The sequence below is a fragment of the Lederbergia citrea genome (assembly GCF_018343525.1).
Lineage (GTDB): Bacteria > Bacillota > Bacilli > Bacillales > Bacillaceae_C > Lederbergia > Lederbergia citrea.
This window is the reverse complement of sequence record NZ_JAGYPH010000001.1, coordinates 922,741-980,411: the sequence shown is the minus strand read 5'-3', so window position 1 is coordinate 980,411 and position 57,671 is coordinate 922,741. Positions and strand designations below refer to the sequence as shown.

Here is a 57,671-nt window from a genome sequence, read left to right as displayed (position 1 = left end):
ATCATCTAGTGGCATTATAAAGTAAAGCCTGCGAAAAAGAATCATTATGCGCTCATTTTTAATATTTATAATAGGATTGAAACATTTTATAATATTAATGGATGCCTACAAAAAAGCAAATTCGAAAAAGGTTAAGTAATTTAAAACTTCTTAAAGGGGATTCCTTGCATTTATGAAAGGAAATTATCATATTATCACTGCTAAAAGGGTTTGTGAAACAGAAAATGATGAGCATAGAAGAGGATTTACAGTCTCTTTTTTAACGACCAATTCGATACAATAGGATTGAAACATCTTTAGATATAGAGATATTCCACAATCAGACGCGACTGTTGAATAAACCCTTAAATTTAAAGGGCTTATTGTTATATTTTTAAGTGCGACAAAAATTTTGCTTAAAAATCAAACAATTAATTATAACCCAGTCCTAAAAGCAGAACGGGGTTATATGTGCTCGAGGTTCTAAAATTTAACAACATAATTGTAAAGGGGTTTGAGATATGACATTTTCAACAATTATCGTGATGTTAATAGTAGGAATAGCAATGTTATCTATTGGCTTTGCAACTAAAAAAAGATGGTTAAAATTTCTATCAATCATTCCACTTGCTGTTTCAATTTGGCAAATTGCAATTCTGTTTTTAATGGGCTTATAGCAAAGAATCAATTTAAAAGTTAGTAGACACGATAATAAAATCAATACAATGTTTTACTAATACGTACCTAAACACAGGGATCATGATCTTCTACCAAAACAATGTAACTATAGATGTGATGGGAAGAGTAAGTGCAGTTCAAGTTGTATTAAATCTAGTGATTGGTGTTACTGTATGGGCGAAAATGTCCTACAAACGAGTCAAAGGAAATTTCGAACGGGTGTTTTAGTTGAAGAGGAAAAAAGTGCTTTTTTGATTTAAATCATATCCTAGTTATTCCATTATAGGGCGGGCGCTTTATAGGAATGCGACTGCTAGTTTATCGGCACCTTTTTAGGCACTCTAAGTAGGCTGGCATACGGCTATACTTTGTTTAAGAACACTCTAATCAGATTACAAAAAAATGGCTGGGTTTATGAATTTTACTAAAAAAGAGCAAGATGAAGTTACTATGTTCACAGATGATGGAGTCACATCTTGCTCAAAAAAACTTTTCTCATTAGAGCTAGGCCAATATACAAGTTAAAGGTCAAGTCTAATTTTAGTTATTTAAGAAAAGGGCGGTTTTGCAGAATAGAGAAACATTTTAATGCTGAGAAATCTGCATCAATGTACTTCATTTAAGAGATATATTAAAAGTTATTAAATATTGATTGATTCAATTCAAATTTTTCTTCCGAAACATTTCTTTTTCATTTATAATTTAGAAGTCAATTTTTTTCTGAGGAGACAGCCCAATGAAAACTTCTGTGCCTTGCCCTCAATGTGAGGTTCCTATTACGCTTGATGATTTTGAAGCGTTCTCTACGCCGTTTACAATGAAATGCCCGCACTGCAGGGTAAAGCTAAAAGAAACGAGGGTCACCCCTTTCTTGCTACTGATCTGTGCGCTGATGATACCTCTGTTCATTTATTTATCGGAGCTGGTACAAAGTTTATTGTCAGGTTTCATTCCAGTTGTTGAAAAGATACCTCTGATCATTATTTTCTTTTGTGTCCTGTATCCTGTTTTTGCTCTATATGAGCGTTTTAACGGACTGGTTTTGTTTAATAAAGGAAATCTTCATTTGAAGCATTCGTACAACGAATTTTGGAAGTGATTTTTCGAACATTCGGACGAATATTATCACTTGAATGAAGAAAATCTAGAGGCCGCTTTTCCGGCCATCGAAAAACAGCTTTTAAAAATAAATCCTGCTCTGACTTTCGAATTCAGCGTCGATCTAATTGATGGAAAACGGGAATTCATTATTAGTGCCGATGGAAATCTCGATGCATTTGCGGCTGTGGAAAAACTTGCAATGGCCGCACCAGTAATGGAAAATTTCAAGGTTATTGCATTCCGGCAGAGAGAGGAGGCTTCTGACATTCAGATAGGTGACGTTTATTTAGAACCTGAAAATATGTTCTTTACCTATACTAGGCTCGATGGTTTATTAGATTTGGATATATATTTAAAGGACTCCGCCACTAACGATGATGACTGTCTTACCGCCGCTTTCATTCTGCTAGATGCAATAGTCGGTGAATATGACCTTGCTGTCAAAGTCGGCGACATTGAATTCCGACCATACGAAGAAAGTATATTTCTTAAGCCAATTTCCGAACTCCCTGATTTAATCGATCAAATCAGCAGTGAAAAACGTTCCCTTGTGTAGAGGGAACGTTTTCATGTTCCGAGACTTTCTTCTTTTTTCAGTAGTATTCCAGTAAATTCTCTAAGCTTTTTTTACTTATTTAATTTTTAGTAATCATATACTAATATCAACCTTAAGCAACCGGGCGCGATTGTTGAATAAGCGTTAATCCTTCTTCATTAAGCGGGTGCATTAATCGAGGATTAACGCTTTTTTTGTTGAAGTTATTAAGCTAAAGGGCAGGTTACTTTAGGAAGGATAGAGTAAATTAAATGGAGAATATTTATAGATAAAAAAGATATAGGACAAGACAAAATTTCGGAGTTGAGGTGGGTACTACTTCTTCCGTTGAAGAGCATTGAAAAATTTAATGGATGACGATATTTATCCTGGATAAGTATTAATTGTTTCCGAAATGTTTACCACACTGTTTAATCTGGTGAAGTACTGTGAGGAATTGTACAATGATATATTACAACTGTATATTAATTAGGATTCACAATACAATGACTAGAGATTGAAGAGAAAAGCCCCACAATAGTGAGAGCTTTAGTTGATGTAAAACTAATGTTCTTATTCATCGTATTCAGTATTATTTTCTTTAATTTCATCGTTGGTATATTTTATTGCTTTCGCGAAATCTGGTAATGGATTCACTATTGTCAGTTGTTTTCTTATATCAAAAAACTCATTGGAAAACACTTGCTTAATGGAGGTGCTGATTTTTTCTAAAGCTTCAACATATGGTGCGTGCAATTTAAGATTTAACTCAGCAAATTTTTCTCCAATTAGTTTTATGGTTTGCTTGAGGACTTCGGTGTCACGAACACTTAGTATTTTAACTTCAGCTTCATTTAATTTTGGGATAATGAAATCAAGTTCTTTCTGTAGATTATTAAAGTTTCTATCTGTAAAGGTTTTATTATGTGCAATTTTATTTCTCAGTTCTCTTATTCTTTTCATTCTTTCTTGGGCATTATCAATAATGGCATATTTCGAAATTTCCTTTTCCCACAATGATCTGGGCCTGTTACCTTTGATTATGTTCACTAATTCTTCTTTAGGTAATGAATCAACTTTTTGTACTTCAAACTTACTATCATAATTATCTACATCAATGTTTAACTTTTTATCAAAAAAAATACTCTCTAAATCATTTAAATCTAATGTTTCTAGTGCCCCCTCTAGAAGTTCTTTTTTATTGCCTTTTATTTCTTTACCCAATGAATCTTCTAGCTTTTCTGCCCAAGAGTCTTTATAAATTGGAATAAATATTGCAGTTATTAAAGATCGCATGCTTCGCTCATAAAATGCTAGCTTACCGTATAGCCTTTCTGAATAATAAGTTGAAAGTGAATCAATTATTGGGGTCATATTAAAATCGCTTTTCTTATTAACTTTTATAGTTCGAATTAGTTCAGAGAATGCGTGACCTGCCTGTTCTTTTCTAGAAGTATAACTAAGAACAATAGTAACTTTAAACACTGTTTTCTCTGGATCTAAGCTTTTATAACTGTAAGAACAGTTATAAACTAAATCTTTGAAAGTGAAAGTGAAATTATTAATTGTATTCTCGACATCTATAACTAATAGTCTTGGAGTATTTGAATCATTCGATTTAATTGGAGCTTCCGTTCTTTTTATAAAAGTATCTCTAAAAAATTTACTAGGATTTAATTGTACGTTACTAAAAAAATAATAAACATTTTCAAACTGTTTCATTTTTACACCTCACACAGTAAGCTCTATTATTAAACTAAACAATATTTCAGATAAAAGCAATAACCTTGATTCAGCTAAATAATTTTTCAGTTGAAGGGTTGTTATCTTACCTATATTGATATTTCCAAAATAATCAATAAGTAGCTTTGTTTGAAGCCCATAAGCTGAATTGGTGCTTTTCTCTAATAAGAGGGCGACTTTTTATACAACCAGATTCTGAGCTGAATATTTAAACGGATTTTTGGGTGTAGAAGAGATTGTGAATTAATCTACTTAAACTAACGGGTGCTTTACATCAAAAAGGAGTATAGTATTTTTTAAAAAAACAGTGCGGGAGAAAATGAAAAAGGTAATTAAGGTTGCTTTATATATAAGTTTTATACTTTTTAAAACTTTAAATACGTATTTTAATGCAATATTTGATGAAAGTATGAATATGGATATACCTATAAAAAGCATTCTTGGTAATTTTATTTTATTTTTGCCTCCAACTTACGATTTATAAAATGGTAAGCGTCAAATAATCCCCACCTTTTAAAAGAGTGGGGATTATTTGATGCTTACGAAAATGAATGGAAAGTATTTCTTAATAAGAAGGTATTAAAATTAATATAACGAATAAGTACTTGTGTCGAAAAAGAATGTAGCGAAGAAGGAGGGAGGGCTTTTGAGTCTGATTACCGTCAATGAGCTCAGCAAGATTTATCAAGTACGCAACAGAAAAAAGTCGCAGAAACATTCGGGGATTATAAATTCTTTTAAACAGTTTGTAAGCCTACATGGTAAATATCAATGTATTACAGCTGTCAATAACATTAGCTTTACTATCGATAGCGGTGATACAGTCGGTTTTCTTGGTCCCAATGGAGCCGGAAAATCAACCGTTGTAAAAATGTTATCTGGCATCCTTGTACCAACCTCAGGCAGTCTTGAAGTAAATGGATTAATTCCCCATCGTGATCGAATGAATCATGCCCTGAATATCGGGGTAGTCTTTGGCCAAAAAACGACGCTTTGGTGGGATTTACCTCTGAGTGATTCATTTGATCTTTTACAGGTGATATATGAAATAACTCCGCAAGAATATAGAACTACTATGAAATGGTTAGTAGATATTCTTGAACTCGAACCAATTTTAGATAGGCCAGTCCGGCAACTATCACTTGGTCAAAGGATAAGGGCAGAAATTGCGGCTGCTCTACTCCATCGACCGCCGGTACTTTTTCTTGATGAACCTACAATCGGTTTAGATATAGCTGTTAAGCAAAGAATTCGTGCAGCACTCCGGGAGCTGAATCAAGAATGGGGGGTAACGATACTCCTTACAACTCATGATCTTAGGGATATTGAAGAGATATGTCAAAAGTTAATTGTCATTGATAAAGGACAAATGATATACAACGGTTCCCTCGCTAATTTCCGAGAGCAATTCTGCGAAAATAGAGTCATTCGAGTAGCATTTAAAGATTTACATAGTGCTAATAAGTTAGCACAAGAGCTGCCCCCAGAAGTGATGCATATGGAACAAAATGGGATATGGGTATCGTTATATTATGATCATACAAAAACTTCAGCAGCCGATATTGCCAGTCACGTGATGAACAAATATACCCTAATGGATCTAGTTATTGAGGAACCTTCCATAGAGAAGACTGTTGCCGAACTTTACAGGGGTGAAGTGAGGTGATGGAACCTGGAATGAATCTAAGCAAACCAAATGAAAGATTTCGCCGGGCGAGTAGGTCATGGCCGTTATTATTACGAAAATATAAATATTTGAGTTTAGTAGCCTATCGTCGAGCCGTTACATACCGAAGCGCTTATTTATTAAGTCTTTTAGGAAATATTGTTCGGGTAATTGCTTTTGCTGCTCTTTGGAAGGCTGCCCTTTCCGGTGGACAAGGTATCGGTGATTTTAGTCATCAAAGTCTCTTAACCTACGTACTCATCGCTTTTATGCTTGACGGGCTCCTTAGCTTTCGTACAGAAAGCTTAATCGCTAATTCAGTACGCACTGGAGATGTTATTTCAGATTTGGTTAGGCCGCTAGATCATCAGTTACTTCACTTTTCCAGTGCAATTGGAACCGCAATCATAGAAGGCATTTGGTTGGTATTGATAACCGGGATATTGGGTTTTGCATGGTTAGGTATGATCTATCCTCAAGATTGGACGACCGTAATTATTTTTTTGATTAGCGTATTTCTAGCTTTAATCATCAAATATGATTTGGCTTATCTTACAGGTGTGGCTGCATTTTGGCTAACAGATATCCGAGGATTGATTGTCACCCGGGCTACCATTGTTGGAATGCTTGGAGGAGCGTATTTCCCTTTAGAGCTATTGCCAAATTCCATTCGAAGTGTTCTTAATGTGCTTCCATTCGTAGGAACTACAGCCATCCCTGCACGCATTTTCACTGGCCAAATTTCCGGGAATGCAATATGGACCTCACTCATTCATCAATTGATTTGGGCAATGGCTTTATGGTTTCTAGCCAGACTTGTCTGGAAAAGGGCTGTGAGGAGGCTGACTGTAAATGGTGGTTAATACTCGACAAATGTGGAGGCATATAAAACTTTATCCAAGGTTTTTAAAACAATCATTAAAGGCTCATATGGAATATGATATTGATTTTTTTATGGGTGTTTTTGCTTCCATATCCGGTCATTTGGCCGCTATCTTTTTTCTAACAGTCCTCTATCGAAATGTACCAGCTATTGTGGGGTGGACGAAATGGGAGGTAATGCTTTTATACGGACTTGCCATTTTGTCAAGATCTATTGCAAGCACTCTGTTTCAAGGGGTGTGGTCTATCAGCGGAAATATAGCGAGGGGAGAGATGGATAAACTGTTAGTTCGTCCGGTCTGGCCGCTATTTCATATTCTAGGTTCTGCCTTTGGGGTACAGGGAATCGGTCATTTCATTAGTGGTAGTGCTATGGTAATCATTGCTGGATTAAACTCTGGATTAACATGGAATGCATATAGCATCGGTTGGTTTGTACTAGCTATTATATCCGGTTGCGTGGTACTTATAAGTGCGCTTCTGCTTGCAGAATGTATATCATTTTGGACTGGGGGACAACAAACTAATTTACCTTATCTTGCCTATCAAATAGGGGAACTTGGTAGATATCCTTTAGAAGTATATCCTTTGCCGATTCGTTCTTTGGTAACATGGGTCATACCTTTCGCATTTGGGACATATTTTCCAACTGCAGCAATTTTACATAAACCAGGTGCACAACTGGCATTTTTATCTCCAGTTATGGCTATATTCGTTATGATTGTTGCGATTGCAGTTTGGAAAGTTGGGCTTCGCGGTTATACGGGAACCGGTTCATAAATATTATAAAACACTCAAAAGGAGGAATACTTATGTCTGAATCTGTATTGGACAAAATTACAACAATAGACGCCATTGATTGTAGATACCTTACAAATCTAATGAGAAAGGCTGGCTTCAATGATGCTACAGTAGTTGCTTTCAGCAGGGAGCTTGCAGGTGGAAAATCGCATGGAGGAGGCGATATCCATCGATTTAAACTAACTTATTCAGATCCACAATTAAGTTATGCTCCAGATTCCATTATTTTAAAAGAATCGAGAGAAGTTAGTAGCCAAGCATTAGATCCGGCATTTGCACGCAGGGAAGCAGATTGTTATCAGAATGACTTATTTGAAGATATAAAGGAAAATCTCTATATTCCCAAAACATATGGTCTTATGATTCGACCCGATTTAGGCCAATATTGGCTATGGATGGAGGATCTAGGAGAGAAAGCTTTTGACATCGATTGGACACCAGAAGCATTGGCGAAAATGATCCGGGATATATCGGAATTGCATCGTACATGGTGGGGAAGGGAAGATGAGCTTAAAAAAATGCCATTCCTTCGACACAGGGCACAAGCAATGTACGATGGGCTGTGGGTAGATCGGATCGCTAAAAATTGCCAATCCATTGAAGGGCATCCTTATGCAAATCAGATATCTAAGGTATTTACAGCAAAAAGACGGGAAATTTTAAAAAAGCTTAGCAGGGCTCAGGATTTGATCTATCCCAAGCTTGAGGCCTTGCCGCAGACCCTTCTACATCATGATATTTGGCCACCTAATCTAGGGCGTTATTCTGGAAAAACCGTATTAATCGACTGGTCTTATGTAGGTCAAGGAACGCCTGGTGCAGATTTAAGTCAAACCGCCGCTCTTTTATTTCAAATGTGGGATCCAAATTTAGATGATGAAGCACTTTTACAGGCACTATGGACTGGATTAAGGGTAGATTCGGGACTGCCCGTGGAATATGAAAGGATAGTTGCTGGATATGAGCTTGCATTTTGTCTACGACCGGCGCATGCCCTGGCTGGACCTGTGCTTGGTTCAATTCTTTCTGGAAAAAGTGGCATGGTCGGAGATTCTGGATTGGAAGGTAAACTGGCTTCAGCTGAAGCAATTTTGCAGAGGATTGAAAAAGGCATACAGCGATTGGATTGAAAATTTTTAATTTTTCGGTAATGCTACTATCGTAAGCAAAAAACCTAAAATATAAAAGAGAGACTCTATTTTGATCAAACTTTTACAAAATGGAGTTTTTATATTGTTATTGAATAGTGATTAATAAAGAGTTGAGTCCATTAATATCCAGAACTATACTTAATGAATTGTTGTTTGTACTCTTAAAATTTTCAACAAGATAAAATACGTTTAAAGGAAGCAGAATAAACATCGAGATTCAAAGTATTTTATTTTGAATAATCTTAGTTCAGAATAATGGGCAGCATGATGTAATAAATGCTTATAAATGGCGGCTTAACAACATTTATAAGCGCTAGTAATTTATAATGTTCATGTTTTGTTTAATGAGATTTTTAAAGATGCTTGTTCCCAATAAGTTACTGAACTTATTGGGAACAAGCATCTTTTTTAACGTTCTTTTTCATGTATGTGTATATGTCCAAAGCAGTATTAATATCCGAAAGCCCTAAGCGTTCTCAAATCTCTCTTATGTAGGCTTTAGCTTCAATTAACAAGGATGGTGAGTATGTCTAAGTCGATTTTTAAAGAGTTTGTAAAATTATGTACTTAAAGTAACTGTGCAAGGTGGTTTAACTTTCACTACCGCTTAAGGGTGCTAAAATAAATGTAGGCTCTTTCAATAGGAAACGAAGTTACTCTTCTTGCCTTTGCTATAGCCATTTTTTTGACCGGTGTTATTTCGTTCACTGCCTGATGGATATAGAAGTAAAAAGTCAGCGATGCACCCGACAATATGATATTAAGAGATGAATTCAGTATAATTTCAAGTTTGTATGCCTCTACTCCATATATCATTATCCATCCTGATAAACACACAATATATAAAACTTCATTCGCACAGTGTAGTAGCGTAATCAGTTGGAAAAGCTTGTATGTCTTCTTTTCAAAAAACAGCTCTTTTATTATTTTTCTATCATATCCCCTTGCCCCCATTAGATCTAATGCAAAGTATAAATAAACAGGTTTTTTGGCTGCAAGGCTTAGAGAATATATAATTAATAATGCTGTTGAAAAAAAAACATTATTCCATAATAATTGTAACGCAGACCCAGACAGAAAATACCACTAGTCCTGCAATTAAATTCATTATGATAAATATTCCCGTATAATTAAGCTTTCCAGTATCATTAAATCGGTACAAGCTATAAAGGATCCCCGGCAGGGTACAAAGAATCATAGTGGGATAGTCCCCTATAACCTCCCGACATAACTCCCAAAATGCCAAAGGAAAGATAAAAAACAGTACAAAATCTATTATCAGCAAAAAGGTTGGTCTCATAATTTTCACCGTACTTTCCTTAATGATTCAATATATATGGACCACCGTAAATAAAAAGAACAAAGCATATTATGGAAAACGTGAAAGCAAATAAGTCATTTTATATGGTAAAAATAAGGTATTGCGAATGATTCTACTTAAACTATAGAGTGTAAGAATTTAAGAAAGTAACGCTTATTATTTTTTTGGCAGTTGCAATTCTTTTTGGATTCTTGGGTGGAAGCAGTAATGATGCTCGAATACCGAATAATATGAAAGAGTTTATGCCTATAGGTATTATCGAGTTATGGCCATCACTTATCTTCGGTTTTTATGCTTTCGGAGGAATAGAAATTATGGGAATATTGGGAATAAAATCCAGTTTAGTCTTATTAGCGACTTACTTTCTTAATATCAGGAATTTGCACCTTATAAGCAAGTGTTTTAAAATTGCCGACTGTAAATCGCGACCCTTATAGAAGGAGATGTTTTTATAATGCTTGGATTTATGTTATTAAGTCTAAATAATATAAGATTTACAAAGTCAGTAATCAGGAGAAGTCTATTTCACAAAAATAAGAAATTCATATTCAATTAAGCCAGCCAATAGTTTGTTAACAGTATTCTGTTGGCTTTTTATTTCGCAATCAGACACTACTATTTATCTTTCTTATTGTACTAAAGCGCCAGGTTAGTTAAACAATTGTAATAGGATACTAAGTTGTATAAACTAATATTAGAATAGTTCAATAATTTTTATAATGAGGTGTGAATGTTGAAAAAGTATATATGTGTAGGAATTTTAATTGGAGCTATCGCTTTAGTAGGATGTAGTGTAAATAGAGAATCAGAAAAAAAAGTAACGGAGGATATAACTAATGGACAAGCAGTAGAGGTTGGGGCTGTATCTGATACCCATAAAGAAAAAGTTGTATTAGTAACTCCTTTGGAATTAACCCAAGAACAAAAAGAAGAGTATCACAAGCAATATGTTGAAATAGTAGAAAAGATAAATGCGGAGGAAGGTACAATTCAACTTGAAGTTGTACCTATTGACGAATTTAAAACAGAAGATTGGGTTGAACCAGAGAAATTTAGACAATTAGCAGTCGATAGGGCACATTCGGAATTTACCTCTAAAGTCTTTGGTGGCGACCCTGTTGAATGAGTGTAATAAGTTAAAAAGTCTTAATAAGATGAATTTACAATAAAGAGTTTGCGAAACATTGTACTTAAGCTAACGGGGGCGTTTCTACAATAAGTGGCGACGCTTTTTTACTAACGGGCAGGATAGTTTAAGAGTCTTCTTTAACTTGTGTTCAACAATCGGGCCATTTAAATAAGGAGAATATTTATGAAACAAGGCAGAATTATTATAATTACTGATTCACCAGGGACTGGTAAAAGTACAACAGCATCTATTGTTGCTAAAGAGTCTAATTTATCAAAGTCGGTACATATGCACACGGATGATTTTTATCACTATATTCAAAAGGGGGCAATACCTCCATTTTTACCGGAATCACAAGAACAAAACTTAATTGTTATTGAAGCCTTTTTGGAAGCTGCAAAACGTTTTGCACGTGGTGGGTACGATGTGATTATAGATGGAATTGTTGGTCCTTGGTTCTTAGAGCCCTGGTTAAAAGCCGTACAAGATAATTATGAAGTACATTACATTATCTTAAGAGCGACTAAAGAAGAAACAATGAAGCGAGCAATCAATCGTACCAAATTAGACGATGTTGCCAACAGTGAATTGGTGGAAAAAATGTGGGAGCAATTTAACAATTTGGGCATCTATGAATCCAATATTATTGACACAACAAATCAATCAACCGAACAAAGTGCTTCAACAATTAAAGTAGTGATTGAAAAAAAATCTTTGTTACTCACTATATGATGTGATACAAAAGTTAAACAAACGGGGGCGTTAATGGAAGAAGGATTAACGCTTTTTTTGTTGAAGTTATTGAGCGAACGGGGCAGTTTAGTGAAAGTAGAAAAAGGTAAATTCGTTTTGAAGAGGGGTGAATTAAATATGGAAGAGGATTCAAAAAAGAACGGTTTATATAATATTTATTGGATGAGAAACATCTTTTAGATACTGCTAAATTAACAACTAATGAAATCAATAATATTATTGATGAGATTATTTATAATGAAAAATTTAAGTTAAACAAAATTGAAAGGGTGTGAATTAGTTGAGGGTGGCAACCTTTAATGTATGGAATAACAATGATACTTGGGCAATGAGAAAAGAAGCAATTATTAATGAGATCATAAGAATAAATGCTGATGTTATAGCTCTTCAAGAGGTGCCTTGTCTTCAGGAAATTAAGTTTATTTCAAAACAAGTTGGTATAAATCATTACCATTTTATGCAATACCAAGGTGAAGAAGAAGGATTAGCTATTTTATCAAAGTATCCTTTAGAAAAAATAAGTATAACAAATGATGTTTTAAATCAATGTGCACAAAGAGTAATTGTTGATTTAGCCGGATTAAATATTGGTATTACAAATGTACACTTAAATTGGAAAAGTGTATCTACGAGAGAAACAGAAATAATGGAAGTGATAAATTGGATTTCCAAAAGCAATAGTTCTGACTATGAACTACTTTGTGGTGATTTTAATAGCATCCCTAATATATCTAGCATCTACAATTTCTTAGTGGGAGAGGTATCACTTAATAAGATTGATACAAGTTGGGTTGATCTAGGACAATCTCTAAAATCTCCAACGTTAGATTTTATAAACAACAGTTGGTTACATAATAGAGATAACTTGAATACTATAAGAGTTCCAGTTCGTTTTGATTGGATACTATTAAAGTCTTGCTATCCTAAGAAAGAACCCAAACTTTCTAAAATAGAAGTATTCGCAAATAAAACAACATCTTTGCATCAATTTCTTCCAAGTGACCATTATGGTGTGTATATTGATTTAAGTTTTTGAAGTGTGAATTTTCTAGATTGTAAAACTTACACTTAAAGTAACGGGTGCTTTAATTCAATAAATTAACTCATATATAGATAATATTGAATAACTAAGGGGGAATTTTTTTGAGGAACTTTGAAAAGGAATACCTTACATTAGCAATAGGGCAATTTAAACACTTTAAAGAACGTGCAGAAAAGGGAATACAGCAAATAACAGAAGACGAATTACACTGGAGGCCAAGTGAAGAGTCCAATAGCATTGCAATAATAATCAAGCATTTAAGTGGGAATATGCACTCACGTTGGGTAGATTTTCTAACTACTGATGGAGAAAAGTCTTATAGAAATAGAGACTTGGAATTCTTTGATGATAATGAATCCAAAGAACATCTAATGCAAATCTGGGAAGAAGGGTGGAAATTACTTTTTAATACAATCGAAAACCTTAAAGCAGAAGATCTAAATAAAACTGTTTTTTTAAGACAACAACCATTAAGTGTGCTTCAGGCAATTCAGACTGAAGTGGCTCATATAAGTTATCACTTAGGACAAATTCTTTATATTGGAAAACAAATAAAGGACAAAGATTGGACTATTTTAAGTATTCCTAAGAACAGTTCGAAAAATATTAAACAGAAGGTTTCTTCAGTCAGTGCAGACCTGAGATATTTATTTCCTTTTTTGGGCGAGGAAGACTTCCTTTTCCCGGCACTCTCATTGTGTCCCGGAACTAGAGCAGCCCACGAACAAAGGTGAGCAGCACTTGGGAACTCCGTTCCTACATCAGTAAAAGGAGAATGAATTCATTATGAATTCATCCCCTCAAATAGTTTGAAAATGCTTATAGTGATATTACTCCTCAATGACTAGCTAAACGTTTTTCAAAATCCGCCTTAAACAACAGAATAGCATCAATATTTACGGCAAAATCGTGGTCACTGATATTAAAATTAGTTATAAACTCGCCAGACCTCTCACGAACCATAATTGACGGAACGATATTGTCTCCAATAGCGTCCTGAGTTACACCACTTCCATAAATATACCAGTTAGTTTCAGTAGGCTTATTTGCTGCATTTTTAGATAAGTCATTTTTTATTATTTCGCATAAATTATCCATAAAATCTTCATTAAGATTAATGTTTTTTCCATATTCACCATCAACAGATATATCAGCATCCCCATACCAAATATTCCTGCTTGTTCGCTTTCCGTCATTTGAAGTGTAAGTTTCATCAAACAAAATCTTCATTTTCATTACCACCCCGTTAAAATACAATTTCTTCACACTATTATACACCAATTAGAAATTGTAAAATAGCTTGCTGTTAGTCTCATTAAACTTGTAAGAGTTAGGCAAGCTAACATCATAGTAGGGTCTTCCTAAAGTTGTGAGTAAGAGTGGTGTCTATACTCATATCATACTGGATGAGCCCAATTTTTTTAAAAGTCGAAAATTAACGATCTACAGGAATGCTATCGGGGGCTTTTGTGAAAGAAAACGGTTGTTCAGAAAATCACCGATATCCACCACAAGCAAGTACAACACTCGAAGAAAAAAGAATAAATTCAAACTAAAAACCGGACATACCAAGTTCACTAGTCCGGTTTTTATGAAAAAACTTAATGATTCTGATTCACCTCTGATCCAATAGGTGCTTCTTCCGGAAGCTTATACGAAGCGCTGGGAATTTTTCGTGGCTCATTATTAATGGCATCTGACGAATACACCAATATTCTAACGGTTCCACCGTAAACATTTGATCGAATCAATATAGGCTGGTTGTATTTGTTCGTAAAGCGGAAATCGGGTCCATACCAGCTAACAGTGGCGTCTCTTCCTGAGGGTACATAGCTAACTCGTTTACTATGGGAGTATCGTTCTGTAATAGTCAACCCCGCTTTATCTACTGCATTGTACAACGTTGAAGAAATTTGGCATATTCCACCACCAATGTCCTCCGACAATTCACCCTTAACGATAACCGGTGCCCGCTTATAGCCCTTTTCCCTCGTTCGTTTTCCGACCACTTTATTAAAGGAAAAAGTCTCACCAGGAAAAACAACGTGGTTATTGATTGCTTCACTTGCAAGTAAAATATTATGAGAACGCTCTCTGTTATTTGAATTAAAATAGGTAGCATATTGTCCAATTCGATTTACTCTTATATGTGAGAGCAGTTCGCTATCCACGTTTGGAAATATTGTATGCATGGGAGCTTCTACGTAAGAGGAGCCTTTATTGAAAAAATATGTATAAAACAAACGTGTGAACTCCTCATGGTCCAGTTTATACCCTACTTTTTCAGCAACAATATTCCCATTGTTATCCAGAGAAGCGTTTATTGGCGGTTTATAGATGGTCTTATCTAGTTTTTGAATAAATTCATTGTAGTTTTTTTGATCAATAAGCGGAATATCTATTAATGGGTTTGAAAAATAAACGCGATTAACATTTGCAATTGTTTTTCCTTCATGACTAACGACTAAATTGTCAGGAAGATTGTTTTGACTTCCTATCAATAATAATACTGACAACCAGATGAATTTCATAAGATAACCTACCTCCCAAAGTTAGTATGGGTAGTGGGATACCTTTTCATGTGTATATATACACTTAAACTCCCTAAGCTCAATAAGATGAATCCTTTGAAACTTATTGAAATTCAATACCATTATTAAAACCAGGAGGTGCAATTATGAAAATGAAAATGTTTTTAATACTTCTTGGGATATTATTTGTTTCTGCTTGTAGTCGAGAAATTCTTAATGAAGAACACAAAGTATATTTATCAAACAAAGGTTGGGAAATTAAAAAGTCTATCGAAGTTGAAAGCATTATATTAGATATTCCTAATGAAATGCTTAGTAATGATGGAGAGAGTGGTTTTACATTTTTGAGTGAGTATTTAGGAGAAGAAGTTACACAATATGTCTATGAGTTAAAAGAAGAAGATGTTGAAGGAAAACATTTGAAAGCAGTAATATTCGAAGCAGAAGAAAAAATTATTGGGGGTTATGGAATTCTTCCAAGTTGGACACCCGGTAGATTTAATTTGGACGATAAAGAACGTCTAATCAATGAACAAATGATTAAACAATAAAAGTCGATACTGGTTAGAAATTAAGTTCTTCCTCAACTAACGGTTGCGTTAATCGAAGAAGGATTATCGCTTTTGTGTTGAAGTTATTAAGCTAACGAACAGGTTAGTTTAACAAAGGATTAGCCACATTGTTTTTTGGAGATTAAATGCAAAGACTATGGAGGAGAAATTATTTTTCGGGGGGTTCCAATGTGTGATTTTATTGGTATTGGGATAGGATTGTTTTTTGTGTCAATAGGTAGACTATTTCTATATTTGAATACAAAAGGAGAGCAAAAGGCTTTAAAGTTGTTTTCTCTTTTTTCGTTTGAAAGTGGAGTAATACTTTTAGGCTTTTTAATAATTTTAATATCTTCCCTTTCATTGCTTGGCATAGGTACTGGAACGTGTAAAAGTATTTTTGACTAATGGATGTGTTTTTTTCTAAAAAGGTCAGATCGTTTAGTAATGCACTTAAAGGGGCTTTCCTTGAAGATCTGGCTGCTACAAATGCAGCCTTTTCTTATTGAACAATAAGGGAAGTTTACTTGAAGAAGGATTTGAAAGTGTTGGGGACGAAAATAACTATTATGATTAGAAAAAGGGTGGGTGAGTTTTACAATGATTATCAATATAGATTTAATATCAAGACTAATAAAGGAACAGTATCCAGAATGGTCTGATTTATATATCAAACCTGTAAAAAATGGTGGAAATGATAATAGAACATTTCATCTAGGCGATGATATGAGTGTAAGGTTACCTAGTGCAGCAGGCTATGCTCCACAAGTAGAAAAAGAACAAAAGTGGCTTCCGATTTTAGCTGAAAAACTCACATTACCAATTCCTGTTCCAATAGCAAAAGGAAATCCGAATGAAGAATATCCCTGGTCCTGGTCCATCAATAAGTGGCTTGAAGGAGAACCCCTATCTCATAACAATATTGAAAACCTTAATCAGATTGCAAAAGACTTGGGGTTATTTTTAAAAGAGTTACAAGCCATCGATACCAACGAAGGTCCCTTAGCTGGTAAGCATAATTTTTATAGAGGTGGGTCTTTATCTATTTACAATGATGAAACCCGAAATGCTATTGAGAACAACATAGAGGATTTTGATGGAGGTTTATTGAGTGAAATATGGCGGTTAGCTTTAGATTCTGAATGGGAATCAAAGTCTGTGTGGGTACACGGTGATATAGCACCAGGGAATTTGTTAGTTAAAGATGGAAAGCTCTGTGCAGTCATTGATTTTGGTATTTTGGGAGTAGGAGATCCCTCTTGTGATGCAGCAATAGCCTGGACTTTTTTTGATAATGCCAGTAGAAAAGTGTTCAAGAATGAAATAAATTTGGACGAGACTACCTGGAATAGAGCACGAGGATGGGCTCTATGGAAGGCATTGATAACATATGATGTTCAAAAAGATTCTGATAAAATGAAAGCTAAAGAAGCACTTAATACTATTTGGACAATAGTAGAAGATTACAAAAAGATTTAATGGAAAACGATATTTTTCAATAAACAGGTAATTACAAAGAGGTTAGTGAAATATTGTACTTACAATAACGGGCGCTTTAGCTTAAGAAGGACTAATCTAATTCTTATCACAATATGTACTTCTGATTATCCTAATCTGGCTTAGTGAATATATAATTTTCCTCTGAAGTTTTCCTAACATGTCAATGCTAAATTTAGAAAATGAAAGGATTTCATAATGAAAATAAATCAATTGATTGCGAACAATATTAACCGTTTAGATGCCGTCTTGCCGGAAGATCAATCGTTAGGAATTGCTGGTTTGTCTGGATCTGGTAAAACAACTTTTTGTCAAACTATAGGTGAAGAATCCAAGAAACGTCTCGTTTCCTTATTGCCAAAGGCTGAATATCAGTATTTATTTTCAAATATTATGGAAACCAATTTCAGTGCCATTAAGATGGAAGAGATGCCTTTAGTACTTTTTCTCGGAAGATCATCGATTTCTTCCAATCCACGTTCAACAATTGGCACACATACAGGCGTTTTTAAAGAGATTCGTGCGATGCTTGCTGAAAAATTTAATCTTTCTCCAGAAGTTTTTTCCTTTAATAATGAATTAGGCTGGTGTCCAGCTTGTAAAGGCCGTGGTACTAACAAAAATGTAGAATGTAAAAAGTGTGAGGGCAGGCGCTATAGTCCGGAAGTTGAGCAATATAAGATAGAGTTATTGGATCAACCACATAGTATTTCTGACATCAACAACTTAAACATTGAGACGATTCTTTCCCTTAAAGAAGAATTACATATTAGTGAAGCAAAACAACATGTTCTCAAAAATATTATTAATATGAATATTGGTTACTTAACATTAAATCGCATTATGGGTACATTGTCAGGTGGAGAATTAACAAGACTTTACTTGGCAGAATTCATGGCAGCAAGTGAAAATACCGTGATTATTATTGATGAAATCTCAGTGGGTCTTGATCACCAAACATTGTTGAAAATATTAGAACAGATTAAACAATTAGGCTATAAGAATCAAATTTGGCTTATTGATCATTCTGACACAGTGCTCGATACAACGGATGAGCAATTGTTCTTTGGACCTGGCAGTGGGAAATATGGCGGAAAAATTGTGGAAGAATCACCGCGTCCCAGGCCAATTCATTGGGAACGAAATCAGGCAATGCCAGCAGAATACTATCAATTTCATGATCTATATTGCCGTAATATTCAAATGGCTGAATTTCAGATTCCGAAAAATAGACTTGTAACCGTTACGGGTGAGTCTGGATGTGGTAAATCTACACTTGTCAATGAATGTATAGCCAAAGATTTTCTGAAACGATTTCCAAAAGATAAACTGGTTATGGTAGGTCAAGATCGAAACCAATCTATTACCAGTCGGTCAACCGTTGCAACTTTTCTTGATATCAAACAGAAACTCAACAAATACAGTGACGAAATTGATGATATTTTTCAGCGCTCGATTGAAGATATTATTGATGAACTTCCAAGTGAAGACATCGCTTATAAACGCTTGAACCTATTAATCAAACTTGGACTTGGTTATTTGACATTAGAAAGAAAAACACAAACATTATCAACTGGTGAATTTCAATGTGTTCATTTAGTTTCGGAGCTGTTTGCGAAATCAAGAAAACCACATACGCTGTTTATTTTTGACGAACCTTCAAAAGGTTTATCACAAAATATTTTAAACCAATTCATTGATAGTGTCAGGGACATTCTGCAAGATGAATCAGTTTCTATCATAATGATTGAACATAATGACTATATGCTGGAAAGTTCTGATTTTATCGTTGATTTTGGTAAAAGAAGGATTGCACCTGTCGAGTATCTTGAGGTTGTCAGTCATGATGACTATTTTCAATTAAAGAATAGGGAAGATACCGTGGCTCTAGCGCCTATTTCTTCCACGCTCCAGCAGCAAAAGGGTATTCACTACTTAGAAGAAAATCATATTGACTACTTTAAACATGCGGAAAACGTATATAAGGGGGGCATCTTAAAAAGCTTATCATCAATGGCCCGTCTGATTTATGGTGAATACGAATCAGATGCGATTGCACCCGTCATTGCTATCGATCTTGAAAGGCATTTGTATAGTCAATATAGTTTTCTCTATGAGATAGGTGGATTGATCAACCATATTGTGGCTGCCCATCCAACCAATAAAGATACAAGAAGCTTCGATTTCTATAATCAAGAAAATCATTGTCAATACTGTTCTGGTCGTCGGATGATTGAAAAATTTGATATAGATGTTGTTATTCAAGACAAAACCGTTCCATTCTGGGACGGCCTACTGCATCAAGACGTGATGGAGGTATTAAAATATTATCAATATCCGAAATTGCAATTTCTTTTTGATGAGATCAAGAATGAGCTCGGTCACGATATTAGTAAAAGCTATAATGAGATGACAGATGAAGAGAAGCATACCTTTTTATACGGGTATTGGGAAGAGTCATTCTACGATAAAGAAGGCAAGACACGGAGAACATGGGAAGGTTTTAATATAATCATTGGGCGTTATATGTCTATTTCAAAATCAATGATTAAAGAGCATATGAAAGCATCAAAAGAGATGATTACCTGTCCGATTTGTGAAGGAACCGTGCTAAGCCATCATAAAAAACTAACATTTGGAGACACGGATATTCGAGAGATTATTCATCAGCCTCTTGATCAAGTTATGAAAACAGTAGGCAAGTTACCGGAATTGGTAAAATTGAAATCTATTGTTGGCGGCGATATAACCTTGACGAAAGATGTCTCCCAGTTGCCTTGGGAAACACAAGTCGCACTGAAAATGCTTGAACTGGAACTAGCAAGCTTTGTTGGTTATGAAATGGTTTTACAAAATGTCCTGCCATTTTGGGGCAGTATAAGCAGCAATATTGAATCAATCAGCATGAATAATCGGATCACCATCTGTGATTTTGCCAATATCATTGAAACGAGAGAAACCATCATTGACAAGTATTTCACTAATGGAAAATACAAAAAACTAACGTATGTTTATGAAGCCTTTGGCTATAAAAAAATTGTCACCCAAATTAATAAGATTAAAAAAAGTCATCCATGTCCATTCTGTAAAGGAAAGAAGGTCATTACAGAAGATAATCTACATGATGGTGTATTTAAATTAACGATACCTTGTGTGAGTTGTAATGCAAGTGGTATCAATGATGAGGGACTTGAAGAAGTTGTCGAAGGCATAGAGATAGCAGCATGGCTTACTGGTAATGTTAGTGATGTTATTGATGAAAGCTTATATAATGAGGCTGTTGCTGATATACCAATTTTCAATCGTATTCGTGAGTTGAATAAACGAGATATGATGGCGGTTTATCAATGTCTTGAGAGGAATAATTAAATTGCCCTGGTTGAGAAAAAAAACTTTAAGTGAAATGAAAACATTTTGAAAATGAGTTAATGAAATTTCTCAATGATATAAAAAACGAAGAAAGCCCAAATTCTCAATTTTAATACCGAGAAATTGGGCTTCTTAATATTTTAAATTTTATTCTTCCTTTTACGCATTTTACAAATAATTCTAATTTGTCGGTAAACTCGAAATTTTGAGGTTTTCTTTTTAGAGCAGTTGGTTTAAAATGGGAGTTGTAATATAGAATTGATAGTCTAAATACAAAATGAAATTTAATCAAGCTAAGCCTCGCCGTAAATAAAGAAATTAAGGTGTTGATGTCATGTTGCAACCAAATCAAAAAAACACTCGACTCATACAAAGCTTTCATGAGTTGATGGCCTTACTACATATTCAAAATCCTCCGGAAGAGTGGGGGAAAAACTGGGAAAATGCAATAGCTTTATATAAAGGTGATCAGCAGCTGTATTTTTTAAGTAATCAATATATTTCAGAGGCCAATCCATATTTCAAGTTAAATGAAGAGAAATCAGCTGCTTTTTATCATGCTTTGGAGCTCATTAGAGGAAGGGAGGATTTGATCACTCTTGCGTGGCTTTGGAAATGCCTGCTTTATGAAGAAATTAGTCCTTCGGACGCTTATGACGTAGCAAGCTGGCCATTACCAGAGGTGGCAATGGGCGCTGTGGCACAGATGTTTCCGTTAATTGTTGCAGTTTCCAATCTGCCATGGTTGAGAGAGAACTATAAGATGCGTGGCCTAACGGAATCTATCCTTTTTGATACCTTATCCGATATCGGAATCATTATGGAAGAATCGAGAAAACGAACAGGTGTCTGGGGAATCGAAAATTTCCTTCTCGGTTGGTTATTAAATCATTTTCAGGGTAGGCTCTTCCGCATTGGCCGCCTGCAATTCATGCCTGAAAAATATGATCTGCGTATCAGCGTTTACCGTCACAAGAATACGAGAAAGGTGATTGCATTAGAGGAAGGAGGGAGATTAACTGATAATGCAGATTTTACAAAAGGGTGCCCTATAACCCCACTAGGTAAGGTTCTGCCGAAAACTGTAAAATTATCTTTAGCAGAATGGGAAGCAGTGTTAATACAGGGGGATACCATGCTGGATGTCCATATTCCACGCGGAGGTAAATTGGAATATGACCGGCTGGATGAATCTTATCGAAGCGCATTAGCAACATATCCTAAGCTGTTTCCTAAACAACAGTTTAAGGGTTTTATATGTCATACTTGGATGTTTGATCCACTTTTACAGAAGATTCTACCTGAGGATTCCAATTTGGTGAAATTCCAGCGCGATTTTTATTTGTACCGAATTGTTGATGATGATTCAGTATTTGAAACTGTATTTGTATCCAAGCCGGAAGATTTGCATACTTTACCGGAAGAGACTTCATTGCAGCGTGCAATCAAAGGGCATGTTTTGTCAGGTAAACAGATGCGTTCAGCTGCAGGATTTCTGTTATTTGACGATCTTTATAGTGGTCCAGCATATTACCAAAAAAAGCAAGGAGAAGTTCAATCGTTACTAAAATCATGGGAATAGAACATGGAAGGAGCTGATTGCATGAATTTGATAAGTATTCCTCTTGCAATACAAGTGGTAATAGATGATGCCGGATGGTGGACAGGCAGTTCTAGCGTCAGTGAGAACGGGCCGTGGAGATCAGATATAAATCGGAACCATCATCCATTGGATTATGCAGCGATCGCCGAACTTGGCAAACGGCTAGGCATGCGTCCGCAGGCTTCATTCATTTTATGTGAGTGGGACTTGACCGACCGCCTAAGAACACTGCCTGACGCAACATATTTGGGTGAACAATGGAGAAATCCATGGAAATCTTCTCCACTCTTAAAAGAGGCGGCAGCTATCATTCGAAACGAGAACCGTTTTATTGAAGTGGGCTTGCACGGTATCGGTCATGAATATTGGGGTAACGGGGGCGTTATGGAGAGGGCGGAATGGCATGACGTACACGGAAACATGAGACCAAGAGAAAGCGTAATAGCACACTTGGAGGCATTCGCTGCAATACTAAAAGAAAACGATCTCGGACCTTTTCCAGAATCATTCGTAGCCACCGCACATCAACACCATTATGGTGCAGGGGAAGAAGGGCTTGCATTCATTCTTGAGCAATTCGGCGTGAAGTATCATTCTCTTCCGTTTGAAGGAATGCCTAGGTCGAAGCAACCGGAATCGGAACTCTTCGGATTTGACGGATCTTTAATTGCGGTAAATCGCGGAATGGACCTATATTTATGGAATGTGCTCGATCCGGAAGTAAGCGGTAAAATAAACGGTCCGATTTGTGGCATGCACTGGCCAAATTTGCTCCATTCCAACCCCGAGCGAAACGGAGAAGTGGTCAGCCGTTGGGTTAAATTCCTAGAACCGTATCAACAACGATTCGACACGATGTTAGCTGCCAACACGGCAGAAGGATTCAGTCAAGTGGTTTATCAATCAGAGGTATCGTTGAAAGCGGATTCATCTGGCTGTTATCTTGATTTTTCAAAGATTTCCGGATATAAATCCAAACCACCCGGCCTACTAGATTATTTTACAATCAAAGTCAAAAATAATGTCAGTATCGTTTCCTCTTCAAATGAAATTGAGTTATTTGAAAATGCTCAATTATCTACTACGGAACACAAAACCTTAGTCGTTAAAAGGAAAAATGACGCAAATTCGGCGTACATTAGTTGGTCATTGGATGGCAATTGATGTTTTTTCGCTTCGTTGCCATAATGTTCGGGAATTTCCTGTTTATTATCATATAAATAATTCTAGAAGAAAAGGTTAGATGGAAGGGGGGATGTTTATGTTACAAGGAGAATTGATATGACTAACAACGATGAGTACGGAAGATTTGCCTTCGTACCGCGCCTGGAATGCTGAAAAGGCATTTGGTAGATTTTATAATGCTACGCCAATCCGATTTAATTTCCTAATCAAAATGCTCTAGAGAGCTCTGGCTAATATATTGATGAAATTCTAAAGCTAATAATTAGGAACTAGGATGATTCTTATAAAAAAATCCTAGGCGGATGAAAAAGACTATCGAGATTGAAAATAAGTTATAAATATGGTTGAAGACCGACAAATAATAATATTTAGTTGATCGGAAACAAAAAATGTTAAGTGAACAGCAAAATAACTTAATAGTTTTTTTCCAAGATATTTTAAAACCTATAAAAAATTAAATTTTGTCTCATTATCAAAAGTATACTTTTGATATGAGACAAAATTCGTTTTATTCATTTAACTTCTCATAATATATATTATGTAAACTAGAATAAAACATAATAGTAACAAGGGATCGCAACCTCAAGTTCCCATAAGATTCATTATAGTCCCCTACCTAGGCTCAAGTTGACTATAATATTCAAAGCTGGTTCTCGTAACTCTTAGGGTTCTTCTTATAATTCGGTATGTTCTCATAATAAATGGTTTCGAACATAATTTCTAGGGCTGGACTGAATAATTCCCAGGAGGTCTGATAATTATGAATTACATTCAAGCTACGGATGATTATCTTATGTATTTACAAGTTGAGAAAAACTATTCATCGAACACGTTAACGAGTTACGCGTTCGATGAATAGTTTTACAGTGATTTTATAACTGCTAACGACCGATCTTTGGATTTATATGAACTTACATCGTCTAGTGTGCGTCGTTTTGTGCAAGATCAGGTCATTAATCATAATATTAAGCCAAGGACGCTACAACGCCGTATTTCGTGTTTAAAATCATTTAGTAAATATTGTTTGAAAGAAAACTACGTGAAGTCTGGTTTCACAGCAGGAATCCAATCACCTAAAGTTGATAAGAAATTACCTATATATATGACATTACAGGAGCTTCACAAATTATTTACTTATTTAGAGCATGATCCGCGTCCGCAAAGAATTAGGAATGAATTAATGTTAAAACTACTCTCAACAGCAGGAATGCGACGTCAAGAATTAGTGGATTTAACATGGGAGCAAGTTAATTTAGAAAATCAAACGATTTAAGTTCGAGGAAAAGGGAAAAAAGAACGTCTCCTCCCCCTTCATCCCATTGTTTTACCGTTATTTCAAGACTATAAAGAAACATTTTTGTGAACCTTGCTCCATTAAAGCGCCCGATTGTTGAAGATCATAAGTACATGTCTTATTCAACAATTGCGCCCGTTTAAGGCAAAACAAAAGATTATAAAAAGACATAGTGTTGATTGCTTCAAATAGTAATTGAGAATAAATCAAAGCATTGTTCATCTTATGAAAGAGAATAGTAATTAGGCTTAGAGATACTTTCTTCAACTAACGATACACATCGTTTCATTTTGTTTTTCGATGTTTAAACTTCAAATTGTTTAAGATGATGGTCAAGGTGCTTGTATATTCCTTTACCCCATTGCTCAGAAGTAAGTTTTCCAAAAAAAGGATGCGGATGAGTTGTGCACTTCTCTGGTCCGTTATTTTGGAATGTGATAATTTTTTGTTTAAGCTTTTCTTTTTCTGTGTCAAATTCTCTATCATCTGCAATTAAAATGGTTGGAATAGTAGACATATTATGGGGCAATGTCTTGTCATTGTAAATGATTTGTTTTGCAAACCTCCCTACTATTATTCCTAACCAACTCCTTGGTGGAAAAGAATTTCCCATTGCAATGTCTTGGAAAGATGAACAATGCGCTAGCATTTGGGAAACATCCATTTTTCCCCATTGTGGTTGTGAATTTGGACTCAATTTGTCAATACGCTTTAAAATTTGTGCTGTATACATATGATCAAAAATATTTTTCATTAGTGCATATCCACTTTAATTATAATGAGTCTACCTTCTTAATTTATTTTTGTCCGATTGTTGAACACAAGTTAAACAACACTCTTCAACTATACTGCCCTTTCACAAGAAGAAAAGGGCGCTGCTGCAACCCTTCTTTAACTCTTGCATCCATTAACAGATATAAGATGCTCTAAATATCACTAGTTAAAAATATGTAAATTTGCTACTTTATTGTTAAATGCATCTTCAATCCTTTTAACATTCCAAGGATGAAGTTGTGAAGGCAAATCACTTCTTGCAAAAAAATCAACCTGTTCTATCTCATTATTTGGCTCCCATTGAAAAGAAAAAGCCACCCTTAATGATCGGGCAGATCGGGGTGGTTTCTTCTGCAAATAACTATGAATAGCTTTCTTGATTATATCAACTTTGATAGTAGACATAACATTGCTTTTCGGCAGTAACCGCATAAAGGTACTTCGTATACGCTAAACTTCGGATTTGCCAAACAAACCTTTTAGAATAGAATCTGCACATTCCTCTGGAGAATTTAAATGTGTGTTGACAGTATAATTGTATGGTATATCTTTTGCCATAATTTTGCTTTGCCAATCTGATAGATCCTCGGTTCTATCTCCACGTTCAATATTTCTTTGGCGGCAAATTTCCAAAGGGCAAAACACTTCAACAATATGTAAGGGATATCCAGCAAAAATGTCATTTACTTTTTCATAATGAGGTTCAATTTCAGGCCTTTCCAGCATTATTCCGTCAATAAGTACATTTTTACCATGATCAGAAAATAATTTGGCGCTATAATACATCATAATATTTGTTTCACTTATATACTTCCAATAATTTTCACGAAGATACTTATCACCTATCATTTGTTCAAAAAGATCAATTGCAAGAACATAAAAAAAGTCTTCCGATTTTAACTGAATAGCATCAACTATGGATGTTTTTCCAGAACTAGTTACACCGTTTAAAAATATGATTTTCCCTTTGTTCATCTTTTTAAAACCCCTCTTTATCCATTCAAATTTCAATTACTATATTCTTGATTATAAACCATTTTCTTCTTGTGCCATTCTGTCCGTTAGTTTAATAACTTCTACAAAAAAAGCGTTAATCCTTCTTTGATTAACGCCCCCGTTAGTACAATAAGAAAACGGGATCGCCTTAGCAATCCCGTTTTTTAACCATCAAGGTTAGACGGTTTCTCGTGGGAAGAAATATCTAAAAGGTAGCATTCAATCCCAGGAGTGATACAACAATGAAAACAACTTGATTGATATGATCATTCCCTGGCGGCAGTCCGCCAACCAAGTGCAAAGTCCAAAAGGTGGGATAATACCAGAGTGTAAGCCACGCCCATCTTTCTTTTCTTCTGTACGACGTAAGAGTTATCACGGTACTGAAAAACCCCATTCCTGTAGTTGCAACACCAAGAGCTCGAAGCAATCCTAAATCATATGGACCTGCAATCCTTGGATATGTGACAACTAATATTCCAAAGATCAGGATCCCAATTCCGTTAGACTCTTGCGTTGATTTATAGTTTTTATGGCAATACTTTAAGTGATTACATACTAGGAGGTAAATTCTTTGAGAAAAATGAAAAAAAACGATGTCGATGCTCTTAGTAAATTTGCAGCATGGTGTTGCCTTGAATCGTATCAAATCATAGTGGATGAAAAAGTGCTTGATGATATTCTTGAAAATTCCGACGAAAAATACATCAAAACATTATTATTAAAAGGTTTAAAATCTAAGAAAAAGTTATTATATTAGTGTTAATTTAAATGACCTTTACAGTTGGATTTTAAAGATTTATACATTCTAACCTTTCTTCCTTCACAATCGGGCCAGATTGTTTAACTTACTAAACAATTGTTCATCAAGGAAAACATGTCGGATAGAGCATGATATTCATCGTGCATTATAAAGAGCAAATACTTGTGCCTAAAAAATATCCCCCCAAGATTTTCGCTTTTTATGAAAGGATGCTCTGTAATTCAGAAAAGTTAAGTATGCTCAATTTAATAGAAAGAACCTCTATACGAACGCAGGTGTGATTTTACTGAACGAATTCTTTACTCTATTATGCGTGATCAATCCATCCAGCATAGTAACTGCAAACCATAACCCTGCTATGACCAATCCAAAAGCCAATAATCAATCCCGCGACGCCAACTAACTCTACCCTGCCAGTTACTACCCGGAGCCATTGGGGAAGCTGATGACCCAATATTTTCTGTATGCTGACACTTAAAAATAATGCAATCAGAATCTGTAGCCGACAAAAGGATAGCCATTATCTTGTTTCCCACAATAAATAAACTCCGGTATGTTTAGAGAAATATGTTTTTCAGGTTTGGTAACGCCTTTATTTCTTTTTCTGTATCCATGGCTCCGTCTTTTTCCTTTGAAAATCGAAATACGGCCTCATGATTGATCAGATAGGCACGACTCATCCAGCCTTCACCAAGTTGCACTATATGATTAATCTTCATGTTTTCAAAATTACTTACTATCATTTTCTTAAGAGTATTTAAATAAATTATTAAAAATTGAGGGAAGTGGTGTTTGGCTGTTGTAGAGAAAGTCGGTTCTTTCATGCAAGAGGTTCAACCTGCCAAGAGGACGGCCGTAAGAAAAACGATCTGAAGCACAGTTCGGGGAATCAGCTTAGGTACAGGCCTCCCCCCGATCGTTAATTTTTCTCTGGCCGCCCGCAAATTTGCGGGGAACATTGCCAACAGCAGCACCGCCAATCCTAAAGACGCCGCCTTGGAGGTGGCCTGAAACAGAATGCCGACAGCTCCGACAATTTCAAGCACTCCGGTAGCCGTCACGATCCAATCCGGTCTAGGAAAAGCCGGCGGAACCATACGGATTAAATCAGGGCGCCTTGTCCCCCAATGAGCGGATGCGGTAATCAGCAGCATGACGGTAACCGCCACTTGAAGCGAGGTATGCCAGCCTTCGAAATAGGATACTCCAATCAAGCCAATAGCCTTGAACAGCAGAAAAGCGGCGACAAGCACATAAAATGGTACCATCTCGATCCCTCCCTTTTAGAAACCTTTCGTTACCATAAGGTATAAAATGACGAGCGCCAGCAGCGTAGCAGCGGTTCCGAAGACGGCCCACGAGCGAGAAACATCCTGATATGCCTTGGAGATAGCGTCGCTTTCGATGCATTGCGCGCTGTATCGGATCATTTTAAGCTGCAGCGGAATAAGAATAACGGCCCAGATGATCCCGGTTACGGCTAATAATATGAGCGACAATATAAGCCAGTTAAACCCCGACATTGGCATTCCCGCGCGTACAGCCATTAAACTGCCAGAGACGATGATGAGGGCAAGACCCGGGATCGTAAATATATAATCGGCAGAGGATGTTTTTGACTGCACTATGGATTTCAACCGAATTTTTCGTCAAATCCGCCCTCATCTTACATAAGGCTGCCGTAATGATATTTCCAACGAATAATACGACTCCAATCAGATGCAATGTTAACCACAAGCTCATACTGATCATTCCTTCCGCTCCCTTTACCGGGATTTTAAGATACCGATAATAAACGACGAGAATTCTTGGGCCCTAAAAACAGCCGGAACAGATGGAATCGTGGATCGGACACGCAAAACGATTATCAGAAGAACGAACATTTCGGCTGTTTTGCCTGAATCGACCGATTCCGAAATAACTCCATGCCTTTGACCGGTCTCGATCCACTGTCTGGAATACAGAACGCTCATAATACCGCTTGAGCGCTTCTTCGATAACCGGCTGCTCCTCTTATCCAAGCAAATACATCAACACATTGTTCGTTACGTCCGCATCTACATAAGCCGAAATACTTTCAAATATTTTTTGATATGGCTCATCAAATGATCGGCGTCCTTGCTCCACTTCGTTCATAAAAAGTTCATTCGTCTCTTCCAGCCGTTCCTGTAGCACCCACACAAAAAGTTCGTCTTTGCTCTTCACATAGTGGAAACTAGCCCCCTTTGACAAGCCCGTTCTTTCCATGATGTCCTTCAGCGTAATCGAATCGCATCCTTTTTCCCGTATCAGCTCTTTACTCGTTTCAAGCAGAAGCCTTGTTGTTTCAATCTTCGTTCATCTTGCTTCAAAGTCAACCCTCCGGAGTGGTGGTATCAATATTTCGAATACACTGACTATTACATACGGACCGTTAGTTTGTAAATAGAGTTTATAATCTTCTAGTATTAGCTTCGTGCCTTCTAATCGTTCTTTACAGTGAGTCATAATAGAGTATAAATGAACCCCATAGATGGCATAACCATAAATTCCTATATTAGTACCACTTGAACCTAATACATCATTCATCATGAGAATTTCACCTTTCTGATCACTTGAAAAAATAGCTAGATGGTTAATGATTTCATCGTCATCAAAGTCATTTTTTAATATCTTGTTCACCCTGCTTTCTTAACCAATTCTTTGGCAACAAAATTTTTTAAAGGCAGAAACAATCATAACCCCGTCAAAATTTAGGACGGAGTTAAAAATATAGTTGTTTAATTTTTGATGGTAAATATTACTTTATACTAAAAAATATAGCAATAAAGTCGATAAGATATTCTGAGTTTTATTAAACAATCGCGCCCTTTTGTTTAGAGTTGCTTCTTAAGCACCCACATTTTTGTTACATCTCGATAACCCAATTTTAGATATAAAGGATGCCCTGTTTGACTAGAAGCAAGTACACTTTTGGCAGCGCCTTCCTGCTTGGCATCAATAAGCATTTTTCGGCAAAGTGCTTTGGCTATTCCTTTACCCCTATGAATTTTCGAAGTAAATACATCGCTCAAAAAACATACCGTTTTATCTAATAGTAAATAGCGTCCATATGATGCAGGATGCCCATTCACCTCACCAACATAAAAATGCAGATTTGGATCATCTAATTTTATTAGATCGATAGCAGCCTTATCAAAAAAATGATTGATACGTCGAGCCTCCTCCTCTGTTTTGACACGTTTGATGATCTTTTTTTCTGTTTCAATAGACCAGCTATCCAGATTTAACATCATAAGAAACTCTGTACTTTTGATGGTATATCCCTCCGCATCATAACTATACGGTTTTTCATCAGAAAACACTGTAAGCCAATAGTCTTCTTTGGTGTCTTGTTTATTTATGATTTCAATAACGTGAGCAGGATTTGAATTATAAACGAAAACTCGTCAGTTCTGCCGTCAACATTTGTACCAAGAGCAAGATGTTTTATAGAATCGTAATCATATAATTGGGTCGTAGGTTGGCGACTACAGTAAAACTCACCTTGGATAAAAAAATCAATTGCTCTTTTTAGCTCCGTTTTTTTCCACATAAAAAGTCCTCCATTTCACCTTGTTCAACAATATGGCCCGATTGTGGAATACAAGTTAAAAACCTCTCTTGAACTAAACTGTCCGTTAGCATAATGATTTTACCTGTTCTTCAGGATCGGTCTGCTATCGGGATGCCATCGCCGCGGTCAACACGTCTACCGAGTTACGTGGCTTTCCCGGTTCGTTGAGGACGGCGGCCCACTCGATGCAGCGGGGATAACCGAACGCCGCGACGCATTCCTGCAGACGGCACTTGATGGCTTAGCAACCGATGCCCGAGATGCCCGGTGAACGCCAAGGTCCTAGAGACGTCGGGCTTGGTGTCACGCATCCTTGGCCTTCGACCGCGATGTTTTAGCGTCCAAACGCCCAAGCAACCATCAGCGGGAACTCGCCTGCCCAAAACGGGTCGCCGTGATTCCCGACCCGCTCCGTCATCACGACGTCCGCGCTCGCATCGCGCAGTGCGGAGGCCCACCGGGTCGCGTTCTCGAGGAAGAACGGCTCCAGTGTGCCGGCGACGAGGTAGGCGCGCGGTAGCGGGCTTGGCATCATGGTTGGCGGTCGGTAGCCCCCGCCTGGCGACGCGGAGAAGACCGCACCGAAGATGTCAGGATGCCGAAGCCCCATGGCGAGTGAGAACTCTCCACTCGCCGACACGCCGCACACCGCAGTTCGCTCGGCGGGCAGCGCGACACCGAAGCGCGACCGCACCCATCGGCGGACGTCCTCGACGAAGAACCTCTCGTGTGCCGCGAACCGTTCCTGGTCGAACGGCGGTGAGTACTCATGGATGCGCACCATCTCATCCTCATTGGCCGTCCGGTAGACACCGACGATCATCGTGGGCGGTACGTCGGCGGCCTCGAGGTACCCGCCCCATTGCGAGATCAGCTGACCGTCACCGGCGAACACGACTGCCTCGGTCGGATCCGGCGGCACGTACACCGTGACCTGCCGTCCACCGTCGTACTCGAAGGTCTCGGTGACGAGCTCTCCCGCTATTTTTGAAATCACCAAATCTCCTTGTAAATTATCATTCATAATATTGTCCTACCTTTCAGAATTGATATATTTGTTTTACATATTCGTGAATCGAATAAACTATCCTGCTCCGTTAGTACAATAACTTCAACAAAAATAAGCGATAAACCTTCTTGAATTATCGCCCCCGTTAATACAACAAGAAAAGAACTTCTAATAGCTTGTTTAGTTGTAAGTATAGAATTATTCAAGTTCCGCTGAAGAAGGTGGCTCAAAGATTTGTATCCACTCTTTAAGTTTAGCTTCAGGTATTAAAAAAGTCCCATCTGGATTCTGTTTATTTCTAGTCTTTAGACGTTCAAACAATAACTCTTCAGATACATCAACAAAATGAATTTTAAATTCAGCTCCTAGGTCCTTTGCTCGAGAACGAAACTCGTCTCGTTGACTTCGAACCCAACATCCAAAATCGAGGATAACATCAATGTTTAGAACTAAAACTCTAGCTGCAAGGTCCCACATAAGAGATTCCACTGTATCATGTCTAGCATCGTGCTTAGCTTCATCTGATTCCGTCATGTTCTCCCCATAATCATGCCCGAATAAACGGATGTGCCATTCATCAGGAGTCAGACGCAGTGCTGAATATTTCTTTTCAAGTGCACGTGCAAGTGTAGTTTTACCACTGCACGGAAGACCAACCATTAAATGAAGGGTTGCTATATTGACCATCTCCAATCTTTCGAAAAGACAAACTTTTCTTTAAAGTTATATGCCCGAATTAAATAGCTCATCTAAACATCTTCTTAAATAAACCTGCCCGTTAGTTTAAGTACGATCACACACAAACACCATACTGTCATTACCATAAGTATTCAATTTTTCTTGATATTCTTCCTCCATTAAATGGCCCTTTAACGGAACAACTCTATGTAAACTTAACAGTTCCTTAATCTACCTTTGAATTCAAAGATTCTGTCCTTTTCACTATGCAACGTAATCGAAAGAAAAAAATAAGTTTTAACTCACCATGGAAAAATTACCTGTCATTGGAGCTGAATTTTTACCAATCCTATTAATGGAGGTGGTAACCATGACAAAACAAAATCCTATTGAGTATACTGGAAAGGTACTAGATCAACGAAATGACCTTACTGGACCTGACGATTCAGGCAAGGCATTATATCCAAAACGTCCCAAGCATGTATCTATCCAGGAGCCTAAACGAAAATAGATCAGACTCTGACCCCCCAAGCGGTGATGCATTTTCCAAATGGGGGTCAGCTTACTTAATCCTTTTTCAGCTAACCTGCATCGTTAGCACATGAAGAAAGCCGTCGAAATAAAATACTGGCTCTTCAACTTTAGCACCCGTTTGTTTAAGTACATTTTTACACAAACTAAAAAAATAAAAAGTAACAAAGAGCCGTACAATTTTAATTAATATTACTTATTTGATTTCCTCAGCCAACTCCAAAATAATTCCCTCTGGACCACGAGCGTAGCATAATTTATAACTTTCTTCATATTGCTGTATCTCACTAAAGATTTCCGTACCCTTCTTTTTCAATTTAGCAACAACAGCTTCAATATCTTCAACAGTAAATGCAATATGTCGGATACCCAGTGTATTTGCAAAGGTTTGCTGAATATCTTTTTCATCTGAAGGTGAATAAAATTTGATTAGCTCTATCCATGTCTGACCGTCTGGCGTTCCCAATCCTACACACGCTACTTTAGCGTCATTAAGCCCAACTGCATATCCCATCAACTCTCCTTCCATTTCCCATTCCCCTTTCACTTCAAGTCCAAAATCGAGAAAAAACTCTTTAGCGGCAGAGAGATCATTTACGATTACACCCACATGATCTATTTTTTGGATCTTCAAATTTCATACCTCCTAATTTTTTCTATCTGTATTCTGAATTTTCCTTCTTTCACTAAACTACTCCGTTAGTACAATAACTTCAACAAAAATAAGCGATAATGCTTCTAGAATTATCGCTACCCGTTAGTACAAAAGATTTTATTAAATTAACCCATCCACATCGCCCAAACAAAAAATGACCATATAGAAATCGGAAGTCCTATTAAGACAAACGCAATAAGGTATACTTTGTTAGTTTTTTTTAAAATAGATATTAAAATGAGGATAATTATATATAATCCAATACTAAGGAAAGTTACGATAGTTATAGCTGTTGTTAACTTAATTGTTGGAAACTGTTCATTAAAATAATAAGATATATCTTGACTAAAGATACCTAAAAAAGTTGCAACTATAAGACTGATGATTACACCGATTATTACAAAAACATTATGAATTATTACTTTCATATCTTCAATCCCTTTTTTGCAAGCATTATACAACTATCCTCCACCGTTAGTGAAAAAGCGTTCCTATTTATTACAGAGACGCCCGCGTTTCTTTTAGCTTATAGACCTGTCACATTATCAAAAGGCATCAGTTCATCGTTTAAGTAGAAAATTTCACAATGTGTAACATTTTAATTGATTTCATTCAACTGGAAAATTCCTGGAATATTCTTTTTCCTTCCTCTACTCGTTCAGTAAATCGTCCGCCCGTGTATTCTTTTATTACATTCCTCCAAAATAATTGTGCTCGTTCATTTTTTTCCATTTGGAAAACTACCCAATTGCCCTTGTGTAAGCGAAATATATCTTTAGCAACAGATTTACCCAGTCCAGATCTTCGATACTTTTTCATAATAAAAAATTCGGCAATTGAAAAATATGATATAGTTTCCGTTTTTATCCACTTAACTAAGACAAAACCTGCGTAATTTCCGTTGAATCTAACTAAATATGGGAAGTGATTATCTTCTGTCCAATAATTGTTTAAAGGATAATCATCAAATCTCCCATTTTCTCCAACATGTGCTTCAATAAACTCTGAAAAGTCATAAATGTAGAATTGCATTAGGTTTGTAAGTGTTTCTACATTATCCGAACTCGCTTTTATAATCTCGTAATTTATCATTAAAACCTTCCTTTTTCTAAACTAATGTATATAAATATGTTTCATATTAGTTCTAGATGCCTATTGAAATTTCCTTCTTCAACTAAGCTCCCGTTTGTGTAATTACGCTGTTTTGTAATGTTGTGTTGTTTTTGGAACTGCGGAAAATATTAAAAGCAATATAATGCATTATATGTATTCGATATAAAAATATTAAATACCTTTATTTGCTATAGTAATTAAAGAAATAAATAACATCACATTTCAGCTTTCTTCAGGTCAGTAAAATTGGTCAGCAAGAGTTTTTGATTATAAATCTTAAAATGTTTTTGACATTCAAAGAATGTATTTAATGAAGCCTTATTTTAGTCCGGTAAAATCAACTAAGCAACGTTTAAAATCGATTTCATCCACCATCTTCATTAGTTTAGTGAGAATCATCACAATATTATGGTTGAATTATAAAAAGTGATACCAGTTAACGGCATCACTATCGAATGTGAGAAAGAACTTCCTTTTTATTTAATATCATAGGACATTTTCATAAATAATCGCAGTGCCTTTCACCGTTAACAGATTTACGAGCTAAACGTTTTTCTTGTTCACATAGTTTTTAAAAACACGTAAACGAAATAATTCTCCTTGTATCAATACCAAAAATCATCCAGGATATACCATTCCATCTGAAACCAGCAACAGATCTTGGACCTACGAAAATGGGATAAAACCAAAATCCTTCACCATTGCTGAGCCATATAAAAGTATTACGAAACAGGCACAACCTTATTGCTCCTGGATCAACAGCAAATGGTGAAGCAACTGCTTGTTGAGGAATAAATGGTGGAGGAGGAGAAGTTGGAGCTTGTGGAATTTGTGATCCGGGTAGACCTGGAAAACCTGATGGTCCCGGAAACCCAGGTCCTGGTAAGCCCGGTAAACCTGATGGTCCCGGAAACCCAGGTCCTGGTAAGCCCGGTAAACCTGATGGTCCCGGAAACCCAGGTCCTGGTAAGCCCGGTAAACCTGATGGTCCCGGAAACGAGGGCACCGGTAAGCTTGGAAATTGACGCTCCAATTGCTGATCATCATTTATATAGGGGTATTCTGTCTGATTATACATTTAAAAGTTCACCACCTTATTTTAAATTAATCTCTAAAGTATTATTATATTGTAAGGTCTTTTGTGAAGCTTATTTACAGTCTAAACTACTGCCCATTTGCTTTCGAAAAATATTGTATTTGGCAATTTAAAAATGTTGTTTAGGCAGTATGTTTTTTGAATTGGCCGAAAAAATGCAAGAAATGAATAAAAACTTGCAGAGCTAATATGACATTACACTATATATTACACCTAGAGAGGAAATTGGAGCCCGTCTATATTATAAATGGGCATGACTTAGTCACAAACTCTAATTCTGCACCAAATTTAGTCATAAAAAAGCTGCCTAAATGAAAGCTCCATTCTTAACTAGCCTGTGGTCTATTTACACTTACCTTTGACTCGCAATAATAATTAACATGCTTAATAAAAATGAGAATATGTTAGATATGAATGCAGATGAAATGCCGTATAGGAATGGGGGATTGTATGATCCAAATATCGGGGGTCCTGTTTCAACAGAATGACAATTGGCAGCTTGGGAGTATTGAGAAAACAATTATTCAACAGATGCAGAATGCTCCCGTTTTTTATTCTTATTATTCCGAGAATGAATTATTATTTGAACTTAAAGTGCGAAAGAACATTATCCAAAGTGCAAAAGAAATGAACAAAAGTCAAGCAAAGTTTACAACCTTTGTAAATGCCCGTTGCAACCCCAGATACTGGCAATTAACTAAGGCAGGCGGATTCCTTTTAAGACCCGATGTTCCACCGGCTGATGCGATACTAGATATTTATCGTAACAGTTCACTCTATGGATTCGAATGTGCAACAGCTATTCCAATCATCTACTACCATGCCATATTGAATAGTATTGGTAGCAATTTATTTAATTCATTGTTTCTGAATCTATATCTATACAGTTGGCATACAGATACAGACGTAGCTATCATTACCTTTTATTCTAATTATTTTCTACCTGGAGATGTCATGTACGTTAATAATCCTGACTTTGATCGAAAAACACCACAGTTCAGAGGTATTAATGCTGTACTCCTTAATGATGGTAGATTGTTTGGACATGGATTTAATATAAGGACATCACAAGAAATGATTCAAATTCTTAATAAAAAAAGAAAAACGGACAGTCATCAATCAGCTTATATAACAAAATTGGTGACAAGGCCTTCTTTTAAGTATTTATTCAGAGTGGCAAACTGGCTTAGAAACGGTAGAGCATACAAAATGCAGCGTCCGATCGTGCACCATAGCAAAAATTCCATTTCATATGCGCACTATCTTTATTATTCAATGTAATATCTGGTCATTTCATAACCCCTGACATTTACCCATTTTTTTATAGACGGGCTCAAAACTAACCTCTGAGAGTACTATATAGAGAAATTCCTTACATGAAGGGAAGTGTGATCATGTATCCAAACCTTAACGCACCTCCGACTCTTGGTGCTAATGTTGCTCCAAATGTTGCTCCAAATGTCGCCCCAATGCCTACTTATACAGCTCCTGCTTATGATTATGGATGTCCATCTCCTGTTTATAGTTATGGCTGTCCTATTTACCGGAATGATTTTGTTCTAATTGTAGTATTGTTTATTTTACTTATCATTGTAGGTGCAAGTTGTTTTGGCTTTAGCAAATGTTAACTTCAATCGTTGGATGTGAAAAAAATTTAATTTTATATTTAATATAATAAACAATCTATTGAGCAAACCTTCAACAAAAAAAGCGTTAATCGAAGAAGGATTAACGCTTTTTTTGTTGAAGAAGAGATAAAAAGATTTATTCTTCTTGAACTTCATAGACACAGTAAACATTAGATAGACACAAAAGCGATCGACATAACGATAATGCTAGGGCAGCAGCGGCTGTTGAACCAGAAACTCCAAGAATTAATACAGATAATCTTTAACAGTATGTTAAAACACTTGAAATAGCATGCCGAATAACAAACTAATTGCCTATATCGCTTCGCCGAAGTACAGCGTGTGTCCTTGGTCATCCTCAATCACAAATTCCCTCGTGCTCCAGGGTGTCTCATGCAAATCTTTCACCAGCTTCACCCCATTGTCCTTTAATACCTTGGACAAGGCAGTTGCATCGTCAGTTTCCAGGTAGAGATGGAAGTGCTCATACTGGCGGATATAAGCGATGGACGGGTCCTGCATATCTACTTGCTTGAGGTGGAAGATCTGGTTGCCTGCACGAATGCCAGCATAGAAATTCTGATGGCGGAATGCGAGTTCCATACCCGCCTGCTTAGTGTAGAAGCGTATGGAACTTTCGAGGTCAGTGGTTCGTAATTGTGTAATGACGCCTGAAATTTTCATTGTTCTCCTCCTATTGAATCCAATTCTTTTAATTCTTTTTTAATTAAAACTTCGTCATTGCTATTAATAAATCCTGTGAAATTTAAGTTGCTAAAGTTTTATAGTTTTGCCGCCTTTAACAAAATAGCCTCACCTATAAATGATATAACTTGATTATCATTTATTTGAATACGAAATTTGTGTTTCACCTTTTCTGAAGTCCTAAGTATAAATTCGTTTAAGGTTGCTTTCTCTGTGTCTGTCAAATGCATGCGATCACACCAACTTTCAAACTCAAATAGTTTTTCAAAGCGATACAATTCTTGTATTTCAAACCCGTTTAATTCTAACAATTGGAGCCATTCCGTCTTTTTCCATGCTCGATAATGACTATAATCTCTCATTTTTTCAACAGTATTATAAAATTTATCGTATTCATCGTTCTCCGGAGCTACGTTATCGTTTAATAAGAATTGCCCGCCGTTTTTTAAAACACGATAAACTTCCTTTGTGAAATTTTCAATGTTCGGAAAGTGGTGAGTAGCAATTCGACAAGTAACAATATCATATGTTTCGTCGGGAAATGGCAGTTTCTCAGCATCAGCTTCAACAAAAACAACGTTAAGGTGTCCGTTTCCTTTTATAAAATTTTCAGCAGTAGATAACATTTCCTGTGTCAAATCGCTGGCCGTTACACTTTTTACAAAGGATGCAAAAGCGTTTGCCGTATGTCCACCTCCTGTAGCTACGTCAAGCACTTCTTCTTTTCCTGTAGCGCGTGCTATTTCTACCATTTTTTTTAAATCCTTTCCTTTACTGTGTCCTTTGCTTTTTACATAAGCATCAGCACTACGACCAAATTGCTTTTGAACTTCCTTTTTAATATCCATTCTGTCTCCCCCCTTAATTTCTCCGTTTAATTCAGTTGTAAGACAACGTTTTGCTAATTTATAAATGTAATCCCTTGGCCCTGAGTAGGGTGCCGAGCATACCGCAGAAATAGCCCAAGTTCATTTAAAAAGGATAATAATTCAAATATTCTTCATAACTTTACAGAATCCTCTCGATTTCTGTTTTTGTTCGTTTATGACCATGGACTTTTTTTAGACAGGGGAATAAGCCATTATGAATTAGAACTTGCACGAGCAAACCAATATAATATTTAACGCTTGGAGCTATACGGTGAAGATTTTAAAAAGGATGTCAATAAAATAAAAAAATCCTAGTAACAAAAAACATACTAGGATTTTTGGATTGGAATTCGGGTCAATCTTCAACCTTTTAAGCATTAATAAGGTTTGAAATTAATTCAGAACTTTCCCCTTCTTCTACACCAATCACTAGTAGTAAATCATTGAAAATAATAAAAAAACAACGGTCTTCTTTATAGAAGAAAACCGCTGTTTTTCGTCTAAACTAACTTGCTTTTAAGGCTGGGAGCTCATTCCCGTTAATTTCTGTTCGATGCTCAATAATGTGTTGAAGCATGAACATAATTTCGTTTTTATCCACTTCACCCAAGTCTTTATTAGAGATTTGGCTAATTCGCAAGTGAATTTTTTCTAACGATTGATAGGCTTTATTTTCATGATCTTTCACATAAGTTTTTATGACGTTTTCCAATTGAGCGATTAGGGATGTTTTGATTCCTTTATTCCCCTCTGCTTGTTTCACTAAAGTAATCGCATTTTCGATTGTGGCCGATGTAATGAACACTTCAAGGGTTTTTGTCTCCGAAACATTATGCACTTTATCAATCGCACGGTATTGAATTAAGTTTTTCCCATCTTTATTTACGGTTAGCACCTCTTCATATCGTTTCCAAGTGACACCGTTATCCAGGCTATACTCGATATGCGAAACTCCGGTGCCTGCATCAGTTGCTTCCAAGGCTACTGTAACATCATGAAGATAGGACCCATCTCTGAAGTCGGCCTCACGTAATATTGCATCCAGTTCAGGTGCCTTGTAGTCTTCCGATATTCTTCCGTCAGCTTCATAATGGATTGGTCCATTAAAGCTTTTCACGAAATTCACAGTGGCTTGTAAATCTTCAGGTCCTTGAATCGGATTTTTGCCATATTGGCGAATTTTGTATTTATCAGTGGCATGTTCATACATATAATTGTTGACAGTAAGCGAATAAGTCCCATCTTTATCAATTGGCGTCCCATCCGGAAGATAGATACTCACTACTTTATTTATCTTACTATCCCATGTATAGGAGAATCCGCCAATGGAGACGTCCGGACCATAGGATGAAATTTGAGCATTTAATATAGGTTCCAATGCTGATCCCGAAATGGTGACCGTAATCAGTGTGTTATTAAATGGCTGGATATTGAAAAGATCCTCCCATGTAATATCACCTTGGTCCAGAGCGTCACGTATTCCTCCACCGTTCATTAGCGCAAAATCAGACTTCATTTCATAATTCATTCCGTCGGCAATCAAGTTTCCTAGAGCATTGTCACCAATGAGGCCTTTGATTGGATATCCACCATTCATTGGAATGGCAGCAAAACCTACTACTTCTTTCAATATTGGTCCAACCATTTCATGATATTTGGCTAAAATAGCACTGACCTCAGGATCGGGAGTTACACCTTCTTGAATAACATCAACGATCTCCGCATGTTTTTCGACAATATCACCTGTAGCAGGATCAATTTTTAAATCAATGTCTGCAAAGGATTTTCCATATTCCCAAGCTTGAACTATAAGCTTGTTATCTACGACCGCATTGAGTTTGACATGGTTATGAGCAGCAATAATGACATCTACTTCACTATCTACACTCTTCGCTAAACGTGCAATTTGACCAGTTGCGGTTTCACCACTTTGATCTCCAGGAACGTGGGCTAAAACGACAATTGCTCTAATCCCTTGCGCTTTTAGCTCCTCTGTATATTTATTGACAGCTGCCGCTTCGTCTGTGAAACGGATATCCTGAATGCCAGAAGCCATCACCATATTGGGCGTTTCAACCGTGGCTACACCAATAAATCCAATTTTTACACCAGCCACTTCTTTAATGGCATAGGGATCAAATACGAGTTTTCCAGTATCTTTGTATTCCACATTAGCAGCAACAACGGGAAAATTCATCCCTTTGTATCCTTTTGTGCCATTCGGATGGTCTCCACCATGTACCATCCGAAGGAGCTCTTGCGTACCTTCATCAAATTCGTGGTTACCCACAGTCCCTACATCAAAGCCGATCGATTCCATAATTTCAACTGTAGGCTCATCTTGAAGCAATGCTGAAACTGGTGAGCTTCCGCCAATCATATCACCTGAATGGACGATCAGCGTGTTATCTGGATTAGTTGCTTTACGCGCCTTTAAGTAAGTGGCCAAATAATCAGCACGTCCATAATTCACATCATTCACAGTTCCTGTTACATCTATCTTCCCGTGTAAATCGTTCACAGAAAGTAATTTAACAGACACAGTGTCTTCTGCATGAGCACGAATGGAAAGACTCGAGAAGATAGGTAGAATTAATAAAGCAATAACTAGTAAATTTAAAAACCTCTTAGAAAATATTTTTCTCATTATTTCGCTCCTCTTTATATTATGATGACGACCCTATTATAATCTGAGAATTTATGTAGAAGGTTAATATAATGTAAATTTTTAATAAAACAGTCATTTCTCCCTAGTATATTGATTAACGCATAGTTTCTTAGTCTCATTACAGATTCAACCGAGAGGAACGGATATAAATTGCCGAACAATAATAATCTATCCACAAGACTTTGTTTTCTTTGACAATATGATAACCCTGTTTCACCGATAATTAACCAAATAAAATAAACCAGCGCGTACATTCCGCGCTGGTCTTTGGTCTCAGTCACTATAATATGTAAATATCTTAAAGTTTTCTCATAACATGATCATGATAAAAAATCCTCGATGCTAGAAACATCGAGGCGAAGATATAATCCCGATTCACTTTTAGGATGCCCCACATTTTGGCAGAATAATTGGGTGGATTATTTTTAAGGAAAGATTATTAATAATTAAAGACCTTTCGCAAGTAAACTAGAACCTTCTCATTTTCTGAACTAGGTTGAAATCCAAGTTTATTTCCAACTGAAGTCGTCACTTCCTCAAAAAGTGCACACATTTCAAAAAGTGACTCCCAATTTTCTGTATAGTCACCACCAGGATATGTGGCAACAAATTTCTTCCAGAGACTCTTTTCAAGATACCGCTCAAGCCACTTGCCATCTTTTCCGGTGTTGATGACAAAATCATGAGCACTTCCAATATGCCATTGAAGCATGAGTACAAGCATTTGACGTACGGGACCTTCCATCATTGATTTAGCGTATGGTAGTTCGTTGCGTTTCAATCCTTTCGCAACATTTGTTGCTACCCACCAAAATTCATTTTGACAGTCCGCAAACTCTTCTTCAGTAGGCTTCTTTGTAACATAATCGGAATCATTCGGTCTTGAAAGTTTCGGTAATAGGTTATCTTTATCTAGTAATATCACGCTCAAGCTGTCAAAACTCGATTGTTTTTCTATTTCCTCAACTCCAAGTAACGTCAAATCTATTCGGTTTCCGTCGGTAAATAACATGAGATAACTAAAACCTGGCCATTCCGAAGGAAACAGTGCCATTCCTTCTGGCATTTGCATAATGATCTGCTTACCGAACACGTCGACCCAGGAATGATCATCAGTGAATGATTCGACATCCTTTACGTAATAAACGATGTCATAATCCTGATATCGATCTTTTATTACATTCGAATTTACACGTGAACCATTCATCATTACTGCTCTAATCCGGTCATCTTTTTCAGCTATTGATACAATAAGTGTCAGCATTTCTTTTTCCGTTCGCATGCTCAAGCGCCTCCATTTTTAATTCTAGTAATCAAAACTATATTTTTTCTCATTGGCGGAGCACGAGCACCATCTGTTGGTTATAATTTGTTAAATCGCTTTTTCAAGATATTCTCCTATGAAACGTTTTTATTATTAATTATACATAAATAGGAACTCCTTAACTAGCAATTCACAAAATGATGTGTAGATTCTGATTTTTTCAGTTGCATGAACCTAACTAAAATTATCTTCTAATGCCTTTCTAATCATTCGGTAACTTCGATCAATGTCATATTTAATTAATTTTTTGTATGCGCTCGCTTTTTCTGCATCCCTAATATAATAAACAGCAATTTCTTGATATTTACTTCCATCTTTTTTGATCTTGCCTCTTTTAAGTATTCCATCCTCAAGCAGCTCATGTAATGCACGATAAATTTCGGGGTGCTGTGGCTCAAACCCCATTGGTTTAAATTCCTTTCTTAATTCATCCAACAATTTCATTCCGTACCATCTGCCATTTTCGATATTAGTGATTAGATATAACTTCAAGAATGCTCGTTGTTTAATAAGAAATCCTGTACTTTCTCGCTTTTTCGTGGAAATTTTAAACCCCTCCCCTTAATTATCTACTTACATATTGTGTTAATAACACTATACGACACAACACGAGGATATCCCTTCTCTCCTTATTTATTCTTAAAACTTATTACTTTCCCGTGGTGGTTTAAGGAGAATAAATCAAATCAGGGGCGAGGACAATTTTTTAAAAGCAATGTGTTTTTAGCACACAGTGTATTTAGTGCACAAAGAGCCAAAAATCTTCTTTGTTTTCATTTTAAAAACGTTTATATATGTAGGGCCGTGGAAAATGTGGATTTATAAAATGAAAATTAGCTGTTTATAATATTTTCCAAACTATTAATTGGCAATTCCATTATAGGGTATATTTCTTGCTCCAGAAACGCTCCCTATAATGGAATTCCTGTGGATCTTTTATTTTTTTATATAGAGTTTTTGTTACATTTCCTCTAAAACTTTTTTCAGTTGTTCACACATATTTGTCCAAGCGTATTTAGCTCCCTCGATGGCTCCCTCGCGTGCTTTTGTTTCTTCACTAAATCCAATTTGGTCGAAATGTAGATGGATAGTTCCATCTGAACCTTTTTTCAAAGTCCATGTAATAGTAGTGCTTTCCCCGGCACTTATCCAAGTGTAAGTAAGCTTATTAGGCTCATCCACTTCTAATACTTCACCATCTACAATTCCGTTCCACCATTCATTTGGCTCAGTACGGAATTGAAATTTATGTCCTACGATTGGTTTAAAGTCATTTTTCCATATCCATTTTTCAAGCATAACCGAATCTGTTAATGCGTTCCACACTTGTTCAATTGAACTTGTAAATTGAAAATCTAATGACACATCTGATTTCATTTTTTGTTCCTCCAATAAAAAATTTAATTTAACAATTCTTTCTTTCCAGAATCCTTCGTAAAAAGATACCCAATCTTGAATTTCTTTCAATGGAATGGCATTCAACCGATACCTTGTTTCTCTGCCAACTTTACGGTCAGCAACTAGATCAGCTTCTTTAAGGATTGCCAAATGTTTAGAAACAGCAGTACGACCCATTTGAAATTGAGCGGTTAATTCGTGAAGAGGCATCTCTTCTGCTTCTGCCAACAAACGAAGTAGTTTACGCCGAGTCGGATCGGCAACTGCGTCATAAACGTCTCTTGTTGGTCTAGTCCTGTTCAATATCACTCTCCCCCTGATCTGCAAAACGCAAAACGACACCGAATGGTGTCTTATTCGTTATTTAGAATACGACATCATTTGGTGTCCTGTCAAATTTTATTTTAATCATAAGCAAGCATTCTATTCATTTGTAAATCCGCATTTTCCTGAAGGTACCCCTATAAATGGTAACTTAATCACAAACAATGATTTGTCTAGAAAATGAACCTTTTTTGGCAACACAGCGATCGACAATTTCAAATCCCGCTTCATTGATCATGTCGTCAATGGTTTCAATCGTAATAATGACTACTTTTTTTGCAAACCGGCGGGCATGCTTTAAAATTGAAAGCTGCTGATCAGAGGTGGTATGAGAGTATATATTGTAAGGTAAATCGATAATGGCGACATCATAGTTTGTTGAAACATCTGAAATCGGTCCCAATGTTACTTCACCTACAAGACCGAAATGGGCAATGTTTTCTCTGGAACCAGTTGTGACAAGTGGATTAATATCGCGACCAACGATATCAATGCCCATCGAAAGAGCTTCAACTAGTACGGTTCCAATCCCACAGCATGGGTCTATTGCTTTTACACCATGTGGATTTGGCACGGCGATATTCGCCACAGCCCTTGCGACACGAGTGCTTAACGCAATTGAATAGCTGCGTGGCTTTTTTATATGTCTATACCATACCGCATCACTTTTTCGATATTTGCCGAAATACCAATGACCATTCAAAGTTAGGATCCCAAAATCATGGTCCGGCTGTTCAAAATCCGGTTCACCTTCAATTACCATACCGATTTCTCGTTCAATTCTCCTTCGGTCTGTTAACCTTAATTTTTTCGTTGTTTCTAGATCATTATCATTTATACAGGTAACTTTGAACGTTGAATCGTTCATGTTAATGTTTTCAACTTGTTTTAAAATTTCTTGTAAGCTTTCGCCTGAAAATATTACCTCAAGGCGTTCCTTCATAAACGGACTACGACTCGGATCAATGGCTATCGAACTTTCCAAAACATTGGTATGAGTATCAACTCCAAAAAAAGATCTCATCTCTAACTGGCATAATAATTGTTCATCCTCATGCCAAGCATATGTGTAAATGAACGATGGTGCTATACCACTCTGGTTTTCCAATTTATTCATCTGAATTCCCTCCAAAAGAAAAAGCGCTCCAACCATTGGTTGAAAAGCAGCTTCATTTCCAATCACATTAGATTTTCTGTTTACTACTCATTTTCTATCGCCTCTACTAGGTTAAATAAAAACTGATATATTAAGCAATAAGCTTCTCCGATCGATAATTCTTCGTGAAACCCATCGATGTAATTCAAAGCAATATTCATATCCCATATACCATCGTCATTAAAAAGGATATTAAATTTTACATCTTCACCGTGCAAATGATTAGCTAAATAGGATCTTAATGTTAATTCATATTTCTTCTTAAGTTTTAAACCGAACAAAACGCTGTAGACTTCGAAAACGTCGTCGGCTTCCAATGAAATAGCATCTACACCTATTATATCAAACCATTTAGATTCTACATAAATAAATTCGCTTTTATGAGCATTTAAGTATGCGATCGGTTGATGTAAAAAATGAGAATCTTCTTTAGCAATCAGATCTTCCGTCTCTTTATCACTGCGTTCTATATATGCATCTGAAAAACGAGAACCGGCATCCTTTACTTCTATTGTAATATTTTCATCTGAAATTAATCGATTCTTTTCCACATATTCCTTTTCCTCTTTAAATAAATCAATTTTCTTTTCTTGTAAATCTGGGTGTTTTTCCATTGTGTTTAATAATTCTAATATATAGTCTTGCATTTGCTTGTTTAACATTATTAATTCCTCCTAAGCTGGAAAACGTTACACATTTTCCTTAAATCCATTTTTATTATATCCTACATAGTTTATTAAGTCTTTATAGCTCCTTTATAGCTTCTATAGTTACTAAACAAAAAAGCCACATATGATATGCAGCTTTTTTTGTCGATTTTTATTTTATATAAATCAGCCTTTTTTATTCGAATATGTGATGGCTTTTTTACGGTTCCGTCCCTCAACTTTGTCGAATAGGTGTAAAAAATAGTTGCAAATGTATTTAGTCCTCTGGTTGAAGTTTCCTGTAGCTGCTACAAGCTCTAGCTTAGTTTTTTTAGAAATAATCGTATGGTCTTCCATATTAACTGCATCATCGAAAAGTTCGGGTGCATAAATCTGCTCTCCAGCGAGAATTCTGCGAATGGCGCTTGCTAATTCACTGCTTGGACTGTCTTTCAATAAATAGCCATTCACCTCTGCCATTAGAGCTCGCTGAACAAAGCCTTGTCGTGCAAAAGTGGTTAACATGATTATTTTGCATCCGTTTCCTTTTAGCTCTTCGGCAGCTTCCATTCCGCTTTTTTCAGGCATGTCAATATCCATGATACAAACATCTGGTTGATATTGATGTACGAGAGAAATTGCTTCTTTGCCATCACGGGCCATTCCAACTACTTCCATATCGTCTTCTATATTTAGCAGTGAAGCTAGGGCACTTAACAACATTGGTTGGTCCTCAGCAATGACAATGCGAATCAATTAAGCTCCTCCTTCTAATCTTTGTGAAGTAAAATTCAAAACTCCTTTGTCATGTTAATATCACAGACAAAGGAGCTTAAAAAGGACTAAAAAGCCTTTTATCGTGTATTAGTTAGAACCTACATTTTTATGTTAATTTAATTAAAATTTGAGCGTAGTTCACTACGTTTTTCAGATATAGTTTTTAGCTCTTTAAACCCGATAAAATTTTTGTTCTTCTCATCCCATAATCGAAAATGAAGTGAAGTCAAGCTTTTTTTAATTGTGATTGTTGGTACATCCTGTAGTCGAGGATTAGTATTATGCAGTTCTTCTAAATAGTAATTAGGTACTCTTGGACTTAGATGGTGAATATGATGAAATCCAATATTACCAGTAAGCCATTGAAGTACTTTAGGAAGCTTATAATAAGAACTTCCATCCATCGCAGCTTTCACATAGTCCCAATCATCCTGATTTTCAAAATATGAATCTTCAAATTGATGCTGGACATAAAAGAGCCAAATGCCTAATGAACCTGAGATAAAAAAGATAGGAAATTGTACTAATAAAAATGACTGCCATCCAATTGCCCAACATAGCAATCCTGATATCCCAACGATTAGCAGGTTGGTGAGATACGTGTTATTCCGCTCTTTTTTCCGGGCATCCTTTACATTAAAGCGGTTGGAAATAAGGAAAACATAGATAGGGCCCAGTCCGAACATAACAAATGGATTTCGATAGATGCGGTATGCCAATCTTTGCATTGGCGTTGCTTCTAAATATTCATCAATCGTCATAACCCAGACATCGCCAGTGCCTCGTTTGTCCAAATTACCGCTTGTAGCGTGATGTATAGAGTGGCTTCGTTTCCATTGTTCAAAAGGAAATAATGTCAAAACGCCAGTGATTGTCCCAAGAATCCGATTAGCCGTGCGATTTTTAAAGAATGAACCATGCGTACAATCATGGAAAATGATGAATATCCTAACTAAAAACCCTGCTGCTACAATGCAAAAAACTGCAGTGAGAATATAAGATATGGATAGACTTTGATAAGCAAGTATCCATAAAGCAATGAAAGGTACAAATGTATTGATTACCTGGCGGATACTATTTTTTGTATTCGATTTTTCATAGGGGGCAATTTCTTTTTTTATGGCCCGTGCATCTTGTTTTTTCATTTTGTAGTCTCCTTTGCTAACTTTCTAATCAATATGATATAGAAAAATCTTGCGCTTTTGTAGACATGCATGTCATGTATAAACCATGATAAATGTCATGGTTGCTAGAAAAATAATAAAATAATCCTCGTAAAAATAACAAAAACGCATCTACATAAGTAGATACGTTTTTGTTTATTGTTTTATATAGCTTTTGTTTTTTTGATTTGCTTACTTCTTAGTTGGCCGCAAGCCGCGTCAATGTCTGTCCCTTGTTCATGACGAACCCCGCAATGAATCCCTTTTTTCATTAATGTATCATAAAACTCGAGAATGGCCTTTTTCTCACTTCTTTGATATTGTCCATGCTCATCAACTGGATTATATGGAATTAAATTCACATAAGCGAGATGGCGCCTGCTTTGCAGCAACTTCGCAAGTTGTTGTGCTTCTTCCACATGATCATTAACATCTTTTAATAAAATATATTCAATCGTAATTCTTCGATTCGTTTTCTCAGTATAATAATCAACGGCTTCCATTAATTTGGCGATTGGATACGCTCGGTTGATTTTCATAATTTTTGTCCGTAATTCATCATTTGGTGCGTGTAAGGATAAAGCTAGATTGATTCGTAAGTTTTCATCAGCAAATTTGTACATTTTAGGTACGATTCCGCTAGTAGATACAGTAATATGTCTCGCACCAATTGCGAGTCCCTTCGGGTCATTGACAACACGAAGAAAGTCCATTAAGTTATCATAATTGTCAAATGGCTCTCCTATTCCCATTACAACAATATTACTTACCCGCTCACCTTCACCTTTTTCATCGAGGTGCTGCTGCACTTTCATGATTTGCTCGACAATTTCACCGCCATTTAAGTCACGGTTCTTTTTCAGTAATCCACTTGCACAAAAGCTGCAGCCGATATTACATCCTACTTGTGTCGTCACACAAACCGATAGACCATAATTAAAGCTCATTAATACAGTTTCAATTAGATTGCCGTCTTGCATTTTGAACAAAAACTTGATCGTTCCATCTGCAGACTCTTGCTTTACTGATTGTTCTAGAGACTGAATGATAAAGTGTTCTTCCAATATTGCCAAACATTCTTTATTTATATTTTTCATATCTGAAAAGTTTGTGACACGTTTTTTATATAACCAGTCCCAAATTTGGTCCGCACGAAACTTTTTCTGTCCCTGCTCCAATAGCCATTCCGTCAGTTGATCTTTCGTTAAACCATATATTGAATTTTTCATTATTTATGCCTCATTTCAAAGGATACAATTTATTTCTCAAGATTAGCCCTTTATAATAAAAAGGTACCTTATATATAATAAAGGAAAAGCAATAGAACAAGCAACTACCAAATTAAGTTGATAGTTATTTTCGGTGAGCCGGAGGTTTCTTTCATAGCCTTTTAGAGGTATAATAACAGTAAGAAAATCATAAATTAAAAAAACCGCTTCGATGTTAGTGCATCGAAACGGTCAAGCAACAGCAGATTCCCTTATGGGGTCGGCACCGTTTAGCAGATAAAACCGCCAGAGTGGGCAAACTCTCATAGGCGGTTTTAATCTTTTTTATGGAATGACAGTATAGCCACAACCAATCCTGCAAATGCAATCATAATGGTTAGAGCTTCTTGAACTGTCATACGGCATCACCTCCCTCCCTAAGGAAAATAAGGAGTGTGTGTGCCGACCGCCTAATGAGAAATCTATTCTATTGCTTTTTTTATTATATCATTCTCAGTATGGGAACGCACGTTTCCTTTTGGTTTTTTCATCACTATTTTTATACTATCATTAATTATGTTTATTTTTTGTCCTTTTCAAGGTATAATGATTGTAAGATAATCATAATTTAAAAAAGGCCGTTTCGATGCTCGAACATCGAAACGGCGATGCAACAGCAGATTCCCTTATAGGGGTCGGCATCGAACGGACTAAAACCGCCTGAGTGGCCAAACTCTCATAGGCGGTTTTAGTCTTTTTTATGGAATGACAGTATAGCAATTACCAATCCTGCAAATGCAATCATTGTGGTCAAAGCTTCATAAACTGTCATACGGCATCACCTCCCTCCTCAAGGAAAATGAGGAGTGTGTGCCGACCGCCTAATGAGAAATCTATTCTATTGCTTTTTTTATTATACCATTGCTAATACAAGAACGCATGTTTCTTTTTTTGTTTTTTTTTCATAATAATATCTAAATATTCCCTACTTATGAATAACAACATTTGTTCCGATTGAAACACGGGATGATAAATCTAGGACATCCTTATTGTGCATTCTAATACATCCATGTGACACATTCTTTCCAATCGATGAAGGATTGTTTGTACCGTGTATCCCGTAATGAGGCTTCGATAATCCCATCCAGAGGACACCAAATGGTCCCCCAGGATCAGATTGTTTATTTATTATTGTGTATGTTCCAGATGGTGTTGGAGTCAACATTTTCCCGACGGCAATCGGATACGCTTTAATTTTCTTGTTGCCATTATAAAGTGTTAATTGATGACGCAATGTTGATATATCAATCCATTTTGCCATAAGATCACCTCCAAATTACTTTATTGTATGGAGGGAATGGATAATTGTTATTGTCCTCACAATTCAAACTCCCACTCTTCCCTAAGGTTCAAGTAAAGGACAAGAAGCGTGTTTTCTATATCATAATCGTCTTTATCAGCTGTTTCCAAGCCGATTTTCGGAAGCATAATATCAGCTACGTTTTTGGTAAGTTGTTTTCTTTCTGGTAATGGTAATTGCATAAAACGCTGGCTGTATGTATTGACGAGATTCCAATCTTTTCTTTCTAAAGATTGTAGAGTCCAACTTTCAATAATAAAATCATCCTTCGAAATCTCTCTTCTCTCAATTTCCTTTTCAAGAGCGGAAGACTTATTATTCTTTTTCTCTTTTCGCTCATGAACAACAATGGTACCAGCAACAAAGTCTCCAACCCTTTTATGCTGTGAATGAAAAAATATCATCATCATACCTACGAAATAACCGGCTGGCAAAGAATCAATAATACGGAGAAGATTACGAATGAAGCTGGATAGCAATGTTATACTATGTCCATTATCCTGGATAACCCTTATTCCAATCATTTTCTTACCAATGGTTCTTCCTCCCGAAAAATACTCAAATGCAAAAAAGTATCCCCAATTAATAATAAACAGAACAATGATTGTAATACCTATCGTTAAAGACGTAACTTCTGTTAAAAACTGCGTAGTTGGCCTACCGATCAAGATGAAGAAAAGGACAATTAAGATCAAAGTATTCATGACAATTAAAATGAGTTGATCAATGATGTATGCCGCGGTTCTACTTCCTAAACCTGCAACCTGAAACTGAAGGGAGACGAATTCAGGCGTTTTAATTTCAGTACGTTCTTCGTACATATGTATTACCCCCTTTTCTCGTTGAATCATGATTAAGCTGTTTCTATTTATCTGATAAATTACTATAATAAGGAGGAGATAAAATATACTGCCCCAATAAAGAACAAGAGGGTGTCAAAATGAATGTAAAGCTATTTGTAAAGCAACATAGAGAAGAATGGAAACAGCTCGAACATTTAGTAACAAGCCTACATAAAAACAGAAACAACATTACAGGTACCGATATAAATCAATTTCATCGACTGTACCAAAAAGCTGCTCAGAATTTATCGTACAGCCAAACTTATTTTCCAAATGAAGAAGTAACCATTTACTTGAATGGCCTTGTTTCGAAAGCACATAACTTATTGTATAAAGACCAAATATCAAGCATGAAACAAATTCGTTACTTTTTCTCGACTAAATTTATCGGCTTATTATTAGAACAATGGAAATTTGTCTTTATTGCGATGATTCTTTTTACCGTTGGTGCGCTGGGAAGCTTTTTTTCAGTTCTCAATGATCCGCTTCATGTCTATTCCGTACTTCCCGCACATATTGCTCAAGGGGTGGATCCTGAACAACTTGGCAGCTCGGATGGAGCGGTTGACTCCTCTCCGATGTCAGCAAGCATCATGACGAATAATATCCAGGTAGCTATTTTAGCCTTTGCTGGTGGTATCACATTTGGACTACTAACCGTTTATTTATTAATTTATAATGGTATTATTATTGGCGCACTCGCTGCACTGTTTTGGCATCACGGCAAAACATATGATTTTTGGGCTTATATTGTCCCTCACGGAATGATTGAGCTTACAGCTATTTTTATAGCAGGCGGAGCAGGTTTATTAATGGGCTATAAGCTCTTTGTTCCGGGGCAATTCTCAAGATTATATCAATTGAAGCAGCAAGCGAAACGCTCAGTACAACTATTACTTGGAACGATGCCTTTATTTGTTATTGCTGGAATCATTGAAGGATTTATCACACCAGCTGCCATATCTTTGGAAGCAAAGTATACCGTTGCTTTTATAACTGTCATTGGCTTAATTTTATATGTAATTAGCGGAAAGCTCTTACTTTCTAAAAAACAACCTATAGGAGATTTCGATTCATCATATCGATATAATAAGAAACCGCTGCTGTAGCCAATTTTTCCTCACGGGCCTCTATCATTAGGAGGCCGTGTTTTTCCCATTTGCTTTTTTCTCGTTTCTTAAGAAGCATTTGTTGCTGGGCGATACTTTTCACCATTGCTTTTTGGACAGTAACAGGTTCCTCTTTCGTTCTCTTTAAGAGAGTCACATCTTCAATTCCAATCATTATAAACAAATGCCGTCTCCTTAGTCTCATTAAATACGTAAGTGCGCTCTCCTCATGGAGAAATGTTCCTACATCACTGAAAAATAAAAGCAGGCTTCGTTTCTTTTGCATTGTTTCTAAAAATGAGAGAATAGCCGCATAATTAGACTCTGCTGCATCCACTTTGAGATGATAGATTGATTGTAGAATCGTCTGTAAGTGTGCCATTCCTTTCGCTGGAGGGATAAAGACTTTTACCTCCTTTGAGAAAGCAAGGATGGAAACATAATCCCCTTTTTGCAGAGCCGCTGCAGAAACCGTTAACGCTGCCTCTAAGGACTTCTCTAGCCGATTCCCTTTTGAGAGCTCAGCTCCCATCATTCGTCCGCAATCAATTAAAATTGTAATATACTTCCCATGCTCTGGTTCGTATTCATTCGTCATCACTTCTTGTAGCTTAGCTGTTTGACGCCAATTGATTTTTCGGGGATCATCCCCTACGACATAGTTTCTTATTTGTGAAAAGTCGCCTATACCTGTACGGTGCTTCCGAATCCGGTCACCTTCATATAATAAATACCTTTGCGCGTTCTCTAAATATCGCTTCGTTTCTGTTAAGTCGGGGATTACTTTGACAGCGTCCTCTAAAAGAAAAGAGACTTGCTTTTCCCAAAGTCCGAAAAGACTTGTGTAGCGAAAATAAAGCTTCTTAATCTGATATTTTCCTCTTACAGATGCATGAGTATCATAAAATATCTCTATGATTGATTCCTTTTGTAATATCCCTTTTAAAGGGAAGGGTCTTTCAAATGACTGGGGAATCCCATCTATCATCCGATAGGAAAAAGTATGCTGGGATGTATTTCTTAACTCAATCGGCACGGTATATGTCATCCCTCTTTCCATCTCTTCCGGAAAAGTCCGTTTAATGAAAAGTTGATGTTTATTTGGGGAAAAGAGTAAATCAGTTAGACTTCCTACGATAATGACAATATTAATGGTAATCATGAATCCCCATGAGATTCCCCAGGCAGTGCCAACTAAACATCCAAGGGAAAAAAGGAGGACAACGAGCAGTAATCGTTTAGTTGGTAAAATTCCTTTATCTTGGAACAGGAATCGCCCCCACAAGCTCTTCAATGATTTGGTCAACGGTTGCTCCCTCCAATTCTACATGTGGGGATAGTTGAATTCGATGTCTTAAGGCAGGTTTGACGACCATTTTTATATCGTCGGGAGTAACGTAATCGCGACCAGATAAGTATGACCATGCCTGAGCTGCTTTTCCAATTGAAATCCCTGCTCTCGTACTCGCTCCAAAGCGAATGGATTCCGACTCCCTTGTCTTTCTAATTATTTGCATAATATAGTCTAAAACACTTTCTCCCATTGTAACTGTCTCAATTTCCTTCTTTATCGCTAAAAAAGTGTTCAAATTAAGTTCGGAAGTAACAAGACTTGCATCATAGCTATTTTCAATCACTTGTTTTAAAACATTTTTCTCTTCCTCAAAGGAAGGAAAATCAATATGAAGTTTAAATAGGAAGCGATCTTGTTGGGCTTCCGGCAATGGATAAGTTCCTTCAAATTCAATCGGATTTTGTGTGGCGACAACAAAAAACACATCTGGCAGTGGATATGTTTCTCCTTGAATAGTGACTTGCTTTTCTTCCATCGCCTCTAGTAGTGCTGCTTGTGTTTTGGCAGGTGTTCGGTTAATTTCATCGGCCAATAGAATATTAGTAAAAACAGGTCCCTTTAACGTTTGAAACGTACTATCCTTCATGTTGTAAATCGTACTGCCAGTAATATCGCTTGGGAGTAAATCGGGTGTAAATTGGATACGATTAAAATTTCCACCGAGAAGACCAGTGAGTGTTTTCACCATCTGTGTTTTTCCAGTTCCTGGGACTCCCTCTAACAACACATGTCCTCCAGCTAAAATAGCAGATAATAGGAGTTTGAGATTTAAGCTTTGACCTAAAATGCGTCGTTCATATTTCTCCAATAAGGACGTTAATTCCGTCTTCATTCTGCCTCTACCTCTTTCTGTAATCGATCTAGCTTTTTCGACCATATTATGTATTCCTGTTTACTTATTTTTTCTTTTTCTAATATCTTACTCAAATCGTTTAGAAAAGAAAGAATTTCAAATTTATGCATTTGGGTCAAATTCCGTTCTAAATGATCGGAAAGGTCCTCCCATCCCTTACTATAAGGAATGTGCCAACGCTCTTGTAAAAGGAGTTTGACATAATCTGCTTGTATAACTAATGAATCTTGATAGCGGCGACCCCTTAAGTACCAAGCAGCTAATGCTTTAATCCCCTCATCACTAAATCGAACCGTTTCCTCCCTAGGAATAAAAATCGGCCCGAATCGTTTTCCGGCGTACCAAAGCCAGAGAAGAGTTAACAGGATTCCTTGGAGCAGCAAAAATAAAAACCACTTCGGATATAACGTAACGATTGTTGCTGCATTTTGTCCTCCATGTGTATATTCATCAAACAAAAGATTACTCACATTCTCTTCATTAAATAGTGACAACACGAGAGGTAGATGGTCATTGTTTAATAATTTTCCGTTTGTCATCCACTCAGGAGAATTAGTAACAATTAAACTTCCTTTATCATAAGACCGTTTTAGCGCGATTGTACCGGCCTCGTCATACAGTAGAATTTCATCCTGTTTATTTGTTTGGAGACGCACTGATGAATTTACTTCTGCATGAAAACGATTCCCCTCTTGATTATAAACATTCGGATCTTCATCAATGGGAGAATCTATTTCTCCGTGCGTTGTCTTTAAATCAAACATACCGATAGGATTTTCTTTGAATAATATAATCGTATTTCCAGCTTTAATAAAATCTTTATAGGCATTCATTTCTTCACTATCAGGAATAAAAAAAGGTTCAATCATAACGAGTGTTTGATTACTTTCACCGTTTGGCAATAGCGTTGGAGATTGCGGCCACCTTTTAACCATGTCTTTTTCATTTTTTAAAAAAGTGAAAAGTGCCTTCACGCCTGTAGGAGAAGGAGAATCAGAAACATATTTCGGAAACTGTTTTGGCGCCTGTGAAGCTGAAAAATAACTAATGACCATAAATAAAATAAGCAAGGTTGTGATTCCAATCCAAGCTCGTCTATTTACCAATGGGTTTTGCAAGTTGCCTTCTCCTCCCTTCTCCTACCTATCTAGTAATTTGTCCGTTTCTCCTAACAACTTATTTGCTTCGCTTCGAAACTGTATGTATTGTTCTTTTTCAACCGTATGCTCACCGTAGGTAGCCTCATCAAAAAAATAAGCTAGATGATAAAATTGGTCGGCCCAAAGTTGATTTACTTTTCGCAACTCATCATAGTAGTCCCAATTCGTTTTCCAAATTCTTGCCTCGAGCCATTCTTTTTCATGGAAGTAAAAAAGCAAGGCTAAAAACATATGGCGGGTTGATAGCGTATACTCTCCTAATGCTTCCTGTCTATCGGCTTCGGAAAGATGTTTTTGAGAGGACCAATTCATTTCTTTCATTGAATGCAATGGCTTTTGGACGCGCATCATCCGATTTCGTTTACGAATACGAATAAGCAAAAACATAATCCACCCTAACAGTGCAATAACTACTATAATAAGTGTAATTAAAATCGGTGCCGCAGCTCCGCTTGCCGTTTCGATAGAAGGAAATAATTTTGCAAGCTGCTCTCCTAACCATTCTTTCGCTTTTTCCCACCAAATCAAGATTATACTTCTGTGATCATCGTAATAAATCTGATATTCTTTACCTTTTAAAATATCCTGAAGCTCATCCTTTGATTTGTTTGCATTTAACATGGTTGATCACCTTGGCGATTGAGTACTGTTATAGTCTTCAATCATTTCTTTTAAATCATCTGCATCATGTCTCACCTTTGAATCAAAGAACATAATGGCGTAGCCTACAGAAAAAATCAATGTTGTAAAGATAGTTGCGACATTCACAATTATTTGTAGGAGAACGCTGTTTCCTAATATCAAGCCAAAAGTTACTTCCATGGCAAAACTTATACAGCTAACGATTAAAAAGAACACAATATATAGACCCATCAAAATCCATGTTCGATTTCGTGTAAGCTTCCAACTTCTTGAGAGTCCAGGAAATTCTTCCTCGAACACAACCGAGCCAAAATAAAAGCTCCAACGAGTTAACAAGTACCCTATTCCAACAGCAAAGCCCAAGAATAGTAATATAGCAAAACCTATGCCCAAAATCGGATTTGCCAGGGATCCAAATATTCCTACAAGAGTAACAATGATGATTGGTCCAATAATTAGACCG

General features: G+C 36.6%; 64 protein-coding genes and 3 pseudogenes (1 of these 67 running past the window's edge). 23 read left to right on the top strand and 44 right to left on the bottom strand.

Going from position 1 to position 57,671, the window contains the following annotated elements; genetic code table 11:
* Nucleotides 1-500: 500 nt before the first annotated feature.
* The 3 genes from KHA88_RS05025 to KHA88_RS05015 all read left to right on the top strand — a co-directional run bounded on the left by KHA88_RS05025 (nt 501) and on the right by KHA88_RS05015 (nt 2,314).
* Nucleotides 501-656, top strand: a complete 156-nt coding sequence (locus tag KHA88_RS05025; RefSeq protein ID WP_213096866.1) for a hypothetical protein — start codon at nt 501-503, stop codon at nt 654-656.
* Between the two features lie 737 nt (nt 657-1,393).
* Nucleotides 1,394-1,756 carry a hypothetical protein gene (locus KHA88_RS05020; protein ID WP_213121461.1) on the top strand — a complete coding sequence of 121 codons (363 nt, stop codon included), beginning with the start codon at nt 1,394-1,396 and terminating at the stop codon, nt 1,754-1,756.
* 30 nt (nt 1,757-1,786) lie between these two features.
* Entirely contained in the window at nt 1,787-2,314 is a 528-nt protein-coding gene (locus KHA88_RS05015) for a hypothetical protein (protein WP_213121460.1), read from the top strand.
* Nucleotides 2,315-2,866: 552 nt separating this feature from the next.
* Here the strand turns inward: KHA88_RS05015 and KHA88_RS05010 are convergent.
* Nucleotides 2,867-4,015 (bottom strand): HEPN domain-containing protein, encoded by a 1,149-nt coding sequence (locus KHA88_RS05010; RefSeq protein ID WP_213121459.1) that lies wholly within the window; start codon nt 4,013-4,015, stop codon nt 2,867-2,869.
* Between the two features lie 667 nt (nt 4,016-4,682).
* Between KHA88_RS05010 and KHA88_RS05005 the strand changes: the two genes are divergently transcribed.
* From KHA88_RS05005 to KHA88_RS04965, 9 genes and pseudogenes are all read left to right on the top strand, one after another.
* On the top strand, nt 4,683-5,702 hold the full coding sequence (locus KHA88_RS05005; RefSeq protein ID WP_213096875.1) for an ABC transporter ATP-binding protein: 1,020 nt from the start codon (nt 4,683-4,685) through the stop codon (nt 5,700-5,702).
* Nucleotides 5,702-6,565, top strand: coding sequence for an ABC transporter permease (locus KHA88_RS05000; protein ID WP_213096876.1), 864 nt, complete (start codon nt 5,702-5,704; stop codon nt 6,563-6,565). The genes KHA88_RS05005 and KHA88_RS05000 overlap by 1 nt, the downstream gene beginning before the upstream one ends.
* A complete protein-coding gene (locus KHA88_RS04995; protein WP_213096877.1) occupies nt 6,555-7,364 on the top strand; it encodes an ABC transporter permease in 810 nt (269 codons plus the stop codon). The genes KHA88_RS05000 and KHA88_RS04995 overlap by 11 nt, the downstream gene beginning before the upstream one ends.
* Nucleotides 7,365-7,396: 32 nt before the next feature.
* The gene (locus tag KHA88_RS04990) at nt 7,397-8,515 is read left to right on the top strand and encodes a phosphotransferase (RefSeq protein WP_213096878.1); all 1,119 of its coding nucleotides are present in this window, start codon (nt 7,397-7,399) and stop codon (nt 8,513-8,515) included.
* 2,075 nt (nt 8,516-10,590) lie between these two features.
* A complete protein-coding gene (locus KHA88_RS04985) occupies nt 10,591-10,983 on the top strand; it encodes a hypothetical protein (RefSeq protein ID WP_213121458.1) in 393 nt (130 codons plus the stop codon).
* A 186-nt stretch (nt 10,984-11,169) separates the two neighbouring features.
* The gene (locus tag KHA88_RS04980; RefSeq protein ID WP_213121457.1) at nt 11,170-11,718 is read left to right on the top strand and encodes a P-loop nucleotide/nucleoside kinase family protein; all 549 of its coding nucleotides are present in this window, start codon (nt 11,170-11,172) and stop codon (nt 11,716-11,718) included.
* Nucleotides 11,719-11,751: 33 nt separating this feature from the next.
* The gene (locus KHA88_RS04975) at nt 11,752-11,919 is read left to right on the top strand and encodes a hypothetical protein (RefSeq protein ID WP_213121456.1); all 168 of its coding nucleotides are present in this window, start codon (nt 11,752-11,754) and stop codon (nt 11,917-11,919) included.
* Nucleotides 11,920-12,025: 106 nt separating this feature from the next.
* Nucleotides 12,026-12,775 (top strand): endonuclease/exonuclease/phosphatase family protein, encoded by a 750-nt coding sequence (locus tag KHA88_RS04970; protein ID WP_213121455.1) that lies wholly within the window; start codon nt 12,026-12,028, stop codon nt 12,773-12,775.
* 107 nt (nt 12,776-12,882) lie between these two features.
* Nucleotides 12,883-13,314: pseudogene (locus tag KHA88_RS04965) on the top strand (DUF1572 family protein); the annotation flags it as partial.
* Between the two features lie 89 nt (nt 13,315-13,403).
* On the opposite strand, the pseudogene KHA88_RS20860 reads toward KHA88_RS04965, so the two are convergent.
* The 3 genes and pseudogenes from KHA88_RS20860 to KHA88_RS04955 form a co-directional block, all read right to left on the bottom strand.
* Nucleotides 13,404-13,532 (bottom strand): annotated as a pseudogene (locus KHA88_RS20860) (transposase); the annotation flags it as partial.
* Nucleotides 13,533-13,618: 86 nt separating this feature from the next.
* Entirely contained in the window at nt 13,619-14,011 is a 393-nt protein-coding gene (locus KHA88_RS04960) for a hypothetical protein (protein WP_213121453.1), read from the bottom strand.
* A gap of 371 nt (nt 14,012-14,382) precedes the next feature.
* On the bottom strand, nt 14,383-15,312 hold the full coding sequence (locus KHA88_RS04955; RefSeq protein WP_213121452.1) for a VanW family protein: 930 nt from the start codon (nt 15,310-15,312) through the stop codon (nt 14,383-14,385).
* Nucleotides 15,313-15,458: 146 nt separating this feature from the next.
* Between KHA88_RS04955 and KHA88_RS04950 the strand changes: the two genes are divergently transcribed.
* A complete protein-coding gene (locus KHA88_RS04950) occupies nt 15,459-15,863 on the top strand; it encodes a DUF4830 domain-containing protein (RefSeq protein WP_213121451.1) in 405 nt (134 codons plus the stop codon).
* Nucleotides 15,864-16,018: 155 nt separating this feature from the next.
* Here the strand turns inward: KHA88_RS04950 and KHA88_RS04945 are convergent, their stop codons facing one another.
* Nucleotides 16,019-16,237: a hypothetical protein gene (locus KHA88_RS04945; protein ID WP_213121450.1), complete on the bottom strand. Its 219-nt coding sequence runs from the start codon at nt 16,235-16,237 to the stop codon at nt 16,019-16,021.
* A gap of 226 nt (nt 16,238-16,463) precedes the next feature.
* Between KHA88_RS04945 and KHA88_RS04940 the strand changes: the two genes are divergently transcribed.
* From KHA88_RS04940 to KHA88_RS20855, 5 genes are all read left to right on the top strand, one after another.
* The gene (locus tag KHA88_RS04940) at nt 16,464-17,342 is read left to right on the top strand and encodes an aminoglycoside phosphotransferase family protein (RefSeq protein WP_213121449.1); all 879 of its coding nucleotides are present in this window, start codon (nt 16,464-16,466) and stop codon (nt 17,340-17,342) included.
* A gap of 216 nt (nt 17,343-17,558) precedes the next feature.
* Entirely contained in the window at nt 17,559-20,729 is a 3,171-nt protein-coding gene (locus KHA88_RS04935; protein ID WP_213096883.1) for an ATP-binding cassette domain-containing protein, read from the top strand.
* Nucleotides 20,730-21,063: 334 nt separating this feature from the next.
* Nucleotides 21,064-22,311: an acyltransferase domain-containing protein gene (locus KHA88_RS04930; RefSeq protein ID WP_213096884.1), complete on the top strand. Its 1,248-nt coding sequence runs from the start codon at nt 21,064-21,066 to the stop codon at nt 22,309-22,311.
* 21 nt (nt 22,312-22,332) lie between these two features.
* Nucleotides 22,333-23,496 carry a hypothetical protein gene (locus tag KHA88_RS04925; protein ID WP_213121448.1) on the top strand — a complete coding sequence of 388 codons (1,164 nt, stop codon included), beginning with the start codon at nt 22,333-22,335 and terminating at the stop codon, nt 23,494-23,496.
* 1,060 nt (nt 23,497-24,556) lie between these two features.
* Nucleotides 24,557-24,790, top strand: coding sequence for a tyrosine-type recombinase/integrase (locus tag KHA88_RS20855; protein WP_346729032.1), 234 nt, complete (start codon nt 24,557-24,559; stop codon nt 24,788-24,790).
* A gap of 325 nt (nt 24,791-25,115) precedes the next feature.
* On the opposite strand, the gene KHA88_RS04915 is transcribed toward KHA88_RS20855, so the two are convergent.
* From KHA88_RS04915 to KHA88_RS04905, 3 genes are all read right to left on the bottom strand, one after another.
* A complete protein-coding gene (locus tag KHA88_RS04915; protein ID WP_213096886.1) occupies nt 25,116-25,565 on the bottom strand; it encodes a DUF1569 domain-containing protein in 450 nt (149 codons plus the stop codon).
* A gap of 182 nt (nt 25,566-25,747) precedes the next feature.
* Nucleotides 25,748-25,990: a hypothetical protein gene (locus KHA88_RS04910; protein WP_213096887.1), complete on the bottom strand. Its 243-nt coding sequence runs from the start codon at nt 25,988-25,990 to the stop codon at nt 25,748-25,750.
* A gap of 45 nt (nt 25,991-26,035) precedes the next feature.
* The gene (locus KHA88_RS04905; protein WP_213096888.1) at nt 26,036-26,560 is read right to left on the bottom strand and encodes a phosphotransferase-like protein; all 525 of its coding nucleotides are present in this window, start codon (nt 26,558-26,560) and stop codon (nt 26,036-26,038) included.
* 595 nt (nt 26,561-27,155) lie between these two features.
* Between KHA88_RS04905 and KHA88_RS04900 the strand changes: the two genes are divergently transcribed.
* Nucleotides 27,156-27,341: a hypothetical protein gene (locus KHA88_RS04900; protein ID WP_213096889.1), complete on the top strand. Its 186-nt coding sequence runs from the start codon at nt 27,156-27,158 to the stop codon at nt 27,339-27,341.
* Nucleotides 27,342-27,651: 310 nt separating this feature from the next.
* On the opposite strand, the gene KHA88_RS04895 is transcribed toward KHA88_RS04900, so the two are convergent.
* The 11 genes from KHA88_RS04895 to KHA88_RS04850 form a co-directional block, all read right to left on the bottom strand.
* Nucleotides 27,652-27,798: a hypothetical protein gene (locus KHA88_RS04895; RefSeq protein WP_213107044.1), complete on the bottom strand. Its 147-nt coding sequence runs from the start codon at nt 27,796-27,798 to the stop codon at nt 27,652-27,654.
* A 103-nt stretch (nt 27,799-27,901) separates the two neighbouring features.
* Entirely contained in the window at nt 27,902-28,168 is a 267-nt protein-coding gene (locus KHA88_RS04890; RefSeq protein WP_213121447.1) for a hypothetical protein, read from the bottom strand.
* Nucleotides 28,169-28,177: 9 nt separating this feature from the next.
* On the bottom strand, nt 28,178-28,612 hold the full coding sequence (locus KHA88_RS04885; protein WP_213096892.1) for a DoxX family protein: 435 nt from the start codon (nt 28,610-28,612) through the stop codon (nt 28,178-28,180).
* Nucleotides 28,613-28,627: 15 nt separating this feature from the next.
* Nucleotides 28,628-28,909, bottom strand: a complete 282-nt coding sequence (locus tag KHA88_RS21275; RefSeq protein ID WP_346729168.1) for a DUF2269 family protein — start codon at nt 28,907-28,909, stop codon at nt 28,628-28,630.
* Nucleotides 28,854-29,087 (bottom strand): hypothetical protein, encoded by a 234-nt coding sequence (locus tag KHA88_RS21270; RefSeq protein ID WP_346729170.1) that lies wholly within the window; start codon nt 29,085-29,087, stop codon nt 28,854-28,856. The genes KHA88_RS21275 and KHA88_RS21270 overlap by 56 nt, the downstream gene beginning before the upstream one ends.
* A gap of 270 nt (nt 29,088-29,357) precedes the next feature.
* A complete protein-coding gene (locus KHA88_RS21265) occupies nt 29,358-29,603 on the bottom strand; it encodes a TetR/AcrR family transcriptional regulator (RefSeq protein WP_346728951.1) in 246 nt (81 codons plus the stop codon).
* Nucleotides 29,604-29,681: 78 nt separating this feature from the next.
* Nucleotides 29,682-30,005, bottom strand: coding sequence for a hypothetical protein (locus KHA88_RS04870; RefSeq protein ID WP_213096893.1), 324 nt, complete (start codon nt 30,003-30,005; stop codon nt 29,682-29,684).
* A gap of 194 nt (nt 30,006-30,199) precedes the next feature.
* Nucleotides 30,200-30,688 carry a GNAT family N-acetyltransferase gene (locus KHA88_RS04865; RefSeq protein WP_213096894.1) on the bottom strand — a complete coding sequence of 163 codons (489 nt, stop codon included), beginning with the start codon at nt 30,686-30,688 and terminating at the stop codon, nt 30,200-30,202.
* Nucleotides 30,689-30,723: 35 nt separating this feature from the next.
* Nucleotides 30,724-30,918, bottom strand: coding sequence for a hypothetical protein (locus tag KHA88_RS04860; protein ID WP_213096895.1), 195 nt, complete (start codon nt 30,916-30,918; stop codon nt 30,724-30,726).
* Nucleotides 30,919-31,273: 355 nt separating this feature from the next.
* Nucleotides 31,274-31,963, bottom strand: coding sequence for an alpha/beta hydrolase (locus tag KHA88_RS04855; protein WP_213096896.1), 690 nt, complete (start codon nt 31,961-31,963; stop codon nt 31,274-31,276).
* Between the two features lie 183 nt (nt 31,964-32,146).
* The gene (locus KHA88_RS04850; protein ID WP_213096897.1) at nt 32,147-32,635 is read right to left on the bottom strand and encodes a P-loop nucleotide/nucleoside kinase family protein; all 489 of its coding nucleotides are present in this window, start codon (nt 32,633-32,635) and stop codon (nt 32,147-32,149) included.
* Nucleotides 32,636-32,996: 361 nt separating this feature from the next.
* On the opposite strand from KHA88_RS04850, the gene KHA88_RS04845 reads away from it, so the two are divergent.
* Nucleotides 32,997-33,137 carry a hypothetical protein gene (locus tag KHA88_RS04845; RefSeq protein WP_213096898.1) on the top strand — a complete coding sequence of 47 codons (141 nt, stop codon included), beginning with the start codon at nt 32,997-32,999 and terminating at the stop codon, nt 33,135-33,137.
* Nucleotides 33,138-33,353: 216 nt separating this feature from the next.
* Here the strand turns inward: KHA88_RS04845 and KHA88_RS04840 are convergent, their stop codons facing one another.
* The 4 genes from KHA88_RS04840 to KHA88_RS04825 all read right to left on the bottom strand — a co-directional run bounded on the left by KHA88_RS04840 (nt 33,354) and on the right by KHA88_RS04825 (nt 36,003).
* On the bottom strand, nt 33,354-33,791 hold the full coding sequence (locus KHA88_RS04840; RefSeq protein ID WP_213096899.1) for a VOC family protein: 438 nt from the start codon (nt 33,789-33,791) through the stop codon (nt 33,354-33,356).
* A 146-nt stretch (nt 33,792-33,937) separates the two neighbouring features.
* Complete coding sequence (locus KHA88_RS04835) at nt 33,938-34,240, bottom strand: hypothetical protein (protein ID WP_213096900.1); 303 nt, start codon at nt 34,238-34,240, stop codon at nt 33,938-33,940.
* A 184-nt stretch (nt 34,241-34,424) separates the two neighbouring features.
* Nucleotides 34,425-34,904, bottom strand: a complete 480-nt coding sequence (locus KHA88_RS04830; RefSeq protein WP_249305844.1) for a GNAT family N-acetyltransferase — start codon at nt 34,902-34,904, stop codon at nt 34,425-34,427.
* 592 nt (nt 34,905-35,496) lie between these two features.
* Nucleotides 35,497-36,003 carry a collagen-like protein gene (locus KHA88_RS04825; protein WP_213121446.1) on the bottom strand — a complete coding sequence of 169 codons (507 nt, stop codon included), beginning with the start codon at nt 36,001-36,003 and terminating at the stop codon, nt 35,497-35,499.
* Nucleotides 36,004-36,471: 468 nt separating this feature from the next.
* On the opposite strand from KHA88_RS04825, the gene KHA88_RS04820 reads away from it, so the two are divergent.
* The gene (locus KHA88_RS04820) at nt 36,472-37,302 is read left to right on the top strand and encodes a protein-glutamine gamma-glutamyltransferase (RefSeq protein WP_213096902.1); all 831 of its coding nucleotides are present in this window, start codon (nt 36,472-36,474) and stop codon (nt 37,300-37,302) included.
* A 113-nt stretch (nt 37,303-37,415) separates the two neighbouring features.
* On the top strand, nt 37,416-37,649 hold the full coding sequence (locus KHA88_RS21395) for a YjcZ family sporulation protein (protein WP_430413691.1): 234 nt from the start codon (nt 37,416-37,418) through the stop codon (nt 37,647-37,649).
* A gap of 315 nt (nt 37,650-37,964) precedes the next feature.
* On the opposite strand, the gene KHA88_RS04810 is transcribed toward KHA88_RS21395, so the two are convergent.
* The 16 genes and pseudogenes from KHA88_RS04810 to KHA88_RS04750 form a co-directional block, all read right to left on the bottom strand.
* Nucleotides 37,965-38,333 carry a VOC family protein gene (locus KHA88_RS04810; protein ID WP_213096903.1) on the bottom strand — a complete coding sequence of 123 codons (369 nt, stop codon included), beginning with the start codon at nt 38,331-38,333 and terminating at the stop codon, nt 37,965-37,967.
* Nucleotides 38,334-38,431: 98 nt separating this feature from the next.
* Complete coding sequence (locus KHA88_RS04805) at nt 38,432-39,202, bottom strand: class I SAM-dependent methyltransferase (RefSeq protein ID WP_213096904.1); 771 nt, start codon at nt 39,200-39,202, stop codon at nt 38,432-38,434.
* Between the two features lie 526 nt (nt 39,203-39,728).
* Nucleotides 39,729-41,870, bottom strand: coding sequence for a bifunctional metallophosphatase/5'-nucleotidase (locus KHA88_RS04800; protein WP_213096905.1), 2,142 nt, complete (start codon nt 41,868-41,870; stop codon nt 39,729-39,731).
* Nucleotides 41,871-42,330: 460 nt separating this feature from the next.
* Entirely contained in the window at nt 42,331-43,173 is an 843-nt protein-coding gene (locus KHA88_RS04795) for an aminoglycoside 6-adenylyltransferase (RefSeq protein ID WP_213096906.1), read from the bottom strand.
* A gap of 216 nt (nt 43,174-43,389) precedes the next feature.
* Complete coding sequence (locus KHA88_RS04790) at nt 43,390-43,761, bottom strand: replication termination protein (protein ID WP_213097841.1); 372 nt, start codon at nt 43,759-43,761, stop codon at nt 43,390-43,392.
* A gap of 414 nt (nt 43,762-44,175) precedes the next feature.
* Nucleotides 44,176-44,592, bottom strand: coding sequence for an SRPBCC family protein (locus tag KHA88_RS20845; RefSeq protein ID WP_249305951.1), 417 nt, complete (start codon nt 44,590-44,592; stop codon nt 44,176-44,178).
* 138 nt (nt 44,593-44,730) lie between these two features.
* A pseudogene (locus KHA88_RS21260) lies at nt 44,731-44,922 on the bottom strand (metalloregulator ArsR/SmtB family transcription factor); the annotation flags it as partial.
* 166 nt (nt 44,923-45,088) lie between these two features.
* The gene (locus KHA88_RS04780; RefSeq protein ID WP_213096908.1) at nt 45,089-46,054 is read right to left on the bottom strand and encodes a TRM11 family SAM-dependent methyltransferase; all 966 of its coding nucleotides are present in this window, start codon (nt 46,052-46,054) and stop codon (nt 45,089-45,091) included.
* 83 nt (nt 46,055-46,137) lie between these two features.
* Nucleotides 46,138-46,755: a branched-chain amino acid aminotransferase gene (locus tag KHA88_RS04775; RefSeq protein WP_213096909.1), complete on the bottom strand. Its 618-nt coding sequence runs from the start codon at nt 46,753-46,755 to the stop codon at nt 46,138-46,140.
* A gap of 171 nt (nt 46,756-46,926) precedes the next feature.
* Entirely contained in the window at nt 46,927-47,496 is a 570-nt protein-coding gene (locus tag KHA88_RS04770) for a response regulator (protein ID WP_213096910.1), read from the bottom strand.
* Between the two features lie 137 nt (nt 47,497-47,633).
* Nucleotides 47,634-48,662: a Delta(5) desaturase DesA gene (gene desA, locus KHA88_RS04765; protein WP_213096911.1), complete on the bottom strand. Its 1,029-nt coding sequence runs from the start codon at nt 48,660-48,662 to the stop codon at nt 47,634-47,636.
* Between the two features lie 182 nt (nt 48,663-48,844).
* Nucleotides 48,845-49,909: a dual-specificity RNA methyltransferase RlmN gene (gene rlmN, locus KHA88_RS04760; protein ID WP_213096912.1), complete on the bottom strand. Its 1,065-nt coding sequence runs from the start codon at nt 49,907-49,909 to the stop codon at nt 48,845-48,847.
* Nucleotides 49,910-50,223: 314 nt separating this feature from the next.
* The gene (locus tag KHA88_RS21390) at nt 50,224-50,307 is read right to left on the bottom strand and encodes a putative holin-like toxin (RefSeq protein ID WP_430413638.1); all 84 of its coding nucleotides are present in this window, start codon (nt 50,305-50,307) and stop codon (nt 50,224-50,226) included.
* Nucleotides 50,308-50,636: 329 nt separating this feature from the next.
* The gene (locus KHA88_RS21385; RefSeq protein ID WP_430413637.1) at nt 50,637-50,720 is read right to left on the bottom strand and encodes a putative holin-like toxin; all 84 of its coding nucleotides are present in this window, start codon (nt 50,718-50,720) and stop codon (nt 50,637-50,639) included.
* Nucleotides 50,721-50,873: 153 nt separating this feature from the next.
* Nucleotides 50,874-51,209 (bottom strand): L,D-transpeptidase, encoded by a 336-nt coding sequence (locus KHA88_RS04755; RefSeq protein ID WP_213096913.1) that lies wholly within the window; start codon nt 51,207-51,209, stop codon nt 50,874-50,876.
* 56 nt (nt 51,210-51,265) lie between these two features.
* On the bottom strand, nt 51,266-52,069 hold the full coding sequence (locus tag KHA88_RS04750; protein ID WP_213096914.1) for an RDD family protein: 804 nt from the start codon (nt 52,067-52,069) through the stop codon (nt 51,266-51,268).
* A 119-nt stretch (nt 52,070-52,188) separates the two neighbouring features.
* Here KHA88_RS04750 and KHA88_RS04745 point away from each other — a divergent pair, with 119 nt between their 5' ends.
* Complete coding sequence (locus KHA88_RS04745; RefSeq protein ID WP_213096915.1) at nt 52,189-53,199, top strand: stage II sporulation protein M; 1,011 nt, start codon at nt 52,189-52,191, stop codon at nt 53,197-53,199.
* Here KHA88_RS04745 and KHA88_RS04740 read toward each other — a convergent pair.
* The 5 genes in view from KHA88_RS04740 to KHA88_RS04720 are tightly spaced (at most 21 nt apart) and all read right to left on the bottom strand, a layout consistent with a single transcriptional unit that may run on beyond the window.
* The gene (locus KHA88_RS04740) at nt 53,147-54,505 is read right to left on the bottom strand and encodes a DUF58 domain-containing protein (protein WP_249305839.1); all 1,359 of its coding nucleotides are present in this window, start codon (nt 54,503-54,505) and stop codon (nt 53,147-53,149) included. The two genes, KHA88_RS04745 and KHA88_RS04740, sit on opposite strands and share 53 nt — an antisense overlap.
* Nucleotides 54,456-55,385 (bottom strand): AAA family ATPase, encoded by a 930-nt coding sequence (locus KHA88_RS04735; RefSeq protein ID WP_213096916.1) that lies wholly within the window; start codon nt 55,383-55,385, stop codon nt 54,456-54,458. Before KHA88_RS04735 ends, KHA88_RS04740 begins: the two co-directional genes overlap by 50 nt.
* Complete coding sequence (locus KHA88_RS04730) at nt 55,382-56,524, bottom strand: DUF4350 domain-containing protein (protein ID WP_249308282.1); 1,143 nt, start codon at nt 56,522-56,524, stop codon at nt 55,382-55,384. The genes KHA88_RS04735 and KHA88_RS04730 overlap by 4 nt, the downstream gene beginning before the upstream one ends.
* Nucleotides 56,525-56,545: 21 nt before the next feature.
* Complete coding sequence (locus KHA88_RS04725) at nt 56,546-57,187, bottom strand: DUF4129 domain-containing protein (protein WP_213096917.1); 642 nt, start codon at nt 57,185-57,187, stop codon at nt 56,546-56,548.
* A 6-nt stretch (nt 57,188-57,193) separates the two neighbouring features.
* Nucleotides 57,194-57,671, bottom strand: the 3' portion of a protein-coding gene (locus tag KHA88_RS04720; protein ID WP_213096918.1) for a hypothetical protein. Its footprint extends 446 nt past the window's final position; only the last 478 of its 924 coding nucleotides appear in the window; its start codon lies beyond the right edge, outside the window — the gene reads right to left on this strand; it ends in the stop codon at nt 57,194-57,196.

What these genes read in the sequence shown, in the direction of transcription:
- KHA88_RS05025 (WP_213096866.1), top strand. Translation starts at nt 501, where the DNA reads ATGACATTTTCAACAATTATCGTGATGTTAATAGTAGGAATAGCAATG.
- KHA88_RS05020 (WP_213121461.1), top strand. Translation starts at nt 1,394, where the DNA reads ATGAAAACTTCTGTGCCTTGCCCTCAATGTGAGGTTCCTATTACGCTT.
- KHA88_RS05010 (WP_213121459.1), bottom strand. Translation starts at nt 4,015, where the DNA reads ATGAAACAGTTTGAAAATGTTTATTATTTTTTTAGTAACGTACAATTA.
- KHA88_RS05000 (WP_213096876.1), top strand. Translation starts at nt 5,702, where the DNA reads ATGGAACCTGGAATGAATCTAAGCAAACCAAATGAAAGATTTCGCCGG.
- KHA88_RS04995 (WP_213096877.1), top strand. Translation starts at nt 6,555, where the DNA reads ATGGTGGTTAATACTCGACAAATGTGGAGGCATATAAAACTTTATCCA.
- KHA88_RS04990 (WP_213096878.1), top strand. Translation starts at nt 7,397, where the DNA reads ATGTCTGAATCTGTATTGGACAAAATTACAACAATAGACGCCATTGAT.
- KHA88_RS04980 (WP_213121457.1), top strand. Translation starts at nt 11,170, where the DNA reads ATGAAACAAGGCAGAATTATTATAATTACTGATTCACCAGGGACTGGT.
- KHA88_RS04975 (WP_213121456.1), top strand. Translation starts at nt 11,752, where the DNA reads ATGGAAGAAGGATTAACGCTTTTTTTGTTGAAGTTATTGAGCGAACGG.
- KHA88_RS04960 (WP_213121453.1), bottom strand. Translation starts at nt 14,011, where the DNA reads ATGAAGATTTTGTTTGATGAAACTTACACTTCAAATGACGGAAAGCGA.
- KHA88_RS04955 (WP_213121452.1), bottom strand. Translation starts at nt 15,312, where the DNA reads ATGAAATTCATCTGGTTGTCAGTATTATTATTGATAGGAAGTCAAAAC.
- KHA88_RS04950 (WP_213121451.1), top strand. Translation starts at nt 15,459, where the DNA reads ATGAAAATGAAAATGTTTTTAATACTTCTTGGGATATTATTTGTTTCT.
- KHA88_RS04945 (WP_213121450.1), bottom strand. Translation starts at nt 16,237, where the DNA reads ATGCCAAGCAATGAAAGGGAAGATATTAAAATTATTAAAAAGCCTAAA.
- KHA88_RS04940 (WP_213121449.1), top strand. Translation starts at nt 16,464, where the DNA reads ATGATTATCAATATAGATTTAATATCAAGACTAATAAAGGAACAGTAT.
- KHA88_RS04935 (WP_213096883.1), top strand. Translation starts at nt 17,559, where the DNA reads ATGAAAATAAATCAATTGATTGCGAACAATATTAACCGTTTAGATGCC.
- KHA88_RS04930 (WP_213096884.1), top strand. Translation starts at nt 21,064, where the DNA reads ATGTTGCAACCAAATCAAAAAAACACTCGACTCATACAAAGCTTTCAT.
- KHA88_RS04925 (WP_213121448.1), top strand. Translation starts at nt 22,333, where the DNA reads ATGAATTTGATAAGTATTCCTCTTGCAATACAAGTGGTAATAGATGAT.
- KHA88_RS04915 (WP_213096886.1), bottom strand. Translation starts at nt 25,565, where the DNA reads ATGAAAAATATTTTTGATCATATGTATACAGCACAAATTTTAAAGCGT.
- KHA88_RS04910 (WP_213096887.1), bottom strand. Translation starts at nt 25,990, where the DNA reads ATGTCTACTATCAAAGTTGATATAATCAAGAAAGCTATTCATAGTTAT.
- KHA88_RS04905 (WP_213096888.1), bottom strand. Translation starts at nt 26,560, where the DNA reads ATGAACAAAGGGAAAATCATATTTTTAAACGGTGTAACTAGTTCTGGA.
- KHA88_RS04890 (WP_213121447.1), bottom strand. Translation starts at nt 28,168, where the DNA reads ATGAAAGAACCGACTTTCTCTACAACAGCCAAACACCACTTCCCTCAA.
- KHA88_RS04885 (WP_213096892.1), bottom strand. Translation starts at nt 28,612, where the DNA reads ATGGTACCATTTTATGTGCTTGTCGCCGCTTTTCTGCTGTTCAAGGCT.
- KHA88_RS21270 (WP_346729170.1), bottom strand. Translation starts at nt 29,087, where the DNA reads ATGAGCTTGTGGTTAACATTGCATCTGATTGGAGTCGTATTATTCGTT.
- KHA88_RS04860 (WP_213096895.1), bottom strand. Translation starts at nt 30,918, where the DNA reads ATGTGGAAAAAAACGGAGCTAAAAAGAGCAATTGATTTTTTTATCCAA.
- KHA88_RS04855 (WP_213096896.1), bottom strand. Translation starts at nt 31,963, where the DNA reads ATGAATGATAATTTACAAGGAGATTTGGTGATTTCAAAAATAGCGGGA.
- KHA88_RS04850 (WP_213096897.1), bottom strand. Translation starts at nt 32,635, where the DNA reads ATGGTCAATATAGCAACCCTTCATTTAATGGTTGGTCTTCCGTGCAGT.
- KHA88_RS04845 (WP_213096898.1), top strand. Translation starts at nt 32,997, where the DNA reads ATGACAAAACAAAATCCTATTGAGTATACTGGAAAGGTACTAGATCAA.
- KHA88_RS04835 (WP_213096900.1), bottom strand. Translation starts at nt 34,240, where the DNA reads ATGAAAGTAATAATTCATAATGTTTTTGTAATAATCGGTGTAATCATC.
- KHA88_RS04830 (WP_249305844.1), bottom strand. Translation starts at nt 34,904, where the DNA reads ATGATAAATTACGAGATTATAAAAGCGAGTTCGGATAATGTAGAAACA.
- KHA88_RS04825 (WP_213121446.1), bottom strand. Translation starts at nt 36,003, where the DNA reads ATGTATAATCAGACAGAATACCCCTATATAAATGATGATCAGCAATTG.
- KHA88_RS04820 (WP_213096902.1), top strand. Translation starts at nt 36,472, where the DNA reads ATGATCCAAATATCGGGGGTCCTGTTTCAACAGAATGACAATTGGCAG.
- KHA88_RS21395 (WP_430413691.1), top strand. Translation starts at nt 37,416, where the DNA reads ATGTATCCAAACCTTAACGCACCTCCGACTCTTGGTGCTAATGTTGCT.
- KHA88_RS04810 (WP_213096903.1), bottom strand. Translation starts at nt 38,333, where the DNA reads ATGAAAATTTCAGGCGTCATTACACAATTACGAACCACTGACCTCGAA.
- KHA88_RS04805 (WP_213096904.1), bottom strand. Translation starts at nt 39,202, where the DNA reads ATGGATATTAAAAAGGAAGTTCAAAAGCAATTTGGTCGTAGTGCTGAT.
- KHA88_RS04800 (WP_213096905.1), bottom strand. Translation starts at nt 41,870, where the DNA reads ATGAGAAAAATATTTTCTAAGAGGTTTTTAAATTTACTAGTTATTGCT.
- KHA88_RS04795 (WP_213096906.1), bottom strand. Translation starts at nt 43,173, where the DNA reads ATGCGAACGGAAAAAGAAATGCTGACACTTATTGTATCAATAGCTGAA.
- KHA88_RS20845 (WP_249305951.1), bottom strand. Translation starts at nt 44,592, where the DNA reads ATGAAATCAGATGTGTCATTAGATTTTCAATTTACAAGTTCAATTGAA.
- KHA88_RS04780 (WP_213096908.1), bottom strand. Translation starts at nt 46,054, where the DNA reads ATGAATAAATTGGAAAACCAGAGTGGTATAGCACCATCGTTCATTTAC.
- KHA88_RS04775 (WP_213096909.1), bottom strand. Translation starts at nt 46,755, where the DNA reads ATGTTAAACAAGCAAATGCAAGACTATATATTAGAATTATTAAACACA.
- desA (WP_213096911.1), bottom strand. Translation starts at nt 48,662, where the DNA reads ATGAAAAAACAAGATGCACGGGCCATAAAAAAAGAAATTGCCCCCTAT.
- rlmN (WP_213096912.1), bottom strand. Translation starts at nt 49,909, where the DNA reads ATGAAAAATTCAATATATGGTTTAACGAAAGATCAACTGACGGAATGG.
- KHA88_RS21390 (WP_430413638.1), bottom strand. Translation starts at nt 50,307, where the DNA reads ATGACAGTTCAAGAAGCTCTAACCATTATGATTGCATTTGCAGGATTG.
- KHA88_RS21385 (WP_430413637.1), bottom strand. Translation starts at nt 50,720, where the DNA reads ATGACAGTTTATGAAGCTTTGACCACAATGATTGCATTTGCAGGATTG.
- KHA88_RS04755 (WP_213096913.1), bottom strand. Translation starts at nt 51,209, where the DNA reads ATGGCAAAATGGATTGATATATCAACATTGCGTCATCAATTAACACTT.
- KHA88_RS04750 (WP_213096914.1), bottom strand. Translation starts at nt 52,069, where the DNA reads ATGTACGAAGAACGTACTGAAATTAAAACGCCTGAATTCGTCTCCCTT.
- KHA88_RS04745 (WP_213096915.1), top strand. Translation starts at nt 52,189, where the DNA reads ATGAATGTAAAGCTATTTGTAAAGCAACATAGAGAAGAATGGAAACAG.
- KHA88_RS04735 (WP_213096916.1), bottom strand. Translation starts at nt 55,385, where the DNA reads ATGAAGACGGAATTAACGTCCTTATTGGAGAAATATGAACGACGCATT.
- KHA88_RS04725 (WP_213096917.1), bottom strand. Translation starts at nt 57,187, where the DNA reads ATGTTAAATGCAAACAAATCAAAGGATGAGCTTCAGGATATTTTAAAA.